Source organism: Roseimarinus sediminis (assembly GCF_050433125.1).
GTDB classification, from domain to species: Bacteria; Bacteroidota; Bacteroidia; order Bacteroidales; family Prolixibacteraceae; genus Roseimarinus; species Roseimarinus sediminis.
On sequence record NZ_JBNPXV010000002.1, the window covers coordinates 327,552 to 385,222 of the forward strand.

At 46.6% G+C, this 57,671-nt stretch carries 27 protein-coding genes (2 of these 27 cut by a window edge); 4 read left to right on the top strand and 23 right to left on the bottom strand.

Annotation, left to right across the window (positions count from 1 at the left end; translation table 11 throughout):
• The 22 genes from FHS86_RS04285 to FHS86_RS04390 all read right to left on the bottom strand — a co-directional run.
• Nucleotides 1–911 carry the 5' portion of a glycoside hydrolase family protein gene (locus tag FHS86_RS04285; RefSeq protein WP_429411497.1) on the bottom strand. The gene continues 115 nt to the left of window position 1, outside the view, so the window shows 911 of its 1,026 coding nt (coding positions 1–911); it begins with the start codon at nucleotides 909–911; the stop codon falls past the left edge of the window.
• A 74-nt stretch (nucleotides 912–985) separates the two neighbouring features.
• Nucleotides 986–2,953, bottom strand: coding sequence for an alpha-L-arabinofuranosidase C-terminal domain-containing protein (locus tag FHS86_RS04290; protein ID WP_429411499.1), 1,968 nt, complete (start codon nucleotides 2,951–2,953; stop codon nucleotides 986–988).
• 24 nt (nucleotides 2,954–2,977) lie between these two features.
• Nucleotides 2,978–4,300 (bottom strand): rhamnogalacturonan acetylesterase, encoded by a 1,323-nt coding sequence (locus FHS86_RS04295; protein WP_429411501.1) that lies wholly within the window; start codon nucleotides 4,298–4,300, stop codon nucleotides 2,978–2,980.
• Between the two features lie 35 nt (nucleotides 4,301–4,335).
• Nucleotides 4,336–5,799: a sialate O-acetylesterase gene (locus FHS86_RS04300; RefSeq protein ID WP_429411503.1), complete on the bottom strand. Its 1,464-nt coding sequence runs from the start codon at nucleotides 5,797–5,799 to the stop codon at nucleotides 4,336–4,338.
• A 57-nt stretch (nucleotides 5,800–5,856) separates the two neighbouring features.
• Entirely contained in the window at nucleotides 5,857–6,813 is a 957-nt protein-coding gene (locus FHS86_RS04305; RefSeq protein ID WP_429411505.1) for a glycoside hydrolase family 43 protein, read from the bottom strand.
• A 39-nt stretch (nucleotides 6,814–6,852) separates the two neighbouring features.
• The gene (locus FHS86_RS04310; RefSeq protein ID WP_429411507.1) at nucleotides 6,853–7,986 is read right to left on the bottom strand and encodes a glycoside hydrolase family 88/105 protein; all 1,134 of its coding nucleotides are present in this window, start codon (nucleotides 7,984–7,986) and stop codon (nucleotides 6,853–6,855) included.
• Nucleotides 7,987–8,015: 29 nt separating this feature from the next.
• Nucleotides 8,016–8,330 carry an L-rhamnose mutarotase gene (rhaM, locus tag FHS86_RS04315; protein ID WP_429411509.1) on the bottom strand — a complete coding sequence of 105 codons (315 nt, stop codon included), beginning with the start codon at nucleotides 8,328–8,330 and terminating at the stop codon, nucleotides 8,016–8,018.
• Between the two features lie 93 nt (nucleotides 8,331–8,423).
• Nucleotides 8,424–11,171 (bottom strand): glycosyl hydrolase, encoded by a 2,748-nt coding sequence (locus FHS86_RS04320; RefSeq protein ID WP_429411511.1) that lies wholly within the window; start codon nucleotides 11,169–11,171, stop codon nucleotides 8,424–8,426.
• A gap of 10 nt (nucleotides 11,172–11,181) precedes the next feature.
• On the bottom strand, nucleotides 11,182–12,594 hold the full coding sequence (locus FHS86_RS04325) for a glycoside hydrolase family 28 protein (RefSeq protein WP_429411513.1): 1,413 nt from the start codon (nucleotides 12,592–12,594) through the stop codon (nucleotides 11,182–11,184).
• Between the two features lie 85 nt (nucleotides 12,595–12,679).
• Nucleotides 12,680–14,098 carry a glycoside hydrolase family 28 protein gene (locus tag FHS86_RS04330; protein ID WP_429411515.1) on the bottom strand — a complete coding sequence of 473 codons (1,419 nt, stop codon included), beginning with the start codon at nucleotides 14,096–14,098 and terminating at the stop codon, nucleotides 12,680–12,682.
• Nucleotides 14,099–14,119: 21 nt separating this feature from the next.
• A complete protein-coding gene (locus FHS86_RS04335; RefSeq protein WP_429411517.1) occupies nucleotides 14,120–16,951 on the bottom strand; it encodes a glycoside hydrolase family 2 TIM barrel-domain containing protein in 2,832 nt (943 codons plus the stop codon).
• Nucleotides 16,952–17,149: 198 nt separating this feature from the next.
• The gene (locus tag FHS86_RS04340; protein ID WP_429411519.1) at nucleotides 17,150–19,639 is read right to left on the bottom strand and encodes a hypothetical protein; all 2,490 of its coding nucleotides are present in this window, start codon (nucleotides 19,637–19,639) and stop codon (nucleotides 17,150–17,152) included.
• A complete protein-coding gene (locus FHS86_RS04345) occupies nucleotides 19,626–22,241 on the bottom strand; it encodes a rhamnogalacturonan lyase family protein (RefSeq protein WP_429411521.1) in 2,616 nt (871 codons plus the stop codon). The genes FHS86_RS04340 and FHS86_RS04345 overlap by 14 nt, the downstream gene beginning before the upstream one ends.
• A 30-nt stretch (nucleotides 22,242–22,271) precedes the next feature.
• On the bottom strand, nucleotides 22,272–26,780 hold the full coding sequence (locus FHS86_RS04350) for a rhamnogalacturonan lyase family protein (protein WP_429411523.1): 4,509 nt from the start codon (nucleotides 26,778–26,780) through the stop codon (nucleotides 22,272–22,274).
• A 197-nt stretch (nucleotides 26,781–26,977) separates the two neighbouring features.
• On the bottom strand, nucleotides 26,978–29,764 hold the full coding sequence (locus tag FHS86_RS04355) for a T9SS type A sorting domain-containing protein (RefSeq protein ID WP_429411525.1): 2,787 nt from the start codon (nucleotides 29,762–29,764) through the stop codon (nucleotides 26,978–26,980).
• A 41-nt stretch (nucleotides 29,765–29,805) separates the two neighbouring features.
• Nucleotides 29,806–31,659: a RagB/SusD family nutrient uptake outer membrane protein gene (locus FHS86_RS04360; RefSeq protein WP_429411527.1), complete on the bottom strand. Its 1,854-nt coding sequence runs from the start codon at nucleotides 31,657–31,659 to the stop codon at nucleotides 29,806–29,808.
• Between the two features lie 65 nt (nucleotides 31,660–31,724).
• The gene (locus FHS86_RS04365; RefSeq protein WP_429411529.1) at nucleotides 31,725–34,871 is read right to left on the bottom strand and encodes a SusC/RagA family TonB-linked outer membrane protein; all 3,147 of its coding nucleotides are present in this window, start codon (nucleotides 34,869–34,871) and stop codon (nucleotides 31,725–31,727) included.
• 15 nt (nucleotides 34,872–34,886) lie between these two features.
• A complete protein-coding gene (locus FHS86_RS04370; RefSeq protein WP_429411531.1) occupies nucleotides 34,887–36,461 on the bottom strand; it encodes a fasciclin domain-containing protein in 1,575 nt (524 codons plus the stop codon).
• A 47-nt stretch (nucleotides 36,462–36,508) separates the two neighbouring features.
• Nucleotides 36,509–38,338, bottom strand: a complete 1,830-nt coding sequence (locus FHS86_RS04375; protein WP_429411534.1) for a fasciclin domain-containing protein — start codon at nucleotides 38,336–38,338, stop codon at nucleotides 36,509–36,511.
• A gap of 44 nt (nucleotides 38,339–38,382) precedes the next feature.
• On the bottom strand, nucleotides 38,383–39,939 hold the full coding sequence (locus FHS86_RS04380; protein ID WP_429411537.1) for a RagB/SusD family nutrient uptake outer membrane protein: 1,557 nt from the start codon (nucleotides 39,937–39,939) through the stop codon (nucleotides 38,383–38,385).
• An 18-nt stretch (nucleotides 39,940–39,957) separates the two neighbouring features.
• On the bottom strand, nucleotides 39,958–43,212 hold the full coding sequence (locus tag FHS86_RS04385; RefSeq protein WP_429411539.1) for a SusC/RagA family TonB-linked outer membrane protein: 3,255 nt from the start codon (nucleotides 43,210–43,212) through the stop codon (nucleotides 39,958–39,960).
• A gap of 14 nt (nucleotides 43,213–43,226) precedes the next feature.
• The gene (locus FHS86_RS04390) at nucleotides 43,227–45,560 is read right to left on the bottom strand and encodes a fasciclin domain-containing protein (protein WP_429411541.1); all 2,334 of its coding nucleotides are present in this window, start codon (nucleotides 45,558–45,560) and stop codon (nucleotides 43,227–43,229) included.
• 230 nt (nucleotides 45,561–45,790) lie between these two features.
• Between FHS86_RS04390 and FHS86_RS04395 the strand changes: the two genes are divergently transcribed.
• Nucleotides 45,791–50,188 carry a hybrid sensor histidine kinase/response regulator transcription factor gene (locus tag FHS86_RS04395; RefSeq protein ID WP_429411543.1) on the top strand — a complete coding sequence of 1,466 codons (4,398 nt, stop codon included), beginning with the start codon at nucleotides 45,791–45,793 and terminating at the stop codon, nucleotides 50,186–50,188.
• A 115-nt stretch (nucleotides 50,189–50,303) separates the two neighbouring features.
• On the opposite strand, the gene ppdK is transcribed toward FHS86_RS04395, so the two are convergent.
• Complete coding sequence (ppdK, locus tag FHS86_RS04400; protein ID WP_429411545.1) at nucleotides 50,304–53,009, bottom strand: pyruvate, phosphate dikinase; 2,706 nt, start codon at nucleotides 53,007–53,009, stop codon at nucleotides 50,304–50,306.
• Nucleotides 53,010–53,607: 598 nt separating this feature from the next.
• On the opposite strand from ppdK, the gene FHS86_RS04405 reads away from it, so the two are divergent.
• The 3 genes in view from FHS86_RS04405 to FHS86_RS04415 are tightly spaced (at most 1 nt apart) and all read left to right on the top strand, a layout consistent with a single transcriptional unit that may run on beyond the window.
• Entirely contained in the window at nucleotides 53,608–54,321 is a 714-nt protein-coding gene (locus FHS86_RS04405) for a hypothetical protein (RefSeq protein WP_429411547.1), read from the top strand.
• A 1-nt stretch (nucleotide 54,322) separates the two neighbouring features.
• Nucleotides 54,323–57,079 (top strand): TonB-dependent receptor, encoded by a 2,757-nt coding sequence (locus tag FHS86_RS04410; protein ID WP_429411549.1) that lies wholly within the window; start codon nucleotides 54,323–54,325, stop codon nucleotides 57,077–57,079.
• Nucleotides 57,066–57,671 carry the 5' portion of a DUF4249 domain-containing protein gene (locus FHS86_RS04415; protein ID WP_429411552.1) on the top strand. The gene runs 558 nt beyond the window's last position, so 606 of the gene's 1,164 nt are visible here — the first part of the coding sequence; its start codon is at nucleotides 57,066–57,068; its stop codon lies beyond the right edge, outside the window. The genes FHS86_RS04410 and FHS86_RS04415 overlap by 14 nt, the downstream gene beginning before the upstream one ends.

The following is a 57,671-nucleotide window of genomic DNA, read 5'->3' on the forward strand; positions in this document are numbered from 1 at the left end:
GAGTCGGGTATTTCGGGGCGGCGTCCCGGGTGGGTAAAATAGAAGACAAAGGCCCTGTCGTTCTGCACCACTACATCGGGATGCCCACCCATCACCTTGTCGTCGGGTCCGGTGCCGGGTTCCTGCAGGATGTTGTCGGCTTGCCTGTTCCATGTTTTCAGGTCGTCCGACTGATATACAGCCAATCCCCGCCAGGCGTCAATTACCATCCACCAGGTATTTTGCCAGCTGAAGACCTTGGCTCCTTCGCCGCGAAATGAACCGCCAGCTTTTCCCATGTCGGTCCAGTTATAAAGATCGGGGCTGTCGGCATAATACATGGTTTTTCCTTCGGCTTCGTTGTTGTACCACATGCGCCAGTTGCCATCGGGCATTTGCACCACGCAGGCGTCGATAACCTTTTCGGAAGCCAGGTTCAGCTTCGACTCAAAATCCCAGTCCATGCCGTTTTTGCTGCTCAGGTGAACAATCCAGCGCGGATGTCGCCAGTCGGTAAAAACCCCCGGCACATAAGTGAGGTACATGTGATACAGACCTTCATGTTCGATTACTTCGGGCGCCCAGTGGGTGTATTCGGGCACAGGCCGATAATTGATGTTGCAGGTGTCGAGGTAGTTCCAGGTGGCGCCACCATCGGACGATTCGGCGATGCCAATGCGTGTTCCGTGCACCCAGTCGACGCCCTGAGCGTTTTCAAGATTGGCCCTGCGGTTGGTGTAATACATGAACCATTTTTGTGCCGGTTCATTCCATATTACCACCGGGTCGGCTGCTCCGTCGTAAACCGGATCGCGGTAAAGTGGTTTGTCGGCCACTTGGGCTTCGTTGGAAGACCGGCAGCCGGCTAAAATGGCAAAAAGGAGCAAAAGCAGGATATAGCTGATCTTAAAATGTGTGTTTCGAATCGTCATGGTTTAAATATTTTAAATGCTCCGGAGCATGGTCCCGGAGCTTCAATACAACAATTGAAATCGTTGTAAGCAATTTATTTTAACTGAATCTTCACCACCGATACCGAGTGAGGCTTCAGACTGATTTGAGGAAGCGCCGACTTGTAGCTTATGGTGGTGGTTTCTTTTTCAAAGTTGTTGCTGCCTCCTACTTCATTGTAGGTCGAAAGTGGTGCAGAAAGTGACTCAATAAGGAGTTCACTTCGGGGCTTTGCTTTTGCATCGGCAGTATTGATTTCAACTTCTTTTTTTTCGGATGAAACATTGACCAGCTTCAGTAGGAGCAGCTTTTGCTCGTCGTCGATGCTGACACTAGCATACAAACTATCCTGTCCGATCAGTTCATTTCCTTCTTCTTTCACCGGAAGAATCCGATTGCCTTTGTTCAGTGAAAAGATTTGCTGCACGAAATAATTGGGTGTTGGCATTGCATTGAGGTTGTCGAACCAAATCATATCGGGGTTCCACTGCCATGCATTCTTGTTGGCCAGCAGGGGTGCATAGGCGGTCATCACTACGATGTCGGCATTACGTTCGAGTCCGGTCATGAAAGCTGCTTCGGTGAGGGCTGCCCACCAGTTATTGCGGGCTTCGGGTGCCTTGTTTTCGGTACGCACATGCGAGGCATATTCGCCGGCAAACACTTTTGGACCGTTGCGGTCGAAGCTGTCGTAACGGTTGGCATTTTCGAGAAACCAGTTGGGTGGTTTGTAGTAGTGTTCGTCAATAATGTCGGCATTCAGGGCAGTCAGTTCTTTCCACAGGTAGGTATTGCGCTCGTCGGTGGTGGGGCCGGCTGCCGAAATGATTTGAATTTCGGGATGCTTTTCTTTCAGTACTTTATGGAATTCCCTGTAACGTTCGATGTACTGAGGTCCCCACTGTTCGTTTCCAATGCCCAGGTAAGTCAGATTGAATGGTTCGGGATGTCCCATGTCGGCACGCAATTTTCCCCACTTACTTGAAAGATCGCCGTTGGCAAATTCAATCAGGTCGAGTGCATCCTGTATGTAGGGTTCAAGGTCTTCCATGGCAGCCACCTCGCCGGAGTTGTACTGACAGGCCATGCCACTGTTGAGTATGGGCAGTGGTTCGGCCCCCAGGTCTTCGGCCAGCAGGAAATATTCATAGAAACCAATTCCGTAGCTTTGAAAATAGTCGGGCGTGTAACGGTGCCGGAATTCATCGAGCCAGCGATTTTTAATCAGCACACGTTCTTCGATGGGGCCAACCGTATTCTTCCACTGGTAGCGGTTTTCGAGGGTATAACCTTCAACAATGCAACCTCCGGGGAAGCGCACGAAACCCGGCTGGAGTGCTTCCAGCATTTCGATCAGGTCACGACGCAAGCCTTTGGGACGGTTCTTCCAGGTGTTTTGTGGAAAGAGCGATACCATGTCGATGTCGATGCTGCCTTCGCCTTCAAAGAGTACTTTCAGCTGGGCATTGGCCTCGGTTTTTGAGGCTTTAAAGCTGACCTGGTATTCTTTCCAGTTTTCGTTAAAACCATCGAGCCGGCCTTCGCCGATTACCAGTCCTTCGGCATCGATTAGCTGAATGGTCATTTTCAGGTCCTTGTCGAGTTTGCGGGCCATGATGTAGAAATTGTAGCTTTCGCCTTCACGGATTCCCATGCCTCTGAAACCTTCGTTGCGCAAGCCGAACGCTTCGTTTGTATTGTAACGTTTGATGCGTAGAAAACGGGAGTTGTTGCCAGCATCACCCGAGTGGTTCACTGCCACCACTTCGCCTTTCCCCATGTCGAGGTTGATGGCATGCCAGCCCATCATGGGATGGCGAAATTCAAAGGAGCGGTTTTTTACCAACTCGGCATAAATACCGCCATCGGCAGCAAAATTGATGTCTTCGAAAAAGATTCCCCACATGGTGGGAGCTACTTCGGCCAGGGTTTCCCCCGTTTCGATGGTGAGCTGATGTTTTGTCTGTGCTTTTCCACAGAGGGAAATAAGCATCACGACCATAATAAGTAAAGCGTTCTTCATTGATTGTTTCTTTTTAGTTTGCAACTAGTTTCCTTCAGGTTTAATACTAACAAAACGCGGACTCATCACCAGGTTCCAATCGCTGAACGATGAAGGATTTTCGGGTTGATAAGGTGCTTTGAAATTAGTGATATGCCGGCTGATCTCCAAATCGAGATCGATCACTCCCTGAAGCACCAGTTGTGCTATTTCGTGGGCGCCAAAGGTATTAAAGTGGGTATTGTCGGCCAGTTCTTTCTCCTGTGAAGGAAAGGTGTTGGCAGCGTAGTGTACAAAGGCTTTCTTTGAAGCTTCGGGTCCCCAGGCTTCATAAAGCCGCTTTGTTTGGGCATTCAAATCGATCAGTGGTACATTGAGCTCAGCGGCCACTTTACGCATGGCAGCTGGGTATTCGCCGTGGGTCAGTTCAATTTGTCCTTCACTGTTGAATGAACGGCGTTGGGTGGGGGTTAAAAGCACAGGAATGCCACCTGCTTCGCGGGCCCGGGTAACAAATTCGGTGAGCAGGTCGGTAAACGACAGCCAGGGGCCAATGCCTTCGCCCTTTCGTTTTTGATCGTTGTGTCCAAATTCAATGAAGAGGTAATCGCCCGGTTTCATCAGGCTTAGCACCTTGTCGAGGCGACCGGCTCCTTTGAACGAGGCCAATGATTCACCCGATTCGGCATAGTTGGCAATGGCTACTTTCTCGTCGAAATAGGGAGTGATCATTTGTCCCCACGAAGCCCAGGGGGCACAATCCTGATCGGTTACGGTTGAATTTCCTGCAAGGAAAATGGTGGTATAATTTTGAGCCGGTGTAATGGCGATGGAACGGATGGCGACATTTTCACCCGAAAACTCAAGGCTCAACCGCTTGTCCCAGTTCATGTAGTTCAATTCGCGCGCCTTCAGTTTGATCGATCGTTCTTTATCAATTTGGGGCGAACGCACATTGACCAGAAAGCTTTTGGTGCAAACATCTCCGGCTTTGAGTTCATGGTTGAACAGCATCAGCCGCCGGGCTTCGGCTTTTACACTTGTTTGCGATGGCTTTTTGGGATGACCAAAGGTGAGGTCGACCCGGTAAGTACCTTCGGGTAGCTTCACTGAGAAATAAAAGGGAACTTCGGCTGTGCAAAAACCAACAGACTTTCTGAAGGCTTTTTTATGTTGAATGATCTCTACTTCTTCCTTGTTGTTGAGATCGAAACCATAGGACAGGTCATTGCTGTAGAAGTTGGTTTTGTCGATCAGCACAGCATCTTTGTCGTATCGTTGCCCGAAATTAAAAAGGTGCGTTTGGGCCTTTCCGGGCAGGAAGCTGATTAGCAGAAAAAGGAGCAAAATACTTGTTAGGCTTTTCATTCGTTGTATTGTTATGTTTTGAAGGCTTGCTTGATTTAGTTTTTATTCATGGGCCAGTTATCGGTTCTGAAGGGGATGGCAGGCAGTCCGGCCCCGTTGAAAAAATTGGGGCGGGCTTCTTCGTGCCAGGCAAAACGCACGGCTACCGGATTTTCAACTTCAGGGCTGCTGACAAGCACTTTGTTGTTCTTCACAAATGCCCGGGCAGGCACAAAGTTTCGGTCGCTGCCTGCAATGGTGAACCAGGTGAGTGAATAGCCGTTTTTGGCCATCAGTCCGCCCTTGCTGTGTTCGAAACTCAAGATGACTTTGTTCTTTTTAATTTTCAGCTTTTTAAACTGTGGACCGGAGTAAACCAGGTTTTTCTGTTGGTAGTCTTTTGCCAGGGCGAGTAAAGCCAATCGTTTTCCCACATCGAGTTTATTGCGCGGGTGGATGTCGCTCAAATCATCCACGAGGTCGGTGGTGACCACCATGCCGGTATTGGGTATTTGCAGGCAGCGGGTTTGGGCTTCCCAAAGCAGTGGTAGCTCGTCGGGAGAGTTGACCCGTTCGGAGCGGTCTTTGAAGTAGCGGTAAGGTGCAATCTGCACATAGTAGAAGGGCATCTCATCGTTGTGCCAGGCATTGCGCCAACCGTAAATCAGCGCTTTCATCCGGTCTTCATAAGCCAGTCCGTTGTTCACGTCCATCAGGTTCGATTCACCCTGGTACCAGATACAGCCTTTAATGGTAAAATTGGTCAGGGGGGCAATCATTCCGTTGTACAAAAGGGTGGGGGCATGCTTTTCAACTTTTAGCGGCTGTTGAACCAGTTGGTAAATTGAATCGAGCGAAGGGAGCATTTTAAAGCCTTCAACCGGAGTCCAGGGCTCAATGCGCGTGCCACCCCAGCTGGCATCGATCAGACCGATGGGAATGCCCAGTTCCTGATGCAGCGATCTGCCAAAGAAATACGCTGCTGCCGAAAAGCGAAGACTGTCAACCGAGTGCGACGAACAGGCTTCCCAGTTGGCACTGACATCGTTTTGCAGATGCAATGAATTGCTCCTGGGAACTTTAAACAGTCTGATATGAGGATGGTTGGCTGTGGCGATTTCCTGTTCGTGATCAAACACCGGTTGCTGGCCCGCTTGTTGACCAATGGGCTTTTCCATGTTCGACTGGCCTGAACAAAGCCACACCTCACCCAGTAGCACATTATTGATTACGATGGTGTTTTCTCCTTCGAGGGTGATGGAATAAGGTCCGCCTGCCGCAGGTGTTTTTAGCACGACATTCCAGAGGCTGTCGGTTCCGGCAATGGTACTTACAGCCTGCTGGTTCCAGTCCGGCGTAACCGTTAGCTGTTCTCCCGGTTGGGCTTTACCCCAGATGTTTACTTTGCTGTTTTGTTGAAGAACCATGTTATCGCCTACCAGTGCCGGTAGCGTAATGGCAGAAAGCAAAGGGCTGGTCAATAATACCAGCCCGATGATGATGAATAATTTTTTTTGCACAACTTTTCGTTTTTTGACCAGGGTTGGTCGTTGTATTCATTTTTGTGACCTAAATGATCATTGCATTTCCAGATCTGCTATTAACTTTTCAAAAAACTTTTTGTCAACGGTAAACGCTGTTCCATGCCTTGTTCCCTGAGGAAAACTGATTGAATCGGACACATCTTCCCAGGTTTCCATATCACTCGAGCGCACTGCACCATAACGGTGGTTGCGGTACTTGTCGAAATATACGTAAACATAGTTGCCCACTTTCAGAGGTGTTGGTCCTTCGGCCCAGTAGTCGCCCGTAATGGGTTCTGATACTTCGGTGGGATAGGGACCTGTTGCCGACGAAGAGCGGGTTATTCGAATGTTCTTTTCCGGCGGATTGGGATTTTCATTCTTTACAAACATGATAAATTCGTGTTTGTGCTCAAGAATGGTGGCATCGATGACACTGAAATCGGGGTTGAAAAACAGGTAGGTCGGTTCAAAGTTTTTAAAGTCCTTTGTTTTAGTGGCATACATTCTGTGATTCAATCCTTTTTCGCGTTCCGATTCGGCTACTTCGGAATGCCGTCCCGGGATGGTGGTAGCCCAGAAAATAAAGTATTCACCGGCGGCTTCGTCATAAAAGACTTCGGGAGCCCAGCTGTTTTTGGCTTCGGGTTCATGCTCCATTACCGGGATGATTTGCTGTTCAGACCAGTGAATGAGGTCATCACTGGATGCATAGCCAATGTGCTGATCCCACCAGCCGGTAGTCCACACCATGTGAAAGCGTCCGTCGGGGCCCTGAATGATACAGGGGTCGCGCATCAGTTTGTCCTTTCCTATTTCGGGCTGAAGCAGCGATTCGCCTTTGTTGAGTGCTTCCCATTTCAAGCCATCCTCACTCCAGGCCAGATGCAATCCGTCTTGTCCATTTCCTGTAAAGTAGGAGAAAAGGTATACCTTTTCGCTGGTCGAAGAGCTGCAGCCCATCATGATGAACATGATGAGCAGCAGCATCGCTATTCTTGTATTTTTCATAACTGTCAGCTTTTGCTTGATGTGTACCAATTTTTGGGCTTATTTTTTCAGCAGGTACATTTCCTTACCAGCCAGCAGAAAAGCGCCCAGGGCATAATCCTCAAAATCGGGTACACTGTCGTAGGTTACCGGTTGTCCGTCTTTGGGCTCTTTACCTGTACTTTGCACATAGCCGAGAAAGCCGTTGGAGTGCAAACAGTCGTTAATCATGGCATCCCATGCTTTTTCCACAACGGGCAGGTATTTCTTTTCGGACAGTATGCCGTTGTTGATTCCCCAGGCCATGCCGTATACGAACATGGCAGTACCACTGAGTTCCTTGCCACCGTAATGGTTGGGATCATGCAGACTTACATTCCATAAACCGTCTTCACGCTGCACTTTGATCAGCGCTTTGGACATGGCTTTGAAGTCTTTTTTGTATTGCTTGTAATGGGGGCCATTTTCGGGCATAAACTCCATGACACGGGCCAGTGCCATAATCACCCAGCCATTTCCGCGCGACCAGTATGAATCTTCGCCGTTGGGTTCGGTGTAGGGTGGATCGAAGTCGGCATCGCGCCACCATAGTTTGTCTTTGGGATTGTACAAACCATTGTCGCCATGCTCGTTGCGGGTGTACATGTACATTTCGTACATTTTTTCGAAGTACTTTTCATCGTCATATAAAACTCCTAACTGGGCGTAAATGGGCATGGCCATCTGAATGGCGTCGATCCACCACCAGTCGTCGTTTTGTTCTCCGGCCACCACGTTGTCGATGCATTCCTTGATATTGGCAATGCGCCCGGGCTGCGGGTCAATCTGGTAAAGCTGTATGTAAGTCTGACCGGCGCACTGATCGTCGGCATTGCGGGTATCATTTCCGCTTCGGAAACCCCATTTGTGAAATTCACCCCAGTCGACCGCATACTGATAATAGGCAGCATCGGGATCGATCTCGTAAAGCCCCATCAATCCTTCGTAATATACTGCACGAGTCCAGATGTTACTGGGACGCTCCCGGTTGGTGATGATGGTTTTCCCCACATCGGGCCATTTTTTCATGAAATAACTGTTGGCCAGCCTCATGTTTTCGAGTATTGCAGCTGCTTCGTCGCTGGTCTGGGCTTTCGCTCCGGCCATGGTTCCCAGTAAAAGGATCAGTAGTAATAAACGCTTGAATAAGATCATCGTGTGAATTTATTTAGTTGTTATGAATATCAGGGCAAATAAAAAACCTCGTCAAGATCGATGGCCACTGGTGAATTGTCGGCGTGGGTATCCATGATGTCGGCCATGTAAGCCCACCATTTCTTTACAATTTCGGTGTGAGGAAGTTCATCCGAAGTATGTTGCTCGTCGAGTTTTTGAGTAGCAAACAGGATGCCGGTTTCACGATCGAGATAAATGGCATAGTCGCTTACCCCGGCAGCTTTTAATTGTGCCGATAATTCGGGCCAGATTTCGTCGTGACGTTTTTTGTATTCAGCTTCGAAGCCTGGCTTCAGCTTCATTTTAAATGCTTTTCGTATCATGTTGTATGTTTTGAATCTGTTTGTAAAAATAAGAATTATTGAAAGGCCGCTGAAGCGAATACTTCAAAACTGAGGCCTTTCTTTTTTACTGTTTTACTGTAAGGGAACCAGCCTTGGCTGCGAGCACAAACCCGATGGTGTGCTTGCCCATACTGTTGCATCAAACTTCTGATAATGAATATTTACCATGTTGATTTCGTAAAACTTCTTCCATTCCTTACCACTTCGTTCGAGTGCGCGGAGCCGGTTGGCTGCCAGGTTGGTTACTTCTATTTCAAGTTTGTTATCGCCTTCGTTAAGTAATTCCGAAATCTCGATGGAGTAGGGATGTGCAAAACAGGTGCCGGCATATTCACCGTTGATGTAAACACGCGCACTTTCGCGCACGTCGCCCAGGTCGAGCCGCCAGCGGCCGCTCTCACTGGCAGGCAAATCAAAGCTTGTTGTATAGCGTGCCGTTCCTGAGAAATCTTCGTATGCAGCTCCCAGATTGGTCCACGAGCTTAATTCGTCGATTTGAACACTTGCTGGCAACGAAGGTCCACCATCGATGAACTCGATGTTCCAGCTGTTGTTGATGACCAGGGGAGTGCCTTCGCTGTAGTATTTCCAGGGTTCCATTTCAAGTTCTTCCGAAATGGCATGCATGAAAATGGTTTCGCCGGGCATTAACTGCAGCAGTACTTCAATACCATTTTCATCGGGCTTCATTTTAGCAAGGCCGGTTTTTTGTGTAAGCGGATCCATGAGCAGGGCCGAAACTCCCGGGGCGTTGAAATGCACATATTCGTCGATGGTTTTGCTGCTATGGTTGGCAATGAAATAGATTTTATCACCGTTGAGCTGCTTGCGGATTATTTTCAAACCATGGCTTGATGCGTTTTCTCCCTTTACATCATTTTGTTCGAGCCATGCAATCAATGAGCCATTTCCGTTGGATAAGTTCTTATAGCTTTTCAAAGTTTTTTGCATTGCGCTTTCGCGCTTCTCAACATTAAATAAACCGGGAACCGTTTCCGGAAGTCCCTTGAATAGGATGGAGGCCCCTTTTTGCTTCAGCTTCAGCAACTGGTTCAGTGTGGCTTCGGGCATCGACCAGGTGTCGGGAACGATCAGGGTTTTGTAGCTGGTTCCTTCGGCTGTTTTTATCATTCCGTTTTCGATGGTCGAATTCATTAAAAAAGTATCGGAAATGAAGTCGAAGCCAATACCGTTGTCATCCAATTCGGTGGCAATTTTGTAGAACGAAGTGGGGGTGAGCCATTCATCAATTGTATGTATGTTGAGCATGTGCAGTAAACGTTCAGGTTGCGGAGCGGCATAGGCATCGTGAACCGGGAAGTAGAGTAAAACTTCATTGTCGGTTTTTGCCTTTTGAAGCACTGACTGGCACCTGGCAATGTAATCAAACAGGTAGGGCGTATCTTTCCAGATGGTATTGGTAGGGTTGAAGTTAACCGAGGCGTAAAATTTCCATCCCGGCCATTCTTCATCTTTGGGTGAGAAGGTCGATCCATGAAGAAAAATATGGTTCACACCGCTTAGGAAGAGGTCGTCGGCTACTGGTTTGGCATGCGAAAGCGCCGTTTTGAAATGTTCGCGCAGCCAGGTAAACGATTCGGACGAAACAATTTCCTTGCCTTGCAGGTGAGCTGCCGATGAGGCAAATTTCAGCATCATTTTGTTCGAATCGCCATGCCTTACATTGTTGGTGTCGCGGCGGTAGCCGGGAATGTCGTATTTGGGTGAGCCGAATACCTCGCATTCGGGAATGTCGGCCGCGGCATACAAGTCGATGAGATTACCCGGTGAACCATGGGCCTGGTACTTGGTGATGAAGGTATTGTCGTGGCTCCATCTGCTCCAGTTGCGGGCAAAGTTTTCGAGCAGCATGTCGCCCATGGTTTCGCGGTAATCGGTCAACAGGCGGCGATAGCTTTCGGTGTCGGGTTTTTCGTCGAGCAAGGGGATGTGTTGAAGCAAGTCGTACTGGCGACGTTTTTTAAATTCTTCGAGAAAGGCCGGTGAATAATCGGCGCCATACACTTCGTAGCTGTCGTTGAAAATGCCCCTCATTTTGTTTTTAAGCGGAGCAAGTGCTTCGGTAAAGGGCTGACTGTAGTCGTTGAATGCCTCAGCCGAAAGATGGTCGAGTGTATAGCCGGCACCACCCGGGGCCGAACGTTTTACCTGCTGTCTGGTTTTGGCACAGAAGATGGCGTAAATATGGCTTGTTTCGGAAGGAACGTATTTCAACAGACCTTCTTTTAGTAAAGGTGTCAGATCGGTCATTTCGCCATTCTTTTCAAAAACAAGGACATTTTGAAGCACTGCCAATCCCTTTTGTTTGGGATCGTTAATATTTATTTCCTTTTCAAAGAGCTTGTCGGCTTCAACCGGATACTTTTGAATGCTTATTTTACCGGCTGCAAATTCGGGTTCGACCATGGGGCCACCAAAGGGCCAGCCCGTACCCATTACCATGTCGACCTGCATGCTGAGTCGTTCGGCTTCGTTCACCGTGTGTTCGAGCATTTCAATCCATTGGGGCGAAAGGAAATCAATGAACTGTTCTTCGTAGCCCCTAACTCCGTAAATGGGTGTAATTTCAACACCTCCGATGCCGGCAGCCGCAAAGGCTTCCAGTTCGGCCGTGATGCTTTCCTTATCGACGGCAGAACCCATCCACCACCAACGGGCCCATGTTTTTTGCTGACTTGTAATTTCAGGCCATTCACCATAAGCATTGCTGTTGTGGTCGGTGCATCCTGTACTCACGGCTAATAAAACCAGTAAGCCGAAGGCCCATTTTTGCAGGGATTTAGTATTAAGTCGAATCATGATAGCAGGTTTATTGGTTGATCCATTGAATGTTCTTTGCGTTTTCTTCAGTTACTGCCTCGTTCGAGAGTGCGTCAATTTTTACCTGGTCGAAGGTCCAGTTGGCCACATGGTTGATGTAGCCGGGGCGCTTGCATTCGATGCTTGTATTGATGATTTCGAAGCCGGTAATTTTTGATTCCTCGAGCCCGGCTACTTCGATTGCCGAACCGGCACGGGTGGCTTTTATGTTTTCAATTTTGAAATTGCGGAAAGTGGGGATTCCATCCTTCTTTTTAACTTTTCCCGCTAAGGTTTTCCAGTGCTCGGGTACCTCTTTGAGTCCCGGAGGCAGCTTGCTGTAGCTGTATTTTGGAAACCAGTTGAGTGTTCCGCGTATGGGCACAAACACATCGTCCATCACAAGGTCGTGAATGTACACATCTTCGATGGTGCCGCCGCGGGTTTTGGCCGATTTGAGCCTGATTCCGTACAAGGTGCCCGTTGCTTCGAGATGGTAGGCTTCGATGTGGCGGATGCTGCCCGAAGTTTCGCTGCCGAAGGTTATCAAACCATGACCGGCACGTGCAACGCAGTCGCGAATGACCACATACTCGGTAGGCCGGTTCACCCTTAAGCCATCGGCATCTTTGCCCGCTTTCAGACAGAAATTATCATCGTTGCAGTCGATGTCGCAGTTTTGAACCAATATGCGCGACGATGAGTCGATGTCGACCCCGTCGGAGCTGGGACCGTGCCCGCCAATGTTGTTACGAATAATGAGGCCGTCGACCGTTACATTTTCGGAATAGAGCAGGTGGACGGTCCAGAAACCAGGTTCTTCCAAACGAAGATCCTTCAGTGTTATATTTTTCGAATCGGAAACCAGAATTAGCCTGGGACGCTGGCAGTCGTAATCGAGCGCCCAGCGTAGCCCGTTGTTGTCGTAATCGGGAAACATGTTCCAGAATTTGTCCCAGAAATATTTTCCTTCACCATCGATGGTACCGGTTCCGGTAATGGCTGCATTTTGGGTATCGATGATGTTCACCAGTGCTGCCGGCCATTTCATTTCAATACCGGCAATGCGGGTATCGATGATGGGATAAACTTCTTCGCTGGGGATGCCCTTTAAAGTCACTTCCTTATCGATGCGCAGGTTGACATTCTCTTTTACAAAAATGGATCCCGAAGGGTAGGTGCCCGGTTTGAAATAGACGATACCGCCACCATTTTTGTGGCACGCATCGATGCTTTGCTGAATGAAAGGAGCCCAGTTACTGATTTCTTTCTCATTTTCAGCAAAATCGTTCACACAGTAGGTTTCGCTTTTATCGGGAAAGCTTTTGGCTCCAACCGTATTGTGCCAGTCGGGATGAGTTGAGGCTCGGCTGGTGAAGCTGGTGCTTATTATCAGTAAAAGGTTCAGGAAAAAGTATTTCATGTTTTCTTATTTTAATGATTGTTTCCGTCAATGATCCTGCCAGTATCGGACCGGGTGTGGCTGGAGTTTGCTGTATAGGTAAATTTTACAACTTGCTTTTGATGATTTTCATGTCAATGTTGTTTTCAAACTCCACAGCAGTGTTGCTTTTACTGGTAATGTTGAAATTTTTCAGTGTCCAGTTTTTGGTATATTTCACATGGCCGGGGAGTTCGCTTTCGATGTGGATGTCTTCCCATACAAAGTTTTCAATATAGGAATCCTTAACGCCCGATACGTACATGGCCAGTTCTGAACCTTTGGCAACAACATTTTTAATGTGCACATCCCTGAAAACAGGAATGGCTTTGTCGGCGGGTACTTCCTCGAGCATCACTTTCCAGTGAGGGGGTATGGTATCGCTCTCCTTGTTCAGCTTTGCATAGCTGTACGAGGGATTCCAGTTCAGTGTCACCTCAACCGGTACCCGTACGTTGTGGGTTTCGATGTTGTAAATGTTGATATGACTCAGGCCACCGCCACGGGTGAGTGCCGATTTTAGCCGGATGGCGCAGTTGGTATTGTTGGCCTGCAGGTCGTACACCTCAACGTGGTTGATTCCTCCTGATGTTTCACTTCCAAAGGTGATTAATCCGCCACCCCGGCGTGAAATACAGTTGCGAATAACCACATACTCAGTAGGACGGTTTACGCGCAATCCGTCGGCATCGCGCCCCGATTTAAGGCAGATGTTATCATCGTTGCAGTCGATGTCGCAGTTTTGAATCAGAATTTTCGACGAGGAATCGATGTCGACACCATCGGTCGAAGGGCCGTGTCCGCCAATGTTGTTGTTAATGGTTAGTCCGTCGACTGTTACCTGATCGGAATAAAGCACATGAACAGTCCAAAAACCACTCTGCAGCATGGTCAAATCGCTGATGGTAATATTTTTTGAATTGGAAACCAGCACGGTACGTACCCTTTTGCAGTCATAGTCAGATGCCCAGCGCAATCCTTTGGGCGTGTATTCTTCACGAAGTTGCCAGTAACGTTCCCAGTGGTAGCGCCCCTGTCCGTGTATGGTTCCTTTGCCTGTAAGCGCAGCATTTTGCTGGTCGATGATGTTGACAATGGCAGCCGGCCAAACCATTTCGATGCCCGCCACACGGGTGTCGATGTCGGGATAATATTCAAGTCCAATCACACCACGCAGTTCTACGTTTTCGCCAATGTGCAGGTTGACATTGCTTTTTACAAACAGGGATCCGGTAAGATACATCCCCGGCTCAAACACCACAGTGCCTCCTCCTGCAACTGAACACGAATCGATGGCCTGCTGGATGGCTTGGGTCGATAAGATAAGACCACCACGATTGGCTCCGAATTGGTTGACACTTAAGGTGAGTCCTTTATCGGGAAACGATTGTGCACCAACATCTTTTGTCCAGTCGTTGTTGGCTGTTTGGGCTATAAAAGGCAATAATAATAAAACTGTTATTGCGTAAGTTCTTAATTTCTTCATTCCTTTCAATTCAAAAGTTTGTTACTTGTTTGTGAAATCGAACCAAATATTCATCAATATTCCTTCGTCTCCTTTTTTGATACGTATGCTCGATGGTTCACTGTTGGGTCCCATCTGGCTGGTAGGTTTAAAAGCACGAATCGAATTGATCTCGTATAAGAAGGAGAGATCACCTGCCGGAAAATGGGGCAACGAACGTCGTAAGGTTCCTGCTGGTTCAACCGGCGTAAAAAGCCGTAAGAACAGGTTGTTGTTTTCGGATGCAAAGGTCATCGGCACATTGTTTTTTGTGCCAATGCTGGCCCAGTAAGTATTGGCATGGTAACCTTTGAATTCGGGGTAAACAAGGTTTTTAAAGTCTTCACCGGTGATGGTATTGTTGTAATCTTTCTGCCAGAGATTGTAGGTGGTTCCTTTCATTCGGTTTTTGTAAACGCGGTAGGGGCCTTTACCAAACCAGGTAATGTCGGTCGACTGATCTTCGGGGAAGCTGAAGGTGATGCCCCACACATCGATTTTATCGGCAACATAACCGCCGTCGAAACCGCCGTCGTTGGTGGCTTTGTTGAGGCTAACCATGTCCATTTTTACTTTTCCGTCGGGGTACATTTCCCAGCGGATGGAGTCGATCCCACCTTTGTACCAGGCAGTGAATACTGCATTATTGCCTTCATTACGGCTTTCAAAACGATCGTATTCAGCTTTCATTCCAATGGCAACAGGACCATTATTGAAGGGGAGCTCGCCTTTCGGAGTGAGCACCTTTTCGATCATACCTGTTGAAGTGCTAAACGAAAAACTGGTTCCGGCAGCACTGAGTGTGAGTAAGCCATTTTCCTCGGAATGCGATGCTTTGCCACTTGTATTGCTGTACATTCCGTCTTTTCGTGCAAGGAACTGTGCTGCCGTGCGTACGGGCCAGGTCCAGGTGTAAATTTCTTTACCAAAAGGATCGGTGGCGCTTATTGATAATACATCGCCATCGAAAAAGTTAGCGGGCAAAGCCATTTTTACCTTGCGTGTTTCGCCGGGTAAAATCGAAGGCAATTCAATGCTGCCCTCGGCAATGGTTCGAACCTGTGTGTCTTCCCATGGTCCGGGTATGGTGGTGAGCTGATAGCTCATTTTACACTGGTTGAGGTTGGTATACAGGTAGGTGTTGCTGATTAAGAATTCGCCCTTGAACGACGGAGTAATCATAAGTGGCTCAAACTGAATGGGTGCCCATACTTCCTTGATGGTGAAGAAGCTGCCTTCTTTTTCCCGGAAAGGACCCACAATTCCGTCGGGAGCATGTTGCCCGTCAGAATCGATCGAATCGTTCAGATCGGTACGTATGACTGCATCGTCGTTATAAGCCCAGAGGAAGCCACCGGCAAAGAGCGGAGAACTGGTCCATTTGGCCCAGAAATCGTCGAGACCGGCACCATGTCCTTCGTCGTAAAGCCCATGCAGAAATTCAGTGGGCATAAATATTTTTTCGCCATTGTTAAAGCGGTGTACACCGGTCTGGTATTGCGGGTAATGGTGGGTATCGATGTCGTCGAAGTCGGCCCAGCCATGAATTACGTCCCGCTTTTGCGGATCGAGTGCTTCAAACAAAGGGTCGATGTCGTAGTTCCATCCACCTTCGTTTCCATTGCTCCAGAGAATAACGCTTGGGTGGTTTACGTCGCGGTCGATCATTTCCCTGACCAGTTTTGTTCCTATTTCAGTGCCATAGGCATTTTGCCAGCCGGCCAGTTCATCAACAAAGAATAGTCCCAATGAGTCGCAGGCATCCAGAAAGTGCTTGTCGGGCGGGTAGTGTGCGCGTACGGCATTCATGTTCATCTCTTTGATGAGCTTTACATCCATCACCGATATTTCTTTGTTGGTGCAACGTCCGCCTTCGGGCCAGAAGGTATGACGGTTAACCCCCTTCAATACTACTTTGGTGCCGTTAACATAAATTCCGTCCTGTGGTCGTACCTCAACGGTTCGGAAGCCAATGCGTTCGTTAATGACATGAATTTTTCTGCTTTTGCTGATGAGTTCAACCGTGAGTGTGTAAAGGTTGGGCGTTTCGGGAGTCCAGGGTTTTACACCTTCCCATTTAGCCGAAATAAGTGCTGTATTTGCATTTTTCTCGATGTGTGTTTCAAATACAGGGAATTTTTTTCCCTTGTCGTCGGTGATGTAGGAGCGAAGCGAAGCATTGTTGCTGATGTTTTCGAGCTCAAGGTGTCCTGTAAACGAACCATCGGCTTTCGGATCGACCTTGATTTGCGCGATATGACTTTCGGGCAAAACTTCTAAAAACACCGGCCGGTAAATCCCGCCAAAGAGCCACCAGTCGGCCATGCGTTCGGCAGCATTGACAAGGCGGTCGGCTGAGTGTTTCGAAACATGTACTTCGAGCAGATTTTCTTCACCCACTTTCAGTTTATCTGTAATATCATACTTAAAGCGATAAAAACCGCCCTGATGGATGTCGCCCGCCTGAATGCCGTTAATCAGCACCCTGGTGTCGGTCATAACCCCTTCAAAAACAATATTTACCACTTTGTTCTTCCAGTCTTCGGGAACATCAAAAGTCGTTTTGTAGTGACCGGTTTCGTCGCTGGGACTTTTACCTCGCTGTTTGTACCAGCGTCCGTAAGTGTATTCGCCAAAACCCTGTAGTTCCCACTGCGATGGGACCCCGATTTTTGACCACGTTTTGCTGTTGGCTCCGTCGGAACAGTAAAAATCCCATTCAACAGTAGACCCCAAACCGGTACCTGATAAGTAAACGATGTTAGTTTCCTGTGCTTTGCTGAAAAACACAAAGACCGAAATCAGGAAGGATAGAAGTAAAAATTTTCTGAACATGAGTTATTCTTGTTTAGTATTTTGCCACTTACATTGATATGCAAATATTAGTATAAATCGACATTGCAAGGGGTAATATTGTACAGCATACACCCGACAAACTGGTTTATTCTGGTGCTGTAGGATATGCTGTTTACAGTTTTCCCCGTGCAATGTTTGGCTGTTTATTACTTGTTTCATTTTTTCAATCAATTTGTTTCAATTTTTACCATTATACAATTTATGAATGAAAGCCGCCTTCCCATCGGGCGAGATTCCTTCGAGCGAAATTTTCACTGTGGCTGGCCTGTTTGCATTATAAAATGAAACCCTGGCAATTCCGTTTTCGTCGGTATTAATTACCGGTGCCCACAACAAGGTGGTACGTCGGTCGTTTTGATTAAGCTGCTGCTTGTTTTCGTATTTTGGTGAATAAAACTTTCGGCTTTCATAATAGCCGCGTACTTTGTGTAACAGCTCCCCTGAACTGTAGTCATCGTAATTGGAAAGTCGTTTTGTGTATACTGCGATAACGCCACCTTTTTGAGCCAGGCTGTTGTGGGGCCACATAATCAGGCTGCTTGGTTCATATACCACCTCAATTCTTTCTACTACATCCATGGGCAGGTTCTCAATAGTGAGCTGATCTACTTCCATCCCATCGAGCAAAAACATGGGACTTGACTGCTCCCGCGGATTGCTTAAACCTTTGATATAGACTGTCTGTCCATCGTAAAAAACTCTGGAAATACTTCGGCTTAAAAAGTACAGCGGGCCAGGATAGGAAAGGTCGTTTTCGTCGGTGATGACGGCCATGTCGGCCTTGGGGTAAGGACGCAAATGACTGTCGTTGATGTCGATGTCGTCGACTATTTTTTTAACAAGAATATCCTCAAGCAGAATTTCATATTTCCATGGATGATTTTCCTTGTCATCGCTGTAACGTTTTGAAGCTTGCTGTTGGTATTTTTCAATTTTTTCGGGGCGGGGAAGATCAAAATCGTTGAACGAAATAAGTGGCACTGGTGGCATGAAAGTATTCACCTTTACGCTTTGCTTTCTGTTTCTTTTTTCGGGAACAGCAAAGGCAATTTCGGTCGAATCGGGCAAAACCAGTCCTGTAAGAACAAATTCACCCTTGTCATCAGTGGTGATACTATCGTGAAAGAGTTGCTCTTTTTGCTTCATCGACAGGGTAAGCAGCGTATTTTTAAGTGTTTTTCTGAACAGATCCTGTGTTGCGCTGCCTGTCATGGTGATACCATATTGCTTTTTGACTGCAATCTCGGTTGTTGAAGCAACTAGTTCATTCCAGGTGTAATCGCTCCAGCCCTGGGTAAGCATCAGCAGGTCGAGATGGTCGGCAGCCGCTTTGTTGCTTTCATCGAAGTAATAGCCCGGTGCTTCGATGTGCCCCTTCAAATCGGATTCAAGCATAAGCGAAGTGAAAATGTTTAGTGGATACCCGGAAAGTGAAGGTGAAAGCTGTCCGTCGGTTACTGAAAGTGAAAGGTTTGCATTCTTTACCGGACTCCCGTCGCTGTAGCTTGCTTTTATTTCGATGTTGGCTTGCTCAAAAGGAAGGAGGGTTTCCTTGTCGCACTTTAAGTCCAAGTGTACTTTGTCATTCTTGACAATAAAAACCAGTCGGTCGCGCAGTGGAAGCCGCATGCTGTCGAGCAGGGTAATCTGGTTGATGCCCATGGGCAGCTTGCTGTGTGCCACCTTGTGACTAAGGTATGGGCGGTTGACCCAAATCGAAGTTGAATAATGAAGCATGCCCCTTGAGCTGATCAAAAGGTAGTATTTTGCCGGCTCAACTTCCATGGTGTTGGATTTCAGTCGGATGTTGAGCATGCTGTCGCTGTTGCTTATGGTCATGAGCAGCAAGTCGGTGGCCGCGGGAAGCGGGTAACGCTGTTCGTAACCATCAATTTCAGCATAATAGCTTTTGCCCTTTTCAGGTTTGAAGGTCACTTTTCCCATTCCCCGGTGACTGCTGGCAAAACCGGTAAGCTTATTGCCTGTGCTGTCGTAAATTGAACCCTCGATGTCAATTCCATTTCCCTGGGCATCGAGTGCTTTGAAAGCAATATTATTGCTGATACCGCTGGTCATTTTTCCACCTTCGGGCAGGAACTGTAAATCGATGTGCGCTATTTTACTAACGATTTCATTGGTTTCAGTGCGATTAATGATGCTGTCGAAATGGCTTTGATAGTCGCTTGCCTGCTCTAAAACCGGGGTGATGAGTATGCTTTTTTGAAAAAGAAAGGCAGCAGGGAAATTGCTTTGATAAGCGGTGTAAGCACGTAAATTGTATTTTCCGGGTTTTAGCCTGTACTGATGAAGAATGAAGTCGCCGTAAGAACTTCCTTCGACTACAGCCAGCATATTGCGTGCAGCTAAATTGCTGTTTTGATCGTATAATTCGACATACAAATTTCGCAATGGCGCAGGGTCGGGAGTTAAAGTGTGAGCATTAAGTAGGTAGGCTTTGAACCAGATGGTGTCGTTTTGGGCATAAATTTCCCTGTCGGTATGAAGGTAAATTTTCTCGACAGGATTTGAACGAAGGAAGTCAATGTTGGGTTGATAGTTGTTGCTGCTTCTGTTTTGCGACGAAGTGTACAATGAAAAAAAAAGCAGCACCAGGACAAAACTTATTTGTCCTGGTCTGCTTGTCAATATTTTGTTAATAATTTTCATTGTTTCGGATGATTAACTTTTCACCGAACGATTCTCCATCGATCGTCAGAACCAACAGGTAGATACCCGAAGGGTGATTTGAAGTGTCGATGTTTATGGAATTTAATCCGGCTGCTTGCGATGTCTTTTCAAAGAGCTGAACCCTTTTACCGGTAAAATCATAAAGTTGTGCCGATACTTCCTGCCTGCTTTTAAGCCGGTATTCGATGCTTACATTGGTACTGGCAGGGTTTGGGTACACCTTCATCGACTGATGGTTTAGGACTGAAGTTGCTTCTTTTGAGCTCAGTATATCACGTACTGCAACAAAATACATTGGGTAATCCGATGAAGCCTCGACCGTGTTGGGACCTAAAATCACCGTATCGCCAGCAAAAACTTCTTTTTCATACAAAGCCATTTCGTGTGCAGGGGTGGTGATGCCCGATACGGTGATGGTTTCATCTTTGCGTTCAAAGCCAGCCAGCCATGCGGGAGGTGTTGTGCTTGCTGAAAAGAAAACAGCAATAAAGCCGTTCTCGGTAAGTTCAAATCTGGCCAGCGTATCTCCTTTGTTCCAGGCGTTCGACTTGGTCGAAGAGGTAATCCATTCGCTGCCCTGCCATCTTGTAGGAAAATCGGATGCCTTGATGGTTTTATTGGCGTAAACCGAGGTTTCGGTGTTGAGATCAAATTTTACCTGCCAGTCGGATGCATTTAAAAGGTCGTTAACCATCAGGTTTTTGATCATTTCACCTGTTCCGCGGTAATAACCCGACAGCATTTTAACTGCTGGTTTGCTTAGCGGGAAATCCATGTCCGAAGCAAGGTAATAGCCGGGATGGGGTGGTTGGTTGTACGATGAATTTTGCCAGGAGATGGCCGCACGGTAAACGGGGTCGTGCATCAGGGTGTACAAGCGGTGTTCGGTTTCCATGGTGGTGGTAAATACTCTGAGCGATTGACTGTTGTCGTTGCGAAGAATGAGCTCTTCCCGCCAGTCGCCAAACAGGTCGGCCTGCAGGGTGGGTGTTGCCTTTGATCCATTGTTCGAACTGGTTCCATTTCCTGTTAAGAGGCGTGTGCTGCGGTTGAATTTAATGCTCCACTTATCGATGCGATTGCTGTTCATCAGCTCGCGGCTCAAATCGCCATCCCACCAAATTACAAAGTTGATTGCATTGGGAATTGCACCGGCATAATTGCCGTCTAAATTGTACAAGCCCAGACCACCTGAACCCCAGTAATGAAAACCGGGAACTTCGGGGTCGAGTTCGGCGGCACAGCCACGCCCGGTATCATCGCCGCCGTTGTAACGCCATATTCTTTCTCCGCTATCGGCATAGCGAACCGAAATTCCATAAGGAGAATTTTCGTGACACATGAAAACCATGGGCCTGGGATCGTTTTTCTTCATGTAGGTAACATGGGCGGCATCGCCGTGCCCCAAGCCTGATGAATTCAGTCCTTCGCCGGTTCCGGAAATGACTGCTGCACCGGTAACCAGGTCCTGCCGTCCATCGCCGTTGGCATCGATTACATGGATGCCATGATTACCCTGTCCGTAATACGAGCCATTACCCGAAGCGTTGGAGTCGAAGGTCCAGGCACGGCTTAGTTCACCGTTGCGCCAGTTCCATGCGGCCATGGTCAGACGGGTGTAATAACCCCGCTGAAATACGGCCGAAGGTTTTTCACCATCGACATAGGCGACTGCTGCGTTGTATCGGTCGAGACGGTTTCCGTAGTCATCGCCCCACGATGAAACGTTCCCTCGCACAGGCCAGTAGGAGGTAGTGGCCAGTTCTTCGCCTGTTTCTCCATCGAATACGGTAAGGAACTCGGGCCCCGAAAGAATGTATCCCCACGGATTGCGGTATTCTTTGCTATGATCGGTGTTGGCAGCTGGTCCCCTGCTAAGGTAATTGCCACTGGCATCTTTGGTTCCAGGGGCTGTTTTGCACATGATTTCGGCCTTTCCGTTGCCATCGAAATCGAAGACCAGAAACTGTGTGTAATGTGCGCCGGCCCTGATGTTGGGGCCTAGGTCGATGCGCCACAGGTGTTCACCATCGAGGGTGTAGCCATCGAGCAATACATTGTCGGTGGTGCCACCCTGAGAGTTGTCTTTTGCATTGTCGGGATCCCATTTGAGCACAATGTCGTATTCTCCATCGCCATTCAAATCACCGGTACTGGCATCGTTGGGATAGTAAGTTCCTCCGTGCTGCCCTTTACCCGGCCTGTTCAGGGGAATGTCAAAATAACCGGCATTTTCACCTTCGTTGTCGTTGATGATTCGCGCCATTTCTTGATTCTCCTGTTCAACTCCGTTGATAAGGGCTTTTACAAAATAACGGCTGTTTTGAGGGGCATTGGCATCAAAATAGGAGGTGGTGCCTGTTATCGGATTGTCGTTAATTTTGCTTGTGTTACGGTAAATATTGAAACCGGTATTAAAATCTTCGTCACTCAGTAAACGCCACGACACCAGATAACCATCGCCTTTTTTTGCTGCAATGGCTCCTCTGTCGAGCCGTTCAACCTGCTTTTGTGCAAGAAGCTGTGGTCCGAAGATGCCGGATAATATGAGTGCTGTAAGTACAAAAAATAATTTCTTCATCACTTTCTTCTCCTGAGTTCTGTTAAAGAATTATTGCTTAATAATTTTATGCTTGTAAATCGTATTGTCTGTTTTGATTTCCACGAAATAGATGCCGGCATGGAATGCCGAGACATCGATATAGTGTGGCTTATTGCCTGAAAGTTGCCTGCTTGTAAGCGTTTTGCCACTTAGGTCGCTAATAATCAGTTCAACATTGTTTGCCTCCTTGTTTTCAATTATCAGCACATCGCTCACCGGGTTAGGATACATTTTGACGGACGATTGTTTGATGGACAGGGCCGAGGTGGCTTTGGCTACTTTAATCAGGCCTTTGCTTTCGAGTTCCGACAAGTCCCACACCAGTCCCTCGCCGGGTGTTTCTGGAGAAATGACGTCGAAACTTCCCGAAATGTTTTCACTTTTAAAAAGGGTGAATTCATTTCCTTCGGCAAATTCGCGGGTAGTGGAATTGATAATTTCCAGTTTTCCACCCAACTGAACGGAGCCTGCTACCACATAATCGATGTAATTAAACAGCGGGTTGGCTTTTACTTCAAGCTTTGAGCCATTGTTGAATTTCAATATTTTGTTGATGGTCATAAATCGTCCGGTGCTTGCCGAACCAGGAGCCAGCGTTCCCAGAAAATCGACCGAAACATTGCCTCCAATGATGCCTTCACCGCTAAGCTTTGCTCCGCTTTTGACCGAAACGTTTCCGTTGCCGGTAGCACTGCCCGATGTGTTCTCCACTTTCAGAACGCCATGGTTGATGATTGTTCCGCCAGTGTAGGTATTGTTGTTGGTAAGGGTGAAGGTGCCACTACCCACTTTGGTAAGGCTCCCGGCGTTGATGGTTCCATTGAATTCAGAATCGATGTCTTTCGAACCAATCCGGTAGTTCTCGCTGCCGGTAAGTGATCCGTTGCCTGCCAGGGCTCCCAGTATCAAAGTGGTGCCTTTGTCGTTGTAGGTGTATAAATTGGAGTTGACAATCAGCAGTGCATTTGGTAAACCATTGCTGTTGTTTATTCTTAAATCGGCACTGCTTCCGGTGGCACTGCAATTCAAAGTACCTTCAAATTGGCTCATATCTCCATTCAGATCGGTGCGAACAAAAGGAATATGCATGTTGAGGGTGCCGGCTCCTGTAAGTTTTCCGGTATAGTAGCCCCTGCTGTCCATCCAGATGTCGGCTGTTTTTCCTTCGGGAACATCAATGTTCCAGCTTAGGGTGCTGTACGAACCGCTGTTGTCGTTGCAGCGAAGCGTTCCTCCTTCGAGCGAAATGGTTTTGCCCGGGTTGGTATTGTCGTTTAACAGGCTAATACTTCCTTCTTTCAAAATGGTAAGCGAATGGGTATTATTGCCGGCCAGAACAAGATTCCCTGCTCCGGTTTTAGTCAGCACACCGCCGGTGATCCTTTCATTCCACTGAAGGTTTTGTGTATTTCGGAGGGTGGCTCCATGGGTCCCGATCTTTAAAGCACGATCGGTTTTATTTTCACCTGTAACAGCCAGCGTTGCCCCGTCGATTTCAAATAAATCGGGATTATTGCTCATAGGCCCAATTGCTCCTGTTTCCTGAGCGTTGGGCAGTTTTTGAAGCAAGAGCGTACCTTCTTGTAACAACACCTTGCCGGTAAAATCGTTGTTGTTGGCAATGTAGAGTACTCCGCTACCTGTTTTCGTAAGCGTGGCATTGCCTGCAATGGTTCCGTTTCCGGTGAAAGTATAATTCTCGCTTGCATTGACCAATATCGATGATGGCGTAACCTCACTGTTGATATTCACTGATTTGCTAAGCGCATTGTCGTTGAAAACGACTGCATCCTGATCGACAAAAATATCGGGCGTACCGTTGTTAACAAAGTTTTCGGTGAGCGATAAATCCCATTCGCTGCCGGTTTTGTCGCCCTTCCACTCGATGGTGCTTGCGGCACGAACGGCTTTTATTTCGAGATATAGCTTGCCATCGTTCAGTTTTAATTTTGAAGGAGTGCCCGAAATGCCTTCTACCACAATGGTTTCAATATCGCCATTTACTTCGCCGTTGATCTCGGCCAGCAGGTAGTCGCCGGCTTCCAGTTTTTCTTCTCCTTCATTAAAATGTGGCTTAATATTGAAGACTACCTTGTTGTCGAAAGTGAAAGCACCATCGATGATTAAGCTGTCGTTCATTGATGAAGTGGGTGAATACAGGTCGAAAACCAGACTGGAACCTTCTTCCATGCTCAGGCTGTTGCCGATGGTTAATGTGGCACTTGAGTCGGCCGGGCCGGTCTCAAGGATGGATCCATAGCGCATGCTTACCCCGTTCCCGAGTTGACCTGCCGCATTGAGCTCAGCAAAGTGTTTCAGCACGATGGGACTGTTTTCAAGTGTTCCATTGATAATGATATTTCCAGCCCATACTTCAGTTGTTCCGGTGAAGTTATGGTGGCCATTGATGGTAAGTGTTCCAACACCCTGTTTTACCAGCAGCATTTCGCCCGAAAGTTTTCCTTCGGAAGCTTCGAGGGTATAAGCGCCTTCTGAATTAACACTTACAACTTTGGGGGCTACATCGGCGCTGATGTTAACAGTAAGATCGCTACCGGCTGAGATGTCGAAAAGTACATGTTGCCCATCGGTAAAGAGGGTGTCCTTACCGTCGGATTTCCAATTGGCAGCACTTTTATCCCAGTTTCCCTGGCCCGAATATACCAGTCGTTTATTGCTTATTGCCGGTGGTGGCGGGCTGGTGATCCCTTCGGCTTCGCCCAGGAAGTAGCTAACATGTGGCGGCTGGTTGTAGCCGCACATTTGCCAGCATACAGCCTGACGGTACTGATGATCGTGCATCAGTGTATAATTGCGGTAGCTGGTCGGATCGGTGGTGGTATAAATGCGGATGGCCGTATTGGCCTCGTTGCGCCATACCACTTCTTCGCGCCAGTCGCCAAAAAGATCGGCCTGCAGCGAAGGGGTTCCCTTGGTATAGTTGTTTGAAATGGCCCCTTTGGCAACGAAAATATTGCCTTTACCAAATTTTGAGATAGAACCGGTGCCATAACCACTTGCTGTTGAAAAATTGGTATGATCGAGCAATTCATCGAGTAAATCGCCATCCCAGAAAATTCTGTAATTAACCGATCCGCCTGCATCAATTCTTTCAAGGGAGGAAGCAGAAAAAGAGTAATTACTTCCCCATAGCTCTGCCCCTTTGTAATCATCGCTGATATTGGCAGCCATACAACGCCCGCAGTCGCGACCGAGTACATCGTGAATAAGAATCTCACCGGTGGCACCATCGTACAATATGGTGCCATACATGGGTGAATTTTCGAGGCATTTCCATATTTCAGTTCCTTTTCGGAAAGGATCGAGGTCGCCTACATGCAATGCATCGCCATGGCCCATTCGGGTTGAATAAAGGCCTTTCCCGTCGTCGTCGACGGTCATGGAGCCCCATACAATTTCATCGCGGCCGTCACCATCGACATCGGCAATGGTGTAGTTGTGGTTTCCCTGTCCGTAGTATGGATCGCTGGTGTCGGTTGCTTTCCACTCCCAACGCAGCTGAAGTTTTTTGTTCACCACATCGTAAGTGCGCATCACCGTTCTGGTATATATTCCACGACCAATGAAAAGGCTGGGTTTTTGCCCATCGAGATAGGGGGCACCAAAGAAATATTTACTGGCGCGGTGGCCATAGGCTTTGTTTGGATTCTCAGGCCACCACCAGCCTGAGCTGATGCGGGGAATAAAATTGACCCGGTCGAGTTCGCTTCCTGTCTCACCATCGATGAGCGAGAGAAACTCGGGGCCGGCATTCATGTATTGCATGTTGGCGGTGGTGCCAACCGAATAGCGGTAGTTGGTTCGTCCGTCGTTGTCGGTATCGCCAATCTGGGTGCCGTCGCCAAAAATGGTTCCTTCCGAGCTGCGCATAAACACTTCGGCCTTTCCGTCTTCATCAAAGTCGAAAGCAGCAATGTTGATTTCTACATCGGGGAGTATGTTGGGGCCGACGTTGATTTCCCAAAGGAAGGTTCCGTCCTGCTTGTAAGCTTCAAAATAAGAGTAGTTGGTATTGTCTTCATTCCAACCTTTGGCTATGCGTTTTACGATGATTTCATATGCGCCGTCGCCATCAAGATCGGCTGTGGTGGCATCGTTAATTTCGTAAATTGAGGTATTTCGTGTTTTGAGGATAATTTCCTTGTATTGTTTCTGAAGCGGGGTAACAGCGGGGGAGGGTGACTGCTCTGTCCCGTTTGCGATGGCCCTTACGGTGTAACTGGAGGCAAGTGTTCCCTGCGTATCGGTATAGTTGGACACTTCGAGCGGGAGCTCATTCAGCTTCTCACCATCGCGGTAGAGGTTGTAGGTGGTTCCGTACCATTCGGAACCCGGAATTCGCCAGCTGACAAAAACACCGTTGTCGGTTTTAACAGCTACCAAACCACGGTCGAGGGTTTCCATTTTGCGCTGGGCAACACCATCATTAATTGAAAAGATAAAAAGTAATGCCAGCAGGGCAGAGCTTAAAAGGATGGATAAATTTTTACTGTTCATTTTATTTTGTGATTTCGTATGGCTCATTATCATTTGAAGGGACAAGTAGATAGCTTGGTAAATGAACGTTGATATTTAGAAATAGTTTAAATAAAAAGGCTGCCCGGATAAGGATGCTGAAAATGAAACCTGTTCATTTTAATACAATTACCTATCGCAGACAGCCTCTTCTGAATTAATTATTGTTGGTCATGAATTTATTTTACAAGCAGACGGTTGTAAAGCGCTTCATTTCCTGATTGTACCTTCACAATGTAGGCACCTTTTTCATTGAAATGAATGGTCTGAAGACCACCTTGTGTAAATTCCTTCACGTAAACTGAAGCACCAGCCAGATTAATGATTTCAACCTTGTATTTGCTGTCGAAATTGGTGTTAATATGGAAGGTACCTGTAGTTGGGTTCGGGAACAACTTCAGGTTCATGTTCAAAGCTTCGACACTTGATGGTCCGTATTCGATGTTTACCTTGTTACTGTACAGGGTGTATGAATTGCCTTCGGCATCCTGTACCTCAGCAAAGTAATACAGTGTGTAATTACCAGGATTGCTCAGATAAGTTGCGTATGAAAGATCGCTAACTCCTGTTTCCTCAACATTTCCATCGGCATCTTCAAGCAGCCACATACCGGCCAGGAAGACTACTTCTTCGGGAATATTAACAGTAACTGTTTCGGTCATTTCGCCATTGGCAATTACCTGGTCGTCGGCAGGTGAAACGGAAAGGTCAACCACATTGATTTGCTTCATGTTGGTGGTTTGAACGTTTTCCGAAGTAACTGCTACAACAAAGTAAGTACCTGCTGTGGCAAACATAGGAGCGTAAGTAGGAGCATCTACTGCAGCTGGTTCGAATGAATTCCAGGGTCCGCTAACATTTTCGGCCCATTTCCATTCCCAACTGGTAACCCCGTCAACATTTACCAAACCAATTGCTGTTGCAACGGGAGTATTGGGTGTTGTGAAGTCTAAAGCTGCATTGTCGAGAGCAAAAGCGTTGGTGTTACGGGCAGTTACTACAGTAATTGAATCAGTAGCATCGAAAGTAGCGTAAGGTTCGAAACCTTCTTCAGGACAAACAATTTTTGCAGAGTTGATCCAAACGCTTACATCGGCCATTACATCGCCATCGTAAATAATTTTACCATTGTCTTTAATATAGGTAACACTTTCGAGGGTGTCGGCAACAACACGCCAGGGAAGAACCTGACAATGTAAAACAGCATTGTCTTCAACTGAAACGTTACCGCCATTGCCTTTTCCGTCTTCATAAAGCAATTCTTTTGCCACGAAATACGATGAACCTGAAAGCTTCAGCAGACCCATGTTGGTCATACGGAAATAGGAAGTGGTAACATAGGTACCTGAAATTACATTCATTACACCACCTTTAACTTCCTGCCATGATCCTCTGATATTCAGCGTGTCATCACCAAAATCGAAAGTGGCTTCTGAGCCCGGATCGATACCGAAAGTATAAACGGTATCATTCACTTCTGATTTCCATACCGGATAATTTGGAACAACACCATTGATGGTATCAAGACCTGCCACATAGAAATTGTTTTTCGATGGATTGGCAACCGGGTTCCAGTTGGCCGGATCCATGGCATCGGTTGAGACAAGACCTGACCAGGTAAGACCTTTTCCTGTTGAAGAGGCACTTTCGACATTGTAGAGTAGTTCCACACTGGCGTGCGTACCGCCGTCGATTACCGCTTCAACAATTACATACATATTTCCTTCAGTATCGAACGAAGGCTGGAAAGACGCTTCGGTAGCTGCCGGATCGAATGATTGATAAGGGCCACCGGGTACGGCTGAATATTTCCACTCGATAGATGTGGGAGTTGAAGTAAACTGAGCAGTCATGGTGGTACCCAGTTCACCTACGCGAACTACCTGGAAAGGAAATTCGGCCGGAGCAAACGAAATGGCGTCGGATACAATAAAGAATTCGGCTTCATTGGCAGTTGCAACGCCATCAACCAGACATGATACAAAGAAAGTACCCGAAGAGGCGAAGCTGGGAGCAAATTGGGCCGTGTTACCGCCGGCAAACGAAGTATATGTTTCTTCTCCTGCCTTACGATATCTCCACTCAAAAGTAGTGGCATTGGCTACTGCATCGGTATTAATTAAATGCAGGGTATCGGTAGTTACCTCATTATTTTTTAATACCTGACGTTCGGAATTCTCGATGCCAATGTAGCTTTTAGGTACGGCAGTAAATACAGTGATGTTGCTTACGGCATCGTATGCACGGGCGATTGAATATTCGCTTCCGCCATTGATCCAGTTTTCAGAAATAGGAGTGTAATTACCTGTAACGGTTAATTTACCGTCGCCGGTGATTAATACCTGTCCATCTTCGTAACCATCGTACTCTCTGAAGAACGATTCATACAAGTAAACTTCACCTCCGGTAATGTAGATTTTACCTGCACCGCCATCGTTTTTGCCATTACTCATGGCCAGGTTGTTGAATTGGGCTCTTCCACCTTCAACACGCAACCAGGCATTGGCAAAATCCATACGGGGTGAATTGGTTCTGGTAAAGCTGAAAGTACCGCTTTTTACCTGTACACCGGTAAAACCGTATTTGATTTTTGGTCGGTACGAGAAAGTAGCAGTGTCTTCCATCATAATTACAAGCCTCGACTGATAGGCATCGTCGGAAGCACCGGCAATGGTTAAGTCGTTTACATCGATGTTGTCACCACCACTTACTTCAACAACGAAGGGCTGAGCACCAGGGTTGGCAGCAGTATCGGGCATTGGAATTGTAAGAATATTGCCAACGGGAGAACCTGCCGGATCCCAGTTGTCTTCGATGATGAAATTGTTGCTTGTAGCGCCGGTCCAGGTCATTTCAACCTGGGCATTCGCAAGATTAGCAAAAGCCACCAAACCTACAACGAGGGCGAAGCTTTGCCAAAGTTTACGGGTTTTACTTCCCGAATTAAAAAGGAAAAAGTTTCTCATAATTTCAAAATTTAGATTATTAAAGATTCGTTTCATATGATTTATTCTAAAGGTAAAAACCAGTTATTTCTGTCGGCTAATTTAATACGTACAGCTTCGCCATCCATTCCTGCCTTGTTCAGTTTTTCAGCTACCTTATCGGCAAGAATTGAATTATCGCCATTGCGGATGGCCAGACGTACGAGGTCGTTCCAGCGCTGACCTTCGAAGGCCAGTTCGAGAGCGCTTTCTTCAAGGATGTGTTGTTCGATTTCGCTGAGCGAATCACTGACAATCTCATGGCTGGTGAGACTTACCCTGTTGCGGACACCATTGTTACGAAACCAGGGTTGACGCAATCCCGGAGGAATGTCGCCCGAGCTGGTCGAACGGGCATCAAAATCGTAGGGGAAGGGCAGTTCTGTTTGGTGACGATGGGTAAAGTCGTTGCTGGCAGCATTGGGATCCGAACCGGGGAAATTAGCACGTATGCCATTGTTCAACAGGGCATAGGCTACACGGTGTTGTCCATCGCGGTTGGCTGCTTCGCTATAACGAAGATGCAGACCGGCAGCCCGCCACAGAAACCAGCGACCCGATTTGTCGAGCAGGTCGAAACCCGGATTGTATTTACTGTAGTCGTAGATGTATTTCATAATTACCGGGTCACCGTTGTCGATGTCGTATGAGCCGGGCAAACCGAAGGCAGAAACATAGTTAAGTACCGTGTATTCGTTGCCGTCGTTGTCGTACCAGGTATAGCCGTCGGGCTTGAAGAAGTAGCCCCTGAAATCACCTTTAAACGAGTTACGCTGTACCTGGTTGTTCCAGTTATCGATGGCCTCCTGTGAGGGTTTTAGCAGGTATTCTCCACCTTCCTTGGCAAAGAGCTCAATGAAGGGACTGGGTTCGTTTAACTGATCGAAATAAAGTACCCACAGCCATTCGTTGTAATAATTACTGCTCTCAATATCGTAAAACATATACGGCCAGTTGTTACGGATACTGAAACGGTCGTTTTCGTAATAGCGCGAATAACCACTGTTATAACGTGCTGTTGAAGCCGACAGGGTAGCCGAGGCATCGAAAGGCAGTTTGTAACGGTCGTACGGGTTGTTAATGTCTTCAACGGTGCTTCTTTCCATAATGTTTTTGAAAGTAGATGCTGCCATATGGTAATCACCATTCCACAAATAAAGTTCACCCAAAAGGTATTCTTTATCGATGTACATGTACTGGCTGTTGAAAGTCGAAATGGTGGTGATGAGCGATTCGTCGGTGATCTTCGACTTGTAGGGCAGGCTCACCATGGTGTTCAACAGCGTATCAACCATGACCTCGAGGGGCAGGTAGGGGACATTTTCCAAAGCCGCCGGGTTAAGGTCTTCTACCTCGTCGATGGGTTTTGTAAAATAAGGAACTCCGCCTTTTTCCCTGTCGGAAAAATGAAGCGCCACCTGCATGTAAGCCCAGGTGCGCACTGCAATGACTTCGGAGTAACGGATGTTGTATTCTTCCCTGTTGATTTTATTTTTTTCAGCCATCAGGGTGAAATTCACTGCGGCATCGTTGCAGGCATTAATCAGCCTGAAGAAATTGGAAGGGTCGGCCCATTGGTTATCGGGTGAAACCGTTTCGTGCCAGGAAATTTCCATTAAGGACTGATCGGCATTATTGGTAACATCCATCAGGTCGGCACGTAGTTCATTTAATACCACATATTGAGGGGCACAATCCATCAGTTTCCCATAAATACCCCTTAGGGTGGTATTGGCATCATCGATGTTGCGATAGACCTCTCCGGGTGTCAATGCATCTTCCGCTTCGGGATTTAACATATTGGTGCATGAAGTGGCAAATACCAATAGCAAAACCCAGGTTGTTAATGCTGCAAGTGATTTATTGAGTCGTTTCATTTTTATTTTGTTTTCTATTTTCATACAATGCTTGCCCAAATCTTGTTTGTTCAATTTCAATGCTTTTATAAACCTATCTTGACGCCCAGGAGTACCATTTTGTTTTGTGGTACCATTCCCAGATCAATGCCCTGCATCAATGCAGCTCCATCGATACTGAATTCGGGGTCAAGCCCTTTGTAGTTGGTAAAGGTCAGTAAGTTAACACCTGTTGCATATACTTCGGCATACTTAAGCAGGTTTGAATTCAGATTAATCATGTAACTCAGGGTCAGATTCTTTAAGCGTGCATACGATCCGTCTTCAATCCATCGGTCGGAGAAACGTGCATTGCCCATTGGGTCGCCAAAAGCAGCACGCGGAATGTCGGTTTGTTGTCCCTGGTATCTCCAGCGGTTCAAAACCACCTGGGTTTGATTGTTGGTTGTACTCATGTTTTCGAGTGAATAGCGCAGGTAGTTAAATACTTCGGCGCCATAGCTGAACGAAAGCGCAGCATCGAGCGTAATATTTTTATATTTCAGCTTGGTGAAAACTTCACCCATGAAATCGGGGGTTGGATTACCAAGCACCTGCATGTCGTTTTCATCGATGATTCCATCAGCTACAAGGTCTTCAAAAATCACATCGCCGGCTCCAAACGGAACAAGGTCTTCATTGTCCATGCGGTTGACAAGGCCTGCTTCGTCAGCAAGTGCATCGGTAGCATAAACTCCTTTGGTTTTGTAACCGTAAAACTGTGATATGGGCTGGCCAACTTCGGTGAGGATGTTGGCAGTATAAAAGTTAGCTGTGCGCTTGTCGTTGTATAGCTCGTCGATGGTGGTGGTGAACTTTGAGTAAACAAGCCCCAGGTCCCATTTGAAAGCCTTGGTATTCACTAATCTTGAATTGACCGAGAAATCGAAGCCACTTGTTGTGAGCCCGCCATAGTTTCCATAATAACCATCGAAACCCGAATAATCGTTCACAGGAATATAATCGAACAGCTTACTTGTTTTATTGCTGAATACATCGGCGGTAATTGTCAGGCGTTCCCTGAAAAGGGCCATGTCGACACCAAGGTTTAGCTTGGCTGTTTTTTCAGGCCCCAGAGCAGGATTGTACAGTGCCCCCAGTACCGAGCCCTGGTAACCCAGGAAGGTCTCCGAGCTGTAATATTTACGGGCAGTATAGTTGCCTATGTTGTCGTTGCCGGTAAGGCCGTAGCTGGCACGTATTTTCAACACATCAACAGCATCCGTGTCGGCCATGAAGCTTTCGCTCGATACCAGCCATGCGGCGGCAAGCGAGGGGTAAAGCATGAAGGGAGTCTCGAACAGGTACAGTCCTCCTGCCTGGTCGCCAAAGCGCGACGAACCATCAAGTCCTACATTCAGTGTAAGCAGGTACTTGTTTTTGAAAGCATAGTCGGCGCTCAAATACCAGGTAAGGCTCGACCATTGACCAATGAATCCGCCCTTTTGACGAAGCAGGAAGTTACCATTTCCAAGAGAACGCATCTGGTCGTTGGCCGAATTGTAATCGGCAGCCCAGTCTTCTTCAAGGTCGTTGATTTTTAGTCGTGCACCGGCCAGAACATCCAACTGATGGTCGGTTCCAAAATCGTTGCTGTATTTAACTCTTAAGTCGTTGTTGATCACAAAATTTCGTAATACCCTTGTTTTCATTTGATTGGTTACTTCGCCGTAATCGACCGAATCGGGTACCACTCCCTGACGGGGAATGAAGATGCGCTGACGGTCTTTGTCGAATGTTAAACCGATCAGGTTGCTGGCAACAATTTTATCGCTTATTTGCCAGTTAAAATTGAATGAACCAAATAAACGGTAGGTGATGTCTTCCTGGGTCATATTATTCACCAGTGCAACGGGGTTACTCACATTCAGAAAGTCATAATCACTCAGTACCGGGCTGGCCGTTCCTTCTTCATCCTGTTCGAATTCAAGCAGGAAGGGTGCTTTGATACGCGAGATGTAAACCGGGTCGTAGTAATTTTCGATACCCGAACCGGTAATGTCTTTGGTCATGTAGTTGAACCCGATGTTTGAATTCAGGGTTACTGTATTTGAGAATTTAATGTCGGAGTTAAAACGGAAATTAAAACGTGAATTTCCCGACTCTTTTACCGTACCATTTTGTTGCAGAAAGCTTACCGAAAGGGCATACAGCGCAACGTCATCACCCCCTTTGATTTTCAGATTATAGTTGGTCGAGTAATTGTCCTGAAATACTTTGTCCTGCCAGTTCGAATTATTGTGGTAGCTGTAATAATTGGGTGAAGTAGTATTGGTGTTCAGAAACTCCATTTTAGAAACAGCGTTGAGACCGTATTGCTGAACCATGATTTCATTCAGGTAAGTACGATAATCTTCGCTTCCCAGTAAGGGGATGTTATCGGGGGCTATTTCCATATTTCCGTTAACCGACAATTCGATGCTTGTCGCTTGTTTTTGGGTATGGCTGGTTCGAATAAAGATGACCCCGTTGGCTGCTTTAGCTCCGTAAATAGAAGCTGCATCGCGCACAACCGTTACATTTTCGATATCATTTACGTTAATTCCTCCCAACGGATTGGCATAGTATCCATCGATCAATGAATTACCATGGTTTTCTGTATCGTAAATCATTCCATCGACCACGATCAGTGGCTGGTTGTTGAGGTACAACGAAGAATAGCCTCTGAGGAACAGGTTCGAACCGATGCCTTTGATGCCGTTGCGTGAACGTACATCCAGTCCGGGAATTCTGCCGTCGAAGGCTGCTTCGCCCGATCCTGCATTCATTTTTGTGGCACTGGTCTGGTGTTGCGGATTGATGGATGCTACCGATTGGGCAGTGTATATTTTCTGCTTACTGTCGAAGGCTGAATAGGATAATTCCTGCAATGAATACATTGAAACCAGTTGCAGATATACATTCACTTCAGAACGGCCTTTTACAGGTACATTTTGTGTGTGAAACCCTTCGGCCTTGATGGTAATTACGTCGTTTTCGGAACGGACCTCAATGCTGAAGCGCCCTTCGGCATCGGTAAAACCCGATGAAACCCGGCCGATGCTTACTGCAGCGGCTTCAATTGGGTTTTTTGTCGATGCATTATAAACAACACCTGTTACGGTATTCACCGATTCCTGATTGTTTTGTGCATTCGCGTAAGCGCCTGTTATGGCTATTATCAGTGCTACCAGTATTGTTTTTATATACTTCATTTTCTGCATGGTTTTTTATTCTTCAATAATTGGAACTAAACGGAAATAGTCGGCTGTTACTGCCATTTGCGATGCCAGCGGAATTAAACGAAGAAAAACATTGTCGCTTCGGTTGAATTCATAAAATCCTAAATCAATTTCATCGCTTCGGGCTTCATCGACAGCACTGTAGGCCTGCTGCTCAACAAAAATTGTATCACTGGTAACATCGGCAGTTCCAAATTCAGTGTTTGCAAAGTTCAGCGGATTGGTTACTTCCGAAATGGCGGTTATTTCATTGGTGTTCTGATCGCGCGATATCGTAACCGTTCCTACTTTTTGAATCAGCACAATGGAGGTGTCCTGGCGGCGGTACGATTTGCCAAAATCATTGATGGCCCTTATTTTCACCCTGTATTTAATGGATGAAACCATGGGGCCCGCAAAAACAACGCCCGACAACCTCTGACTGTTGTGCGAATTATCACAGATGAAATCCATGCCCTCTGATGCATCGTCGCGCAGGCGGAAGTAGGGGGCAGGCGAGCCTGAACTCATGCGGGTGCTGTAAACATGGGTTTCGGCTTCCATTAGTATGGGCTGAATTTTGTCGCTCACTTTTACCGGGCATTCGCTCATCAAATGTACAAATCCGTTACTGGCTTTAAAGCTGCCGGTAATGGCATTTTTTACAAAAGGAACCTTCACATGGTAAAATGAAAGCAGGGTGTCGGCTGCATCGTCGCTGTTGTACCTGCCTGCGATGGCCATGTCGCGTGCTAACATCAGTCTGATATTTAGGGAATCACGGGATGAAGGTGCCGGATTGTTGCGTTTGTCTTCGATTCGGTAAAACTTCTGAAACTTGTTGAATTCACTTTCGAAAACTTCGTCAGTGGGAATTAAAAAAGTAGCCAGTGTATCTTCCGACGACAGATCAACGAAGTATTTCAGAAAAACGTTTTCGACAACCCAAACCGAATCGTACACCGGTTTTCCATTTTCATTAATACCTGTTTGCAGCGAAGAGTCTTCGTAAAAAACTTCGGTGGTCAAAGAATTCAGAAAATTCACAAAATCGTTTTTAGGTGCTTCGAGTTCCAGGTATTCCCAGATAGAATAGCGGGGCGAAAGCGCTGACCCGATTACCTGAACGGTTCCGTTTTTTACTTCGACTTCACGATCGACGAGGATGGCCTTGTCGTCGATGGTGGCATTGCCTAAATTGTAATCGAGCATCTTCTTGCTGCGCATGGTAATTCTTGCGGGAGCATGTTCATCTTTGGCCGAGAAACTACCAAAGGCGATGTGGTTTTGAACAAAAAGCTTCTTCTTTTCGTCGCTGCTTAGCAGGTTTTCGTCAACAGCCTGCATGGCCTGGTTGGTGGGAGCCCAAACAGTATAGATGACCGATGACGACAGTACTTCGTTCATCCCGGTTGTTTCAAGAAGTTCTGTAAAGCTTGAAAAATCGCTGTTGGAAGCAAGGTACGCTCCGATGCTTTCCTGCAGCACATCATCGTTAATTTTTACATGTTCATCCCATGGATTATCGCATCCGAAGACAAGAAGCACAGAGATCAACACGATTATTATTTTATACTTGTTCATATATTTTAAGTTTATCGACCTAGGTTTCAATTTAACATTTCAATTTTTTATTCGGGAAGAATTCCTGCTTCCAGATCTTCCTTATAAACCAATGAACCGTCTCTCCAATTAATTCTTGGCCAGTTTTGTTCTTCATCGGAGGGGATAAAATGGATCTGATCGAGCCAGACCTGGGCGTTAACACCACCCGAGATGGCAACAAATTCGAGGGTTTGGGCACCGGTTTCTTCCACAATGACCGTTCCGGCCAGCTGTGATCCGTACCTTCCGGTATTGGTAGCCCAGTTGTTGCTGATACCACGGGTAATTACTTCCTGTTTGGCTTCTTCTGTTTCATCGGCAGGTGTAAAGGCTCCCGGATCGTAATTGTATATTTTTGCATCGATAAGGTTCAGCTCACCATCCGATAAACCAGAACCTGCACTATAGCTTTTTCGGTTATCAACGATCTTGGTGGTTTGTTCCCCGTTAAAGTAAACATAGAAACGACTGTTCTTGGTGGCTACGTCGGCAATCTGGGTACGCATGCACACCCAAATTTTGTAAGAGCCTTTTACCAGCGTCGGGGTGGTGAATTTAATCGACTGAACCACTGCCGGCCGCAGATATACTTCCAGGAAGTCGTTGTAAATATGTCCGTAGGCACCATTGACCGCACCATAGCTGTATCCGATGGTAGCATCCTGTGGTTGCCAGCTGATGTTGGCAATCTGACCGTTTACGAGTCCCCAGGCACTGGTCTTACGGAATACACCGGGCATCTTTCTGATTTCGGGCTGATCGCTTACCTCCCAGTAAACAGCAAATGGATAACGCACTTTCACAAAGAAGTTTCCCTTCATAAAGTGAATCACGCCATTGTCGACGGTTTGATCCGATTCCTGACGGTCGATCAGAAAACCAGGTTCGTGTATGCCGGCAAAGATATCATCGTTGATTAATACCGTATTTCCTTTCGATTTTACTGTCAGTACTTCACCAGGGGCCAGCGTGCTGACGGCTTGTGCCGAAACCAGGTCGGTGACAAAATGATACTGACCGGGCAAAATGTGGTAGGCCATGTAAAGCGCCAGGGCTGAATCGGGTGAAATATCTTCATTGGCATATTTATTACCAATGTCTTCTACCGAGGTGATTCCGTCGGCCTCGAGTACTTCGTCGGGCACAGCAAAAAAGGTGTACCACACCGTGTCGTGATCGGGGGAGTGGGGCACGTTGAGCTGATCGTAAAGCCCTGTTTGTTTGAGCGCTTCCGAAAAGATGGAATAGCCCTCAAGCTCTTCGATGTATTGCGGTATGGTTCGTTTATCGGGCTCGATTACTGATTTCAGTGAATGGAGAATCCCGTTCAGCAAACTGATGTCTTTTTGCTCGATAACGGCTGTTTTATTGATGTATTCAATGAGTTCTCCTTCCTGATAATCGGAACTGTAAGTTAAATACTGACCGTACATGGTTGGGGTGTTCATGCGTCCGTCGATGAATAGTTCCGAGTTGATGGTGTCGCCTTTAATTACATAGAAACGTACCAGGTCGGTCAGTTCTTCCTTGTTGAGGTTCGAAACCACATTGAGCAGATCTTCGTTCGACGATGATTCGCTGGCCAGATCTTTTTCTGTAAAATACGTTCTGAAAGCATTGTTAGTGGGTGCAAAACAGGTGTATTCGCCATACGATTTTAAGAAAGCCATATTGTTGGTTTCCTCAAGAATTTTCGCAAATACACTGAAGGTGTCTGAATGCACCTCGAAGTATTCACCTATGAGCAAGTCTTCGGTAACCCTTGTACTTTCGTAGGGGTACTCGCAGCGGTTCAATGCGGCAAGCACCGTGAAAATAATAACAGCCCAAAGTAAATTATATCTAATAGTTTTCATATTGCAAGTGTTTTTTTGTATTCTCATTCTTATTCCGTGCGATTTTATTGTTCATAGTACGGATTTTGTTTAAGTACACCACCGCTGTTGAGTACATCCAACTCGGGTAACGGCAGGTAATGAAAATCGGGATTATTTATTTTACTTTGAATCGATATCAGTTTATCCGAAGGTGCTGAGGTTTCGTACATGGTAATCAATGCATCGAGCCGGCTGTAATTGTCTCTTTTTGCAAAGCGAAGGATATCGAACCAGCGCTTTCCTTCAAAGGCAAATTCCCGGGCCCTTTCGTTAAGAATGTAGTAAAGCAGTCCGTTGCGCGATCCGGGGTCGCCTTCGTCGGTCAGATAGGAGGCATTGGCCCGCTCTCTTACTTGCTCGATGTATCCAAGAATTTCGGCTGCCTTCGCTTCGTCGTAGCTGGTCATTTGTGCTGCCATGTTTTCGGCCTTCATCAGCAGGATGTCGGCATAGCGGTACACAATCCAGTTGTAGTCGGTTTCGAGTGCTGAATTGGTGCGCGTTGCATAACGGGTTTTTCCATACGACTTCCAGATCATGTAGTTCAGACTCGAAACATAGGAACCGCGGTCGGAACGGAGGTCGGCACTGTCGGCATGAATCAGCAATTCATCGGTAGGCCAGAATATTTCCATTACATCGGGGTTGGCGCGGTAGTTACGGTAGGTGATACACATCGAAAAAAGTGGATTGGGAATATCGATGTCGAATTGTAATTCGAAGATACTTTCGCTGCTGTTTTCGGCTTCGTAGAGGTTGTAGTACCAGTCCATGTCGCCCTCAACCAGCCAGTATTTGCCCGAGTTGATGATCTTATCACAATATTCCTCACTTTTGGCATATTGCTCAGTCCAGAGGTAAAAGTCGGCTAAAATTGAATAAACCGTATAAGCAGTAACGCGTCCCTTGTCTTCCTGTTTTCCATTGTTGTAGGAGAAAGGAATGTATTTTTCGGCTTCAAGCAGGTCGGCTTCAATTTGTGCCCACACTTCCTCGGCCGGTGATTTTGGGATGGTAAAGTCCTGCAGGTCCGAAGTAGAAGCTTTTGTTACAATGGGTACATCGCGGTACATGCGGGTCAGGTAAAAATACATCAGTGCCCTGATGGTTAATACTTCGGCACGGTACTGATCGAGTTCCTCCTGCGAAAAAGAGGCATCAAGGTCGAGTATGCCGGGGCCTTTATCGAGCACGGTATTGCAATAGTTAATGGTGGTATAAAACGAGCCCCAGTTGGCCAGCGAGTTATTGGGCTTGATATCGCCCTGAAAAATCAGGGTGTAATCGTTGGGTGTATTCTGGTAACCGCTTAAGAAGTCGGCTCTCATTTCTCCCCAAAGGAACATCAATTGTGGCACACTGTAATTTCCGCTTCCGCCACCGAGCATCGATGCATAAGTGCCCATGACACCGGCAAAGAGGTCAGATTCCGATTGCCAGTATTCTTCGGTGATCACACCATCGGCAGGCTCGAGATAGAGCCAGTCGTTACACGATGAAAATGTGAAAAGAAGTACAATGGCCAGGCTTGCATATTTGAATTTGCTCATCATATTGTTGTTGTCTTTTTTTGCTTTCATATTGCTGCTCCTCCTTAATTAAAATGTTACAGAAAGAACAAAGGTTACTTCTTTCGAACGTGGTGTACGCGAGTCGTCGTATCCAACTGTGTAGATTACGTTGTCGCTGCTTTGGATGCTGATTTCAGGATCCTGCCCGCTGTAATTGGTAAAGGTAAACAGGTTGTTGGCAGTTACCGAGGTGCGAATATTGCTGACTCCTAGTGTATTGCAAATGCTTTTTGGGAAACGATAGGTTAAGGTGATGTATTTCAGTCGTAAAAACGATCCGTCTTCCACAAAGCGGTCGGAGCCTGCATAGTTATAACCCCTGTTGTATAAGGCACGGGGCAGGATTTCTTCTCCATCTTCTCCATCGCCTGGTTTGCGCCAGCGTTTAAGGGTCGAAGCCAGCTGGTTGTCGAAATTGTGCATGGCTTCACCATACATTTTTGTACGGTTAATGATGGAGTTGCCGTAGCGGTAATAGAAGAAACCGTTCAACGACCATTCTTTGTAGGTAATCATTGAACCAAATCCACCTGTAAACAAGGGGTTGGCATTCCCCAGGTACTGAATGTCGTTGGCGTCGATGTTCCCGTCGTTGTTGATATCCTGGTACTTTGCATCACCTACTTCAAATTCGTAGCGTTGTGTTCCATTGTAGTCGTAGTACATTTTTATCGGATTCCCGTTGGGATCGAGCGTGATTTCGCCATTGCCATCGCGGGCCAGCAGGTCTTCTTCATTGAGATAAACCCCTTCGTATTTATAGCCATAAAACGAACCGGCCGGGTTACCAATTGAAGCAATGTTCTGGTAAATACCGTTTCCAATGGTTTCGTTACGGATGGTTGAATAATCGTCGGTCAGTCTGCGCAAAACGTTAAAGTTACGGGCCACGTTAAAGTCAAAAGTAACTGACAGGTCTTTTTGCTGAATTGGAATGGTTTTTACTGTCCAGTCCCAGCCAATGTTGTCCATGGCACCCATGTTGACAACGCTGTTGCGCGAGTAACCTGAGGTGGATTGCACCGGCTGGTTGTAACCAAACATGTCTTCCGTTTTATTAAAGTAGTAATCGATTTCGGTATAAATACGGCCATCAAAAAGGTCGATGGTGATACCATAGTTGTAGTTGGTAATCGATTCCCATTTTAGGCTTTTAAGGGCCATCGATCCGGGATAAATGGCACTGTAGCCCAGGTAGCCGTAGTTAAACGACTCAACATTACTGTAATACATCCCTTCGGAGCGTGGTGGGTTTCCTGTTTCCCCATAACTGAACCTGAGTCGGACATCGTTCATCCAGTGCGAAAACTGTTGCATGAAATCTTCGCCCGAAAGGCGCCATGCCAGCGACATACTGGGGAAAAAGAAGTAACGGTTCTCATTGTCGAATTTCGAGTTGCCTTCAAGTCGGGTACCTATTGTAACGATATACTTATCTTTATATTGATAATTGGCCATCATGGCAGTACCCAGACTGCGTCCCCTGCTCAACGAGGTTTCGGGTCCCAGTCCGCCTTCATTTACTTTCGAAGGGTTAGCAGGATCCTGTAATGAGTTGGAAGCTGAATTGGCAGACCAGATTCTATAGGCACTGCCTACCGACTCTTTGGTCATCCAGTTCCATACCACCGACAAGTCGTGTTTCTCATTGAAGGTATTGCCGTAGCTAAGCATGTTGTTGGTGTAAATTACATAGGAGTCGGAATCGTAATCCTGGGCTTTGTTAACCGATTGGTTGGTCCAGTCCTGCCCTGATGCTGTCTGGGGCAGAAAGGTCTTGTTTTTTGATGAGTTCACGTCGAACGATAGATCGACAGTGTAACGCAAGCCTTTTAGAATATCGTAATACAATGAGTATTTTGTTGTAATTCGGTCGCCAACCGAACGGTTAATGGCATCATTGACCATCGCCACCGGGTTGTAGGTTCTTGAAAAAGTACCCTGGGCATTCGATTGGGGTGAAAAGAAATCGCCGGTCAGGTTGCCATAGGAGTCGTATTCATAAATCGACATATTGGGCATTTTTCTGTAGGCAACACCCCGCACGTCGGAGTAATTTGCATTACGTGTATTGTGAGCGACCGAGAAGTCAGCCCTCATTTTCAGTTTGTCCGAAATGGTATAGTCGAGGTTCAAACGGGCCGTGATGCGGTTGAAGTCAGAGCCGATGGTTGTTCCCACCTGATCGTAGTAGTTGGTTGAAAAACGATAGGCTGCCTTATTTCCACCACCGGTAATCGAAAAGTCGACGGTATTGTTGTAACCATCCTGTGTTATCGCTTCCACCCAGTCGGTGTTTTTGCTGTAATTGTGGTAATAATAAGGATCTTCGGGTGAATACAAAAATTCCTTATAGATCGATGTCGGAAGCGGATAGCCTCTTGAATTCAGCCAGGCTTCCTGTATCAGGGTAGAATACTGGTCTCCGCTAAGCATTGGGATGTGCTCGGGGTTAAAGGCGTACGATCCGCGATAGTTCAGGGTGATCGACGGCTTACGGGCTTTTCCCCCACGTTTGGTGGTAATCATCAATACCCCGTTTGCAGCCTGTGTTCCCCACATGGCTGTTGAAGCGGCGTCCTTTAGTACGGTAATTTCCTTGATGTCGTCAACCGGAATGTTCAGCATTTGTGAATAACCTTCTTCGTTGGCGGTACTGAAGTTAAAATCAGACGCGATATCGGTTTCATAGGGTACATTATCAACAATGATCAGCGGCTGCGAATTAGCCGAAAGGGTACTTACCCCCCTGATCCGGATCGACATCCCCGAACCGGGGTCGCCCGAGTTGGAGGTAATGTCAACACCCGATAAACGTCCCTGAAGCGCTTCGTCGATCGACGAGGCCTGTACGTCTTCGAATTCCTTGGCCGAAATTTTCTGAACCGGAGCCGCCAGGTCGCGGTCATCGAGGCTCATAAAACCGGTGCTCGTTTTTGCCTCGGCAGTAACTACCACATCGCCCAGTGCAATGGCATCCTCCTGCAAAACAACATTAATTGTATTTGAGGAGGGAACAAGTACCTGTTCCTTGAATCCTACAAACGAGAATTGCAGTTTGTTGGTTTTGTCTTTCATCCTGATGGCAAACTCCCCATCGATGTTGGTGGTAACCCCGGTTTCAATACGGTTATTTTTATCCATTTCAACTACGGTTACACCCGGTAGTCCTTCGGTTCCATCGGTTACTTTTCCTCTGACCAGCATGGGCTCCTGGCCGCTTGCCGTCAGCAGAATAAGCAACAGTTGAAATAATATAAGAAGACCTTTTATTTTGTTCATTACAAATGGTTTTATCAGTAAGTCAAATAGTTATCGATCACATGTACAATGGCTCTGTTTCCAAGAATATTGTAGGCCATTGTTGATGATGTTACAACATTGGCGGTACGCCCCTGATTGTCGGTAACGGTCAGGGTTCCCGGATTGGCCGCATTGTCACCATCAATTTTCAGGGTGGCAAAGGTACCATCGTCGAGTTTTCTGTAGGTCGATAAATGGGTACTTAGTACATCGCCTACCTTGATGTTGCTTTTAATAATATGGTATTTGATGAAATTTTCAAGTGCCAGATTGTCCTGGGCCAGCACTTCTGGTCCAAGAGTACCATTGGCAAAGTTGGCGATCGATTTCAATACACCATCTTCAACCGCTTTCTCAATGGCTGCATCGTTGGGCAGGAACACGGTGATGAAACTGGTATTCGAGATGTCTTTGATTTGTTTGTTGGCTTCGTTATAAACGGTACCGGTAAGGTAGGTTTCAATTCCTTCATCGTTCACGTAGGTGGCACTGGCCATCTTTCTTAAATAGGCCATTACCGAGGTTGCCTTGTAATTTTCATTGATCGATGATACTGAAAGTACATCGCCAATGTTGCCATTCGAAAACATGATGGCATTGCTCAGGGCATACGATTGTCCGTTGATCGCGCCGCTTTCGATGGGCGACATAATTCTTGGTCTGAGGGCTACTGTATTACCGCTTCCATAAACGCGGCCATTGTTGTAGCCGATGTATTCGTCGTTGTAGGCTCTTACCAGTCCGTTTCCTTTGGTGATGTCAAACGAGTCGTCGTTCACCAGTATAATGTGTAAATACAACAATCTTGCTAAGGCGGTAGATGGGCTGGTACCCAGGTCGGGGCGGTTGACATCGTCGGTAAATACCCATGAATTGCTGTTTGAATTGTACTCTAGTCCTGCTTGTTTAAACTGGTCGTTCGAGATGGGAAACAATACGTAGCGGGCATTGGTACTTTTCAGGTTTTCAGCCATGGGTTCCACATCGAGCAAAGCCTGGTACATTAAGGAATAATCGGGATTCAAAAGCACATCGGCCAGTACGGTGGAGAAGGCGTTGGTTGCCTGTACCTTGTCTACAGCATAAAAAACGCCATTGCTTCCCATTTCCTTTTTTCTAACATCAGAATAAGCATCAAAGCGTGCTTCTTCTCCGTAAAGGTTGGTGGTAGTGGCAAAGCGGGTAGGCCACACGGTATTGATAAACATGTGGGCATTTACAAATTCGTTGATGATGTAGTCGGGCATTTCTTCAAGAGAATTGTAACCGTATTTAAAGAATTTATCGTTGTAGAAATCCTGCATGGCCTTATTGGTAGGAGCAAACAGGGTGTAGCCGTCGGTTTGGGCATTCATGCGCTGGGTATTGGCCAGATAGCCGCCAATGTAATTTTCGCAGTTTAAATTAAATGCCGCACCGCGATAGGCTTTCATGTATACATCCTGCCTTTGGCCCGACGATTGCTCGTATTTGAGCTGGAAATCTTCAAAAGCATACACGTAATCAACCATGAACTTGTCGAGCATACGTTTGAATTCGGAACACTGATCGCTTGCTGCCAGAATTTCTTCCAGGTTGTTAAGTGGCGCAATCACTTCATCTACCACATGGATAATTCCATTTTCTGCCCAAAGGTCTCTTTCAACTACTGTTGCATTCACAACGTTGAAATCGCTAAGCGCTTTATCGGGGTAGAAGTAATTGTAGTCGGCAGCCGAAATTCCCCGCTGGGCCATAAATGCCGAAGTGAAAAACGGGATGTTCTTCTGATTGAAATCGTCGGAGTTAAATATTTGTGTGGCAGAACCGGCTACTCCGGGCGATGAGTTGAAATCGATGACATAACGCTCAACGCCGTTTACATCGCTTTCTTTGTAAACCCACTTGTAGTTATAGGTGGTGCGTTTAAATGCTTTGTCCAGCGTTGTTTCAGGGCTTGCCGTGGTGGTGCCATCCTGAAAGTCGTCGATGGTTTCGTACGACGCAGGAGTTACCGCCATTGAATACGTTACGATGTCTTTTGCAAAAGTAGAGTCAATGTCATCGATCGATGAGAAGTTGTACTTGGCAAAAAACGATTGAAAAGCTTCATCGGTAGGTGCAAAAACGGTGTAATAACCGGCACCATTAAGTGTTTGTGTATAATTGGCCTTGTCAACCAGCTTGAGATAGTTGGTGAAATTACCCTTTTCCTGTAGTTGCTGGTAAATTGGAGGCTCCAACCATTCCGGCCTTTCGTAGTATTCTTCTTTGGCTTTGTTGCAGCTGAATAGGAACAAAATAGCCAATACATACGGGACTGTTCGCAAGATTCTGAACTGTTGCATTTAAAATTAAGTTTAGTTTTATTTTAAATTCTTTGTTACAAAAGTGTTAATAGTTGTTATTATTGATGGGTAAAATCGTACATCATATACGTGGTATTTGTGTTTTTATTGGTAAAAGAAAGCCTGGCGTTTTAGTTTTTACTGTATTCGCCGTCCGATATTGCCAATAATTGAAAAATACTTATATTTCGCTGACATCGTTTTACTGTAAAAGCAGAAATTACATTACTATGAGATTGATTTTACTACTGCTCGGGCTGGTAATTACTGGTAGTTTATTGGGCCGTGAATATGTATTTGAACATATTTCCTCTAACGACGGACTGTCGAACAACCTGGTTCGCGATATCATACAGGATGAAAAGGGTTATTTGTGGTTTGCCACTTCGGGGGGCTTAAACCGTTACGACGGGCATTCGTTTGAAACCTATAAGACCATTATTGGTGATACAGCCAGTTTGAGTGATTCACGCCTCAGTGTTATTTTTGAAGATCTCAACGGATTCATCTGGGCCCGCAGCACCCTGGGCAATGTACACCGCATCGACCCGGAGCATAATTCAGTAATCAATTTTAATGAACAGGGATATTTGCCACCCGGAGCCCGCTCAACAGCGCATTTTGTTGCATCGAATGGCGATGTATGGATCCTGCATTCCGAAGGTTTGCTAAGGGTGTATTATTTATCGGATGAAAGTACCAGCTTTTTAACTCAGTCGTTTGACCAGGCTCCCTGGATGGAAAACAAATACATCAACGAGGTGTTTGAAGATTCGGAACAGAATATCTGGCTGGCATCGAATGAAGGTTTGATCAGGCTGTTTGTTCCGCGGCACAAGATCTATGCTGACACCCCGGAAGTTTTTTCGGCCGGTACGGTATTTCTAAACATTCATGAATACGATCAGAAACTGTTTGCCGGAGCAGAAAACGGTGAACTGTACCGCTATGATTTTTTAAGTCGTCAGTTCAATGTGGTTGAGGATATTGGCAGGCAGCTTCGCGGACAGGTGTCCAGCATTAACAATAACGGAAACGGGGTGATGCTGATTGGTACCAATCAGGGAGAACTGGTGCATTATGAGCCGGGAAATAATCAACTGAAGGTGTTTTCTTCCTTCCCGGTCAGGCTGCCCAAATCTGTTTTTATTTCAGACATTGTAAGTGATAGCTTTGGTACCTTCTGGCTGATTACCGAAAACAGAGGAATCTATCAGTACCTCCCCGATGAAAGCCGCTTTGTTTATTTTGGTTTGAATTATTCGAACCGCGAATTTTTGGGCGAACCCGACAAGCAAATCATCCTCGAAGACAGCAATAGAAATTTATGGGTTGGGATCAACGGTGGTGGTTTGTTTTTGTACGACCGCGAGAATGAGTCCTTTCAGCATTTTAAGCATGAACCGGTTAATACGGGCAGCCTGTCGTCCGACATCGTGCTGTCGTTGTACGAAGACCGGTCGAAAAACCTGTGGATTGGTACTTCCTATGGCGGTGTGAATAAAATTTCACTGAAAAACGACCGCCTGAGCCGCATTGCGCCGGTGTTGGAACCACGAACCGGTTTCGACAATTATATCCGATCGGTTACTACCGATGTGCTTGGCAACGTATGGTTCGGTAGCAAGGCCGGGAAAATATACATCTACCGTAACCGGGAGCAGGTGGGCGTTATTCCCGACGACCTGAATAATTCAGATGCTTTCCCACCAACCAATGTGTATTGTATGTTTTTTGACAATGAACACAATTTGTGGATTGGAACCAAAGGCAATGGCATCTATATTATTAAGTCGATGCTTTCGTTTGTGAACCGGCTTCACCACCGCGATGTCGAAGTGGTTCACCTGGTACACGATCCCGATGATCCTAACTCATTGAGCTCGGACAATGTTTATTGCATCGAGCAGGATGTGCATGGGCAGTATTGGATTGGTACTTTTCTGGGGGGGCTCGACTTGTTAAACAATCCGTTTACATCGCCCGAATTCAGAAGTTTTAAAGCACTGGCAGGAAACGAAAACGGAATTGTATCGACCGAAGTGCGCGACTTGTATTTTGATGCACAACAAAACCTCTGGATTGCTACTTCCGAAGGAATTTCTATTTTGGAAAGCAAATACCTGAATACGACTGAGAAGAAGTTTATCAACATTCAGCCTTCATTAAAAGATGAATACAGCATGTCGGGGAAGGTGATTTACCAGATCAAACAGTCGAAAAACAACGACATTTTTCTGGCCATGCTCGATGGTGGTATCAACCAGCTGAAAGCCGAAGATTTCAGAAAGCGTAATTTTAAGTGGATCCATCATAAGAGTCAGATACTTAGTCCTAATGTGTACAGTATAGAAGAAGATTACAACGGCTTCATCTGGATGGGGACCGACAATGGTTTGTTTCGCCTGAACCCCTCAGATGGTGAAATAGAAAAATACCACATTAGGAACTCCTATTTACCACTTACCTTTTCTGAAACCTGTTCGGGCAAAACCACCCGACAGGAGCTGGTGTTTGGAAGCAATGACGGATTTTTGATTTTTCATCCCGACTCAATACAAAAAGACTCAACCGAGTTCCCGCTCATGTTTTCAAAACTCGAAATCAACGGGGAATTTATTACCAACCATAATTCTAAGATTTTGTCGTCTTCGATCGAAACCCAGAAACACATTAAATTGCGTCACGATCAAAACAACATTACCCTTTATTTTTCAGTCCTCGATTATGAGCAGCCCGAAGCCATTCAGTATTCTTATTATCTCGAGGGATACGATAGTTACTGGAGTAATCCGTCGACTACCAACAATGCCATGTACCGGAAAATTGAACCGGGATCCTATGTGCTCAAGGTGAAAGCCACCAACAGCAGTGGTACATGGATGGGCAACATTGCCGAAATGGAATTGTTAATTACACCTCCTTTCTGGAAGTCGACAACGGGTTACATATTAATTATACTCATTGCATCGCTGCTGATTACCGTTTCAACCATTCTGGTGTACCGGCAAATCATAATTCAGAACCGGATCAGGATCGACCAGGCGATTACTGAAAAGCGGATGGAGTACTACACCAATATTTCACATGAATTCAAAACACCGCTTGCACTCATACTGAATCCGGCCGAAGAAATAATTTTGAGTCATAAAAGTTCTGATTTTGCACGAAAAAAAGGGTTACAGATCAAGCGCAATGCAACCTATCTGAAGCGCCTGATTGATCAGATTCTCGATTTCAGGAAGATCAGGGAAGGGAAAATGCAGTTGAAGGTAGCTCCGTTGAATCTTGTTGAATTCTTCAGAGAAATCTATCTGGTATTTTTGCCCCTGGCACAAAAAATGGAAATCATCTTTGAATACAGTTATCAGCCCGAAAGCATCGAAGGTTATGCCGATGTGCGTCAGCTCGAGAAAATTACCTACAACCTGCTGTCGAATGCCTTTCGGTTTACGCCGGTTGGAAAACATGTGAAGCTGATCATTAGTGGCGGTGAAAGCTCCGGAACACTGAATATTAAGGTTGAAGACGAAGGCATGGGAATCGACAAGGAAGAACTGCCTCACATTTTCGATCGCTTCTACAACAGTAAAAACAGTTCGGGCATCGGTCTTTTCTTTACAAAAGAGCTGGTGCATCTGCACAGGGGGAATATCGAAGCATTCAATAATCACAGGGGAGGAGCCACCTTTAGTGTCGATATTCCGGTAAACACGAAGGCCTATCAGCCCGAAGAAATTGCAGCCGACGAACGATCGCAGCTTGCTTTCGACCTGAAATCGATCGATGACATTGAGATCATTGTATCGCACCGTTCAGCCGGACAACAGGTACACAAACATGTGGCTGCTTACATGGAAAGTATTCTGGTGGTGGAAGACAATGAAGAAATGCGCAATTACCTGAGTGGTGAGTTATCGGCAAAATACAAGCTGATTGAGGCCGAAGACGGAGAAAAAGGACTCGAGCTGGCCCGCAGGTATCAACCCGATTTGGTGGTCTCCGATGTGATGATGCCCCTTATGGATGGCTATGAATTAACACGCAGATTGAAAGACGATTTCAATACAAGTCATATACCGGTTATTTTGCTTACCGCCGAATCTTCGGATGAGAAAAAAATTGAAGCCGCCGAATGTGGTGCCGACGATTTTGTGGTGAAGCCTTTCAACCTCAATTACCTGATTACAAAAATTGAAAAAACCATCCTGCTGCGGAAAAGACTAAAAAACCGTTTTGGAAATGAAAACACGGTTGATCCCAAGGCTCCGGAGCAGGCAGTGAAAATTGAAGCCGACTTCATGGAGGAAGTGACCTCGTATGTGAAAGACAATATGTCGAATGCGGATATGAATGTTGAGTTTTTGGTTGAAAAAATGGGCATCAGTCGCACCTTGTTTTTTAAGAAAATGAAGGCAGCCAGTGGTTATGCGCCCAATGAATACCTGCGGATGATCAGGATGAAAGAAGCAGCCCGCCTGATTAATACCACCGATAAATCGATCAACGAAATTAGCCTGGCAGTAGGGTTCAACGACTCGAACTATTTTGGCAAGACTTTTAAGCGGCATTTTGGCGAGAGTCCTTCGGTGTACAAGTCGAACAAATCGAAACGAAATCCATTGTAGGGAAGAATTTTTCAAATAAAACAGCTGTTGTTTGTTCAGTAAAAAGAAAGCCCTGTTCGTTGTGAACAGGGCTTTCGGCTTATTAAATAATGTATTTTTCTGTATCAATACACGATTAGCGCAATGCAGCCTGTGCAGCAGCCAAACGGGCAATTGGTACGCGGAAAGGTGAACAACTTACGTAGTTCATTCCGGCACGAACACAGAATTCAACCGAGCTTGGCTCACCACCGTGCTCACCACAAATACCTACTTTGAGGTTTTCGCGGGTGCTGCGTCCTTTTTCAATACCCATTTTCACCAGCTGGCCAACACCTTCCTGATCGAGTACCTGGAACGGATCGTTTTTCAACAAGCCCTTTTTCAGGTAAACAGGAAGGAATTTGCCGGCATCGTCACGTGAATAACCGAAAGTCATCTGGGTCAGGTCGTTGGTTCCAAACGAGAAGAATTCGGCCGATTCGGCAATTTCGTCAGCAGTTACGGCTGCACGGGGAACTTCAATCATGGTTCCAACCAGGTAGTCGATCTTGTCACCACGTTCAGCAAATACTGCGTTGGCAGCTGTACGAACGATTTCTTCCTGCAGTTTAAGTTCCTTGGCAGTACCTACCAGTGGAATCATGATTTCAGGGAAGGTCTCAATGCCTTTGGCTTTCAGGTCGAGACAAGCTTCGATGATGGCACGGGCCTGCATTTCGGTAATTTCAGGATACGTGTTTCCAAGACGACATCCGCGGTGCCCCAGCATGGGGTTGAATTCGTGGAGGTCTTCTACCTTTTGTTTCACTACTTCTACCGAAATTCCCATTTCTTCGGCCATTGCCTTCTGATTGGCTTCTTCGTGGGGTACAAACTCGTGTAATGGCGGGTCGAGCAGGCGCACTGTTACCGGCAATCCGGCCATGGCTTCAAATACGTCGGTAAAGTCCTGACGCTGGATAGGAAGCAGTTTGTCCAATGCTTTTCTGCGGCCGGCTTCATCATCAGCCAGAATCATTTCGCGCATACGAACCAGGCGTTCTCCTTCGAAGAACATGTGTTCGGTACGGCACAAGCCAATTCCTTCGGCACCGAATTTACGGGCTACGTTGGCATCACGCTGAGTTTCGGCATTGGTGCGCACCTTGATTTGACGGAATTTATCCGACAGGTCCATAATGGCACCAAAGTCACCGCTCAGGTCGGGATCGATGGTGGCAATTTTTCCTTCATATACTTCACCGGTTGAACCGTTGAGTGAAATCCAGTCGCCTTCGTTGAAGGTTTTTCCTGCAACAGTAAGCGTACGGGCTTTTCCATTGATTTTGCAATCGCCGGCACCCGAAACACAGCATTTACCCATACCACGTGCAACAACGGCTGCGTGAGAGGTCATACCACCCCGTGCGGTAAGAATACCTTTTGCAATGTCCATTCCCTCGAGGTCTTCGGGTGAAGTTTCAACACGGGCAAGAATGGTTACCGGAAACTTGTTGGCTTCGTCGGCATGGAAAACCAGCTGGCCGGTAGCTGCACCGGGCGATGCTGGCAAGCCTTTGGCCAGTACATTGGCCGATTTGATGGCTTTCTTATCGAAAACAGGGTGCAGCAGTTCGTCGAGCTTGTTGGGCTCCTGACGCAGGATGGCGGTTTTCTCGTCGATTTTGCCTTCGTTGAGCATGTCCATGGCAATTTTTACCATGGCCGCAGCAGTACGTTTACCGTTACGGGTTTGCAGCATCCAAAGCTTACCATCCTGAATGGTGAACTCGAGGTCCTGCATATCTTTAAAATAGTCTTCCAGTTTATTCTGGGTTTCATCCAGTTCCTTGTATGCCGCAGGCATTGCTTCTTCAAGCGAAGGAAATTTGGCCATACGTTCTTCTTCAGATACACCAGCCAGTTTGGCCCAACGCAACGAACCTTCTTTGGTAATCTGCTGCGGCGTGCGCACACCGGCTACCACATCTTCGCCCTGAGCGTCGATCAGGTATTCACCGTTGAAAACATTCTCTCCGGTGGCAGCATCACGGGTAAAAGCCACACCGGTCGCTGAGTTGTTACCCATATTACCAAATACCATGGCCTGAACGTTTACGGCAGTTCCCCATTCTTCGGGAATCTGGTTCATGGCGCGGTAGTAATTGGCACGTGGATTCATCCAGCTGTCGAATACAGCGGTAACGGCTCCCCACAACTGCTCCCATGGATCAACAGGGAAGTCATGACCTGTTACGCGTTTAACGGCCGCTTTGAATTTGGCTACCATTTCCTTGAGGTCGCTCACATCGAGTTCATTATCGTTTTCAACCCCTTTGGCTTCTTTCATTTCTTCCATGATCTCTTCAAAAGGATCAATGTCTTCTTTCGATTCGGGTTTCATGCCCAGTACCACATCGCCATACATCTGTACGAAGCGACGGTAGGAGTCCCATGCAAAACGTTCGTTACCCGATTTTTTGGCGATGGCTTCCACTGCTTCATCGTTCATTCCAAGGTTCAAAACGGTGTCCATCATACCCGGCATCGATACACGGGCACCCGAGCGAACCGACATCAGCAGGGGATTGTCTTTTGAACCAAAACCCATGTTCATGATCGATTCAACCTGTTTCATGGCATCCTCAACCTGATCTTTGATCTGTTCAATAACCTTCTCTTTGCCAATCTGATTGTAGATGGTACAGGTGTCGGTGGTAATGGTGAAACCAGGAGGCACCGGAACCCCAATGAGGTTCATCTCGGCCAGGTTCGCACCCTTGCCGCCCAACAATTCTTTCATATCGGCCTTGCCTTCTGCCTGACCGTTTCCAAAAGTGTAAACGTACTTTGTAGCCATAATAAATGTTTGTTTATGATTTTTTTCTTGTGTTAGACCTTAATTTTCAGTTCTTAAAACTTAAATCGTTGTACATGCTGTGCAGTTTCGTTGAATGCCAAACGTTAACGGTTCGCAAAGTTAATATTTTTGTCTTTTTATGCCTTAAAAACTTGGCACAAAATATCGATATGGCTCGATACCTTTATTTATTGAGGGTTTAACAAATATTAACTTTGATTATCAGTTGTTAACGGAGTTTCGCCTTATCTTTGTTTCGTTAGTAAAGCAATAGATTTTTCATAGAATTAGGTTTGGTTAGGATTTAGAGGATGGCGCAAGTCATCCTTTTCCTTTTTATGATTGCTTCTCATCAAGTAGCCCTTCGAACGCGCTCTCTGACAAATATCAAAATTTAGTAGCAACAACTGCCCGCAAAGTAAGTGGAACGAACTTGTTCGTTTTTGCTGTTGTACTTTCCTGATAAAACTCATGAATAACTTTTTTTAATGCCGGAGTAACAGTTATTTTTTATTTTTTTATGGTAGTTCCTGAATTTTAAACTTATTTAGTGCTAAGTTTTAATTAAGTTCCCCAACGAACGAATTACCCGTTTAAGATGTTGCCTAAAATAGTTACTTTTTTTGCTGCTGTTTTTCTTTGTTCGACGCACTCTCTTTTTGCTCAAAACAAAGCACCCGATGAACATAAGGCATATTTTGATGCTTTGTATGGAAAGGATAATCAACTTTATTCCGGTACTTTATACTATTCCCAAAGCGGAGTCAGGGGAGGGGTGGCATTTTATGGCGAAAAGTCAGAAAGCTACCGTGCCGATTTGTTGATCAAAGGCCGGCTATATGAAAATCAACTGATTAAATACGATCTGCTACTTCAGTTAATGGTATTGCAATTTACCGATCAGGTAGGTGCCCAACGTGAAATAGTACTGAATCCCGATGTGCTCGATTTAATCAGCATTCCCGGGCATCGCTTCATCCCCAACCCGTATAAGCAAATCGACAGCCGTTTCCTGGAAGTGATATACGAAGGCGACCTTGCCTGCTATATCAGCTGGACCAAAGAGCAAGCCTTTCGAACAACGGGCGACAATGCAGGGTATTATTATCTGAAAGCCAAACCAGCTTTTTATCTTCTGAAAAATGAAATGCTGCATTCTTTCAGAAACCGTCGCAGTTTCCTTCGCCTTTTTCCCGAAGAAAGCAGAAAAGAAATCAGAGCCTATCTGGCTGAAAAGCAATTTAATTTTAGAAGTATGAATACTTACCAGCTGGAAATGCTGATACAATATTGTGAAAAAACTGATCAATGATATGAGCCGGATACTGATCGTTTTTTTGTTTTTATGGGGCAGTACAGCCAATGCACAAAGTGATCAAAAGGTGATCATTCAGGAACCGCTGGCTGATTATCTCCTGGTCGATTTTCTTACTCAACTGGAGCAGGAATACAGTTTAAACTTCTATTACAGGGAAAAGTGGATCCAAGACTTCCGCATTGAGCTGGAATCAGGTGAATATGGCATGGAAGAATTATTCGGTCAGGTATTCCTGCCGGTGAATATTTCGTGGTACATCAGTCCTGCCGGTACTGTCTTTTTAATGCCTTTCGGGCAAAATATAAGTCAGTTACAGCCAAAGTTACAGGAGAGCAATCAGCAGGCTGTGCGCGATCTTTCTGAAGACAACTATCTCAGGGGAAGAAATGCCAATGCAAAAATTACAATCGAAGTGGGAGAAGCCAACGGAGTGCTTCGTCGGGGAGCCACTGTGAGGGTGGAAGGACATGTCAGCTCATCGGCCGACGGGGAAGCACTGATTGGTGCAACCATTTTCATCAAGGAGAGTGCTAAAGGGGCTGCCAGCAACAGCCTCGGAAAGCTGGTGCTGGATATTCAGCCCGGAAGCTACGATGTGGTTTTTCAATGTATGGGTATGAAAGATTTGAATGCAACGCTTCAGGTGCATTCAGCAGGTAACTTTGCACTTCAAATGGAAGAAAGTACCATGGCCATCGACGAGGTACTGGTTCGTCAGCAGTCGCTTCGCCGGGGAAGCAAAGGCGGTATGGAGTCGGTCGATTTTCTCACCATGAAGGAAATTCCGGCTTTAATGGGAGAGAAGGATGTAATGAAAATTGCCCAGATGCTGCCGGGTATTGTCAGTGTGAGCGAAGGTTCGGGCGGGGTGAACGTAAGGGGTGGAAATGCCGATCAAAACCTTTTTTACATCAACAACATTCCGGTGTACAACAGCGCTCACCTTTTTGGTTTCTTTTCGTCGGTGAATGCCAACATTGTTGAAAATTTTACCGTATACAAAGGGCAGGTTCCGGTCAATTACGGCGGGCGACTGTCGTCGGTTTTCGAATTGCAAACCCGCCCCGGAAACAAACAGGAATTTTTCACCTCGGGCGGAGTCAGTCCGGTGTCGGCCAATGTAGCCATCGAGGCACCCCTGGTCAAAGACAAGGCTTCGCTGGTGATGAGCGCCCGCAGCTCTTACTCCAATTGGTTGCTCAAACGGCTCGAAGATCCGGAACTGCGAAACAGTAAAGCTTCGTTTTACGACTTTACCGGAGGCATCGACTACGATATCAACAATCGGCAGCATCTTAATTTGCTGGTGTATGGATCAAACGACCATTTCAATCTGAATGAACTCAGTGCATACAATTATGGTAACCTGGGGGCAGCCCTGCGCTACGATCATCGTTATTCCGAACGCATAAAAGCTACAGCCCAGGCCATTGTGAGTAACTATTCCTATCAAACTACCGATCAGCGTGCGGTGTCGGCTGCCTATCAGCACCGCTATAACATTGGACATTACGAAGCCAGAGCCGAACTCGACTGGACGCCCGTGCGGAGTCATCAGGTGAAGGCCGGAATCAACTCGGTGTTTTACCTGCTCGACCGGGGTAATGTTGAGGCCTACGGCGAAGAATCGTTCAAGGCCATGGTGGCACTGGGTGAAGAAAGAGGACTTGAATCAGCCCTTTTTCTGGCCGACCAAATCCAGTTTGGCAGTCGCTTTTCGCTATATGCCGGTTTACGCTACAGCCTGTTCACCGCGCTGGGACCAGGTACCATGCGGCAGTATTTTCCGGGCGCTGAGCGAAACGATGCCAATGTGAGCGAACTGATAACTTACAACAGCCGAGAGTCAATGGCAGCCTATCATGCTCCTGAGATAAGACTTGCAGCCGATTTTAAATTGACGCCCGAGGGGACCGTGAAAGCTACTTTTACGCAAATGCAACAGTACCTGTTTATGCTTAGCAATACCATTTCGATTACCCCTACCGATCAGTGGAAACTGGCCGACGGGCACATTCGCCCACAGTCGTCCGATCAGCTGTCGCTGGGCTATTATCACGATGCGCATGAAACAGGTTTTTTGGCTTCGGCCGAAGTGTACTACAAACAGGCGGACGACCTGGTGGAATACCGCGACGGAGCCGATTTCCTTTCGACACCCTTTGCCGAAACAACAGTTTTGCAGGGCGATCAGGAAGCCTATGGTGCTGAGTTCATGATCAGCCGTGACCAGGGAAAACTGAACGGATGGCTTTCGTATACTTATTCCCGTTCCCTGATTACCATTAATGGGAAGGAAGATTGGGAAAAAATCAATCAGGGCCTGACCTATGCATCAAATTACGACAAACCCCACGTGGTAAACCTGGTGTTGAACTGGAAAATCAACCGACGTGTTTCCTTATCGGGCAATATGGTTTACAATACAGGCCGCCCGGTTACCCTGCCGGTAGGTTTTTACTACCTCGAAGGTCGTCCTTATGTCGATTATTCGCTGCGCAATGAATTCAGGATACCCGATTATTTCAGAACCGACTTTTCGGTGAAGGTGGAAGGAAACCTGCGAAGGAACAAGGCCCTGCATAGCTATTGGATGTTTAGTGTTTACAATGCTACTGGCAGGGATAATGTCAATTCGGTGTTCTTTCAGAGCGATAACGGCATCATCAAGGGCTATCAATATTCGGTGGTGGGCGTACCCATTTATACCATTTCGTGGAACTGGAAACTTGGAAACTATGCAAACAATTAATAAACTATACCTGGTATTGTTGATGCTGGTGACCGTTGGCTGCATCGACCGCTTTTATCTCGAAGATCACGAGGTAATCGGGCCCAAACTGGTCATATCGGGAATGATTACCGATGGTTGCGGCGTACAGGAAATAAGCGTTTCGCAAAGCTCGTCAACCGAACAGCCCTTGTTTCACGGAGTGTCGGGCTGTAATGTTCAAGTACTGGTAAATGGCAGCGAAACGGTTTGGTTCAGCGAAGATGCTTCGCGACCAGGCTATTACACTGCCACCATGCCCGAAGAGCTGATGTTGGCCGGTGCTTCTTTTCAACTCGAAGTAGAAACATACGAAGGGAAGCAGTATCGCAGTACCCTTGAAGAATTGTTGCCTTCGCCCGAGATCGATTCGCTTTATTACGCTGTTGAGGCCAGGCCAACAGCGCAGTTGGGCGACACCATCAACGGAGTGCAGTTTTTCATGGATTACAGGGGAAGTGATTTCTTCAGTGGCCATTACCGCATGCTGATCGACGAATGCTATGAATTTCATGCTACCTGGCCCAAGGAATATTACATGGAAACCTACACCCGCTTGAGGGGCCCCATCGAT

Bases quoted from the DNA above. Each gene is read 5' to 3' on its own strand.
- rhaM (WP_429411509.1), bottom strand. From the start codon at position 8,330: ATGATACGAAAAGCATTTAAAATGAAGCTGAAGCCAGGCTTCGAAGCT.
- FHS86_RS04340 (WP_429411519.1), bottom strand. From the start codon at position 19,639: ATGAAAATTATTAACAAAATATTGACAAGCAGACCAGGACAAATAAGT.
- FHS86_RS04405 (WP_429411547.1), top strand. From the start codon at position 53,608: ATGTTGCCTAAAATAGTTACTTTTTTTGCTGCTGTTTTTCTTTGTTCG.
- FHS86_RS04295 (WP_429411501.1), bottom strand. From the start codon at position 4,300: ATGAAAAGCCTAACAAGTATTTTGCTCCTTTTTCTGCTAATCAGCTTC.
- FHS86_RS04360 (WP_429411527.1), bottom strand. From the start codon at position 31,659: ATGAAACGACTCAATAAATCACTTGCAGCATTAACAACCTGGGTTTTG.
- ppdK (WP_429411545.1), bottom strand. From the start codon at position 53,009: ATGGCTACAAAGTACGTTTACACTTTTGGAAACGGTCAGGCAGAAGGC.
- FHS86_RS04380 (WP_429411537.1), bottom strand. From the start codon at position 39,939: ATGAAAGCAAAAAAAGACAACAACAATATGATGAGCAAATTCAAATAT.
- FHS86_RS04365 (WP_429411529.1), bottom strand. From the start codon at position 34,871: ATGAAGTATATAAAAACAATACTGGTAGCACTGATAATAGCCATAACA.
- FHS86_RS04350 (WP_429411523.1), bottom strand. From the start codon at position 26,780: ATGAACAGTAAAAATTTATCCATCCTTTTAAGCTCTGCCCTGCTGGCA.
- FHS86_RS04335 (WP_429411517.1), bottom strand. From the start codon at position 16,951: ATGTTCAGAAAATTTTTACTTCTATCCTTCCTGATTTCGGTCTTTGTG.
- FHS86_RS04325 (WP_429411513.1), bottom strand. From the start codon at position 12,594: ATGAAATACTTTTTCCTGAACCTTTTACTGATAATAAGCACCAGCTTC.
- FHS86_RS04310 (WP_429411507.1), bottom strand. From the start codon at position 7,986: ATGATCTTATTCAAGCGTTTATTACTACTGATCCTTTTACTGGGAACC.
- FHS86_RS04370 (WP_429411531.1), bottom strand. From the start codon at position 36,461: ATGAACAAGTATAAAATAATAATCGTGTTGATCTCTGTGCTTCTTGTC.
- FHS86_RS04305 (WP_429411505.1), bottom strand. From the start codon at position 6,813: ATGAAAAATACAAGAATAGCGATGCTGCTGCTCATCATGTTCATCATG.
- FHS86_RS04290 (WP_429411499.1), bottom strand. From the start codon at position 2,953: ATGAAGAACGCTTTACTTATTATGGTCGTGATGCTTATTTCCCTCTGT.
- FHS86_RS04410 (WP_429411549.1), top strand. From the start codon at position 54,323: ATGAGCCGGATACTGATCGTTTTTTTGTTTTTATGGGGCAGTACAGCC.
- FHS86_RS04330 (WP_429411515.1), bottom strand. From the start codon at position 14,098: ATGAAGAAATTAAGAACTTACGCAATAACAGTTTTATTATTATTGCCT.
- FHS86_RS04395 (WP_429411543.1), top strand. From the start codon at position 45,791: ATGAGATTGATTTTACTACTGCTCGGGCTGGTAATTACTGGTAGTTTA.
- FHS86_RS04345 (WP_429411521.1), bottom strand. From the start codon at position 22,241: ATGAAGAAATTATTTTTTGTACTTACAGCACTCATATTATCCGGCATC.
- FHS86_RS04355 (WP_429411525.1), bottom strand. From the start codon at position 29,764: ATGAGAAACTTTTTCCTTTTTAATTCGGGAAGTAAAACCCGTAAACTT.
- FHS86_RS04385 (WP_429411539.1), bottom strand. From the start codon at position 43,212: ATGAACAAAATAAAAGGTCTTCTTATATTATTTCAACTGTTGCTTATT.
- FHS86_RS04375 (WP_429411534.1), bottom strand. From the start codon at position 38,338: ATGAAAACTATTAGATATAATTTACTTTGGGCTGTTATTATTTTCACG.
- FHS86_RS04320 (WP_429411511.1), bottom strand. From the start codon at position 11,171: ATGATTCGACTTAATACTAAATCCCTGCAAAAATGGGCCTTCGGCTTA.
- FHS86_RS04390 (WP_429411541.1), bottom strand. From the start codon at position 45,560: ATGCAACAGTTCAGAATCTTGCGAACAGTCCCGTATGTATTGGCTATT.